Below are 54545 nucleotides of genomic sequence, written 5' to 3' on the forward strand. Positions count from 1 at the left end.
CCGACGCGGTGGGTGGTGACCAGGCCGGTCTCGCGCAGGATGCGGACCTGCTCGCTGACCGTGCTCGCCGGCAGCGCGCAGGTGCGGGCGAGGCCGGTGGTCGACCTCGGCTCGCTCAGTGCGGCCAGCAGCGTGGCGCGGGTGCGGCCGATCAGCCGGTGCAGCTGCTCGGCCGGCTCGACCTGTTGCCAGAGCGCGGCGATCCCGCGGGCCGGGTAGTCGATCGTCGGCGGCCAGGGTGGGTCGAGGCTCACGCCGACGCCGGGCCATTCGAAGACGCTGGGCATCAGCAGCATCCCGACCCCGTCCATGCGGCGTTCGGCGTTCGTGCCGAGGTCGACGGTCAGGGTGTGGTGCTCCCACCGGATCGCCGGGTGCAGGTCCGCGAGCGCCGCCGCCAAGCCGCCGTCGACGAGGGCGCGGGTCCGGTGGGCGATGTCGGCCTCGAGGATGTCGCGGATTCTCGGCCACCAGGGCTCGATCAGGTTCCGCCAGACCGACTCCAGCACGTCCGCGAGCTGCGTCCGCGCCTCGGCCGGGTCGGTCGCGAACCTCCGGGCACCGGGCGAACGGGCCAGCTCGGCCGCCACCTGTGACTCGGGGGTCGCGCGCACCGCGGCGATCTCGTCGTCGAACCGGGGGCTCGGGCCGGCCGGCGGTGGGCTGATGAAGTCCGGGCTGTAGCTGTGCCGGGACAGCACGTGCAGGAGCGGGGTGAGGTCGAGCCGGTCGAGCACCGGCGCCACGGCCCGCAACCACGGCAGGTGGTAGCCCTGGCGGTGCGGCTGGCTGAGCAGCCGGACGGCGCTCGTGGTCTCCCGCAGTGGCGAGACGGCCCACCGGCACGTCATCGCGTCGACAGGGGTGGTGAATCGGAAGACGACGGCCAACCGCTGATCCTTTCGGCTGAGACCGAAATCATGTCGCGCCGCAGCGGGCGAGGCAAGTCTCCTGGCATGACGACGCTCCTGCGCGCCCGCGGGCCGTTCCGGACGCTGTGGTGGTCCCGCGCCGTGTCGTTCACCGGCGACGGGATCGGCCGGACCGCGCTGGTGCTGACGGCTGCCGAGCACGGTCCGACCGCGGTGAGCCTGGTCCTGCTGGCGGTCGCGCTGCCGCGGTTCCTCGGCCCGATCGCCGGCGCGCTCGCGGACCGGATGGAGCAGCGCCGGCTGATGGCGGTGTGCGAGGTGGGCCAGGCGGTGACGTTCGCGCTGCTGGCCGTGTTCCTCCCGGCGCTGCCGGTGCTGCTCGCGCTGGTGCTGGTGACGAGCTGCTTCGCGACGGCGTTCGTGCCGGCCGGGCGCAGCGCGGTCCCGGCGCTGGTGGCCGGCGCGGACCTCGGGCGGGCGAACGCGTTGCTCGGCACCGCGTTCAACATCCAGCTCGCGCTGGGCCCGACGATCGGCGGGTTCATGACCGAGTGGGGCGGGGCGCGCTGGGCGTTCGCCGTCAACGCGCTGGCGTTCGCGGTGTCCGCGCTGATCCTTCTCCGGCTGCCTGCCCTGCCGTCGCACTCGACCGACGGCCTGTGGTCGTCGACGGTGGCCGGCCTGCGCTACGTCGCGACGACGCCCGGCCCGCGCGCGCTCGTGACGTTCCTGTTCCTGGCGGTGTCGTTCGCGGCCATCGACAACGTGGCGCTCGTGTTCCTGGTCGAGGGCGACCTCGGCGGCTCAGCGGCGGACTTCGGCCTGGTCCAGGCCGCGTACGGGGTGGGCATGCTCGCCGCGTCGGGGGTGCTCGGCCTGGTCATGGGCCGCAACGCGGTGTGGCTGCTGGTGTCCGGTGTCCTGCTGGTCGCCACCGGCACCGCCGCGACCGCGGTCGCGCCCGCCCTGCTGGTCGCGGCGGCGTTGCAGGCGGTCGCCGGCATGGGTAACGCCGCCGAGAACATCGCCGGGGACACGCTCGTCCAGCGCCTCGTGCCCCGCCCCATGCTGGGCCGCGCGTTCGGCGCCACGAGCACCGCCGCCCAGCTCGGTTCGGCCACCGCCTACCTGGTGGCCGCTCCCCTGCTGTCCGCCGCCGGTCCCAGAGTGACGTTCGTGATCGCGGGTGCCGGCACCGCGCTCGCGCTGCTGGTGGCCCTGCCCGCGCTACGCCGGGTCAGTCGAGATCGTCGTCCTCGCCGTCCGACACCGGGCCGCCACCTCTGATCAGGTACAGCACGCTGTCCAGCTCGTCGGGTTTGATCAGCACGTCGCGGGCCTTCGAGCCCTCGGACGGGCCGACCACGCCGCGGCTCTCCAGCAGGTCCATCAGCCGGCCGGCCTTCGCGAAGCCCACCCGGAGCTTGCGCTGCAGCATCGACGTCGAGCCGAACTGGGACGTCACGATCAGCTCCGCCGCCTGGATCAGCACGTCGAGATCGTCGCCGATGTCCTCGTCGATGTCGCGCTTCTCGCTCGCCTTCGCGGCCGTCACGCCGTCGGTGTACTCCGGCTGCGCCTGCTCCTTCACGAACGAGACCATCGCGTTGATCTCTTCGTCGGTGATGAACGCGCCCTGGACGCGGACCGGCTTCGACGCCCCCATCGGCAGGTACAGCCCGTCGCCCATGCCGATGAGCTTCTCGGCGCCGGGCTGGTCCAGGATGACCCGCGAGTCGGTCAGCGACGACGTCGCGAAGGCCAGCCGGGACGGCACGTTCGTCTTGATCAGGCCGGTCACCACGTCGACCGACGGGCGCTGGGTCGCCAGCACCAGGTGGATGCCGGCCGCGCGGGCCTTCTGGGTGATCCGCACGATCGCGTCCTCGACGTCGCGCGGCGCGGTCATCATGAGGTCCGCCAGCTCATCGACGATGGCCAGGATGTACGGGTACGGCCGGTACTCGCGCTCGGACCCGGGCGGCGCGGCGATCTCGCCGGTGCGCACCTTCTTGTTGAAGTCGTCGATGTGCCGCACCCGGTTGACCTGCATGTCCTGGTAGCGCTGCTCCATCTCCTCGACCAGCCAGGTCAGCGCGGCCGCGGCCTTCTTCGGCTGCGTGATGATCGGCGTGATCAGGTGCGGGATGCCCTCGTACGGCGTCAGCTCCACCATCTTCGGGTCGATCAGGATCATCCGGACCTCGTCCGGCGTCGCCCGCGCGAGCAGCGACACCAGCATCGAGTTGACGAAGCTCGACTTGCCCGAACCGGTGGAGCCCGCGCACAGCAGGTGCGGCATCTTCGCCAGGTTCGCGGTGACCATGTGGCCCTCGATGTCCTTGCCGAGGCCGATCACCATCGGGTGGGTGTCCTTGACCGCGGTGTTCGACCGCAGCACGTCACCCAGCCTCACCATCTCGCGGTCGGAGTTCGGCACCTCGATGCCCACCGCCGACTTGCCGGGGATCGGCGCGAGCACCGCACGTTGTCGGTGGCGACCGCGTACGCGATGTTCTTCGTCAGCGCGGTGATCTTCTCGACCTTCACCCCCGGGCCGAGCTCGACCTCGTAGCGGGTGACGGTCGGACCCCGGGTGAACCCGGTGACCTGCGCGTCGATCGCGAACTGGTCCAGCACGCCGGTGATCGCCTCGATCATCGCGTCGTTGGCGCGGCTGCGGGCCTTGGGCGCCTCGCCCGCGGCGAGGATGTTCGGGTCGGGCAGCGTGTAGTCGCCGTCGACGACCCTGGTCAGCGTGAGCTGGGTGGCCTCCTTGGCCTGCGGGGTCTCCTTCACCTGCGCCGCGCGCGACCGCTTGCGCGGGGGCGGGGCGGGCGGCTCGGGCGGCGGGGGCACGTCCTCGGCACCGGTCTCGACCGCCGGCTCGGCGCCGTCGGAACCGGCCATCGCGGCCTGGCGGCGGCGGGACGGGCGGCGCAGCTTGGCCTCGGCCGGCGGGGCCTCCTCCTCGCCGGGCAGCTCGAGGCCCTCCTCGTAGTCCTCGTCCTCGGGTTCCATGCCCAGCTCGCGCAGCCGGGTCGGGATGTCGCGGAACCGCGTGCCGGTGAACACCAGCACGCCGAAGCCGAGCACCAGCACCAGCAGCGGGATCGCGACCCACGTCGTGACGCCCTTGGCGAGCATCCCGCCGGAGACGTAGCCGAGCGCGCCGCCCGCGTACATCCGGCCGTCGTTGTCCTCGGGCAGGTCGCTGAACACGTGCAGGATGCCCAGGAACGCCATGACGAACAGCAGCGTGCCGATGACGAGCCGCGGCCGCTTCTCCGGCTGCGGGTCCGAGCGCATCAGCGCGATGCCGATGACCAGCAGCGCCAGCGGCAACGCCATCGCGACCGCGCCGACCGACGAGCGCCCGCCGATCTCGAGCCAGTGGCCGACCGGTCCGGCGGCGTGCCACCAGATGCCGGCGCCGGCGATCACGCCGAGCGCGATCAGCCCGAACGCGAGCCCGTCGCGGCGGTGGGCGGGGTCGAGGTCCTTGGTGCGGCCCATGGTCCGGGCGATCCCGCCGACGCCCTTGGCCAGCAGGCCCCAGCCGCCACGCAGACCGCGGCCGATCGCCCTGCTCAGGCCGCCCTTCTTACGAGCGGGTGGCCGGCGGGCGGGGGTTCGGGACCGGGACGTCGAGGTGCGGGACTTCGTGGTCGACCGGCTGCTGGTGCCCCCACGGGTACTTCGGCCCTTGGAGGTCTTGGAGGCTGCAGTCCGGTTCGCCATACTCCACACGGTAGTCGGCTTTCACCACATGAGTCACTTCTGCCACACGGGCATCTTCCGTGACCCCAGCCCTCTGATTTGCCGGAGATCCGGTTCGTGCGATGCTCGGGCCATGGTCGCGCTGTTCCGCCGCACAACCGAGCCGACACGCCGTAGCGCCGGCGGTGGGTCCGTCTGGCGGGCGATGACACTGGTCGACCGCGGCTTCGTCCGGCTCGTCGGCAAGCTGGAGATCACCGGCGAGATCCCGCCGTCGCTACGGAACCGGCCCGGGTTGATCGCGGCGAACCACATCGGCATGTTCGACCCGTTCGTGCTGACCGCGGCGCTGCGCAAGAGCGGGGTGAACCCTCGGTTCCTGCTCACCGGCGGCCTGCTCGACGCCCCGGTCGTCGGCTGGGGGCTCCGGCAGGGCGGCAGCATCCGGGTGGACCGCGGCAAGAGCAACGTCGTCGAGGCGTTCGCGCGAACCACCGCGGCGCTGCGGTCGGCGACCGGGCCGCTGCTCGTCTACCCGGAGGGACGGATCAGCCACGAGCCGGGGCTGTGGCCGGAGCGCGGCAAGACGGGCGTGGCGCGGATGGCGCTGGCGGCGAACGTGCCGGTGATGACGATCAGCCAGTGGGGCGCGCACGAGGCCATGTACTGGGGCAGCAACGGGGTCCGCGGCTGGCGGGACCTCGTGCCGCCGCTGATGTCCTGGCTCCGCGCGGTACGCGCCCGGCCGACGTTCCAGGTCCACTTCGGACCGATCGTGGACCTGTCGGACCTGTCGGCGTCGACGCCGGGGGACGCGGTGCGCGCACACAAGCGGATCATGCGGGCGATCACCGACCAGCTGGTGCCGCTGCGCGCGGACGAGCCGGACACCCCGAAGGTCCACGACCCCACGAGACCGACCGACACCACCAGCCCCTGGCGCCCCTGACCCGCGAGTCCCCCACTCGGGTACGGCGAGTCCCCCGTTCCCGTTGCGCGTGTCCCCGGTTCCCGTCTACCGGAACGGCGTGGTCCTGGCGCGGGTCGGGATCGCGGTGCCGGTGCGGACCGGGTTCAGCACGAACAACGTCGTGTAGCGCAACACGTCCGGGGAGTCCATCAGCAGGTGCTCGGCCGCCGAGTTGTGGTGGGCCATCCCGGACGTCGCCAGCACCACCACGTAGTCCCACTCCCCCGACACGTCGTAGACCTGCTGGACCTCCGGCGCCGCCAGCAGCTTCTTCTCGAACGCCGCCAAATGGCGTTTCGACGCTCTTTCCATCGCCACCAGGCACACCGCCAGGATCAGGTTCGGGGTCACGCCCGGGTCGAGGATCGCGGTCGTGCGGGACAGCAGGCCCGTGTCGCGGTAGCCGACCAGCCGCCGCTGGACCCCGCTCGGCGACAGGCCCACGATCTCGCCCAGCGCTCGCAGGGTGCGGCCCGCGTCGGACTGGAGCTCGGCGAGCAGCCGGTGGTCGATGTCGTCCAGTTCCTTCACGCAACGATGTTGCGTCCGGGCGGGAAAGGATTCAAGCGGTTTGCGCTGGTCATCGCATACCGTGGATACACGTGACTGTCGAAACATCTACGCGGGTTACGGCCGGCACCGGGCGCGGGACCGTGCTGATCACCCTGGCCTCGTTCAGCTTCGGGACGTCAGGGGTGCTCGCCAAGCCGACCATGGACGCCGGGCTCAGCCCGCAGCAGGTCACCAGCGTCCGCATCGGCCTGGCCGCGCTGGTGTTGCTCGCCGTGGTCGCGACGCGGCGGCCCGACCTGCTGCGCATCGACCCGGCCGACTGGAAGCTCCTCGCCGGCTACGGGCTCGTCGGCGTCGCGGGCGTGCAGCTGCTCTACTTCGCCGCGGTGTCGCGGATTCCGATCGGGATCGCGATGCTGCTGGAGTTCACCGCGCCGATCCTCGTCGCGCTCTGGGTGCGGTTCGTCCGCCGCACGGTGCTCCCGGCACGCATGTGGGTCGGCACCGTGCTCGCCATGCTCGGGCTCGCGCTGGTCGCCCAGGTCTGGCAGGGCCTGCGCCTCGACGCGATCGGCCTGCTCGCCGGCGTCGGCGCGGCACTCTGCGCGGCGGCCTACTTCATCGTCGGCGAGCGGGGTGCCGCCAGGATCGAGCCGCTCGGGCTCGTCACGTGGGGCATGGTCGTGGGCGCGGTCGCGATCTTCTTCCTCGCGCCGCCGTGGACCATTCCCTTCGACCTGCTCGACGACGGCACCGACTTCGGCGGCTGGCACGTCCCGGTCTGGACGCTGCTCGTCGCCTGCGCGGTGATTTCGACGGCACTCGCCTACCTGCTGTCGATCTCCGCGCTCCGCGACCTGCCGGCCAACGTCGTCAGCGTGCTGGCCCTCGTCGAGCCGATCGTCGCCACCGCGCTGGCCTGGCTCATCCTGGGCCAGGCGCTCACCGTCGTGCAGGTCGCGGGCGCGGTGGTGCTGCTCATCGGCGCCACCGTGGTGCAGCTGGCGGCCAGGGCACCGGTCGTGCCCGATCTCCCTCCGGCGAGCGAGCATGTTCACCCCGTGGGCTGACGACGTGGGACCCGTCACACCGCCAGGCTGGGAGCCGATACACAAGGCAACCTCAGCACGTGAGTAGGTGACCGGCCATGAACAAGCCAACCCGGCGTGAGCAACGCAAGGCCCGACGTGCCCTGCTGCGGCAGGTCGTCACGGTCGGCTGCGCCGTGCTACTCGCCGCGGCCACCCAGCGCTGACACCAGGCGCACCAACGCGGCCCGCTCGAACACGAGAACGGGGCCGACCGCGTTCTTGGAGTCGCGGACGGCCCCGCCCTCAGCCGGCCAGGCCAGCTCGACACAGTTGGTCGGGTCGCTGAAGCTAGTCTTCCTCCAGCTCAAAGATTCCGGCCGGGCGCTTCGCATCGTGGTCCTCTCGCGGCGCTCCCAGCTCACTTGCCACCGTGGCAAGCCAGCTGCGGGAGTGTCCCTCGTCCAGGGCAATCCTAGAGAGTTCGGCAGCTACGTCTCGATAGCCGGCGATGGTGTCCTCACGCTCGAGGAAGAGAACCGAGGTGTCGTTCTCGATGAACAGAACGGGGTTCACCTCGGTGAACTCCATGAGCTGGAACGGTTTGCGACCGGCGTGGAAGCCGACCGCTTCGGGAACCACGCGAATCTCGACGTTGGGTCGCACGGACATGCTCAGCAGGTGATGCACCTGGCCGGACATGACGTCTCCGCCGGCCCCGGTGCGGCAGATCGCGTACTCGTCAATGAAGAACCGGAACTGCGGCGAGTGCCGCAGGTCGAAGACCTCCTGCCGCAGCCGCCGCACCTTCAGCTGATCAGGGATTTCCGCCGCGGGAATCGACGGCGTCGCCTTCATCAGAGCGGTCATGTAGTCGGTGGTTTGCAGCAGTCCAGGGATCACGGTCGTCTCGAAGCTGGTGATGGCGATTGCCGAGTCCTCCTGGGCGCTGAGCGTTGTCAGCTCCGGTGGGAGGCGGTTGCCGAACTCCTGCCACCAGCCGCGTTCCGTTGCGCGCCTTGCCATCTCCATGAGCTCGCGCCGCTTCGGGCCGGTTATCCGCAGCACCCCGAGCACGCCCGACATGAGCTCCGCGCTGACCGGCCGCTTGCCGGAGATCATGCGGCTCACCATGCTGGGCGACCACTCGAGCTCCCGCGCCAGGGCGAGCTGGCTCATGTCGAGGACGTCCATCTGGCGGGACAGAGCCAATCCCAGCTCCCTGGACCGAATGGTCGGTTCTAGATCGTTCATGCGACCGAACCTAGAACGCCGGCACGCCCGGCCGGGACAACGCCGCGACCGGTTCACTCAGAGGAAGTCTGCGATTGTCTGCGTTTGCGAAGCCCGCAAGTCAGACCGGAATCACCGTGGGGACGATCATCGGGCGGCGCCGGTACGTGTCCGCCACCCAGCGACCCACGATGCGCCGGACCGACTGCGCGATCCGGTGCGTGTCGGTGATGCCCTCGGACTCCATGTGCGACAGCTCCATCTCCACGAGCGCCACGACCTCGTCGAGCGCCTTGGGATCGTCGGAGAAGCCGCGTCCCGAGATCGTGGGCGGGCCGAGTGCCCGGCCGGTCGTCGAGTCGACCGCGACGGTGATGGCGATGAAGCCGCCCTCACCGAGGATGAGCCGATCCGACAGGGTGGACTCGCCGACGTCGCCGACCGAGAGCCCGTCGACGTACACGTGGCCGACCTCGACCCGGCCGGTGATGCGGGCGAGGCCGTCGATGAGGTCCACGACCACGCCGTCCTCGGCCAGCACCACGTTCTCCGCCGGCACCCCGGTCGCGACCGCCAGCGCGGCGTTGGCCCGGAGGTGGCGCCACTCGCCGTGCACCGGCATCACGTTGCTGGGCCGCACCGCGTTGTAGAGGAACAGCAGCTCCCCCGCCGACGCGTGCCCGGACACGTGCACCTTTGCGTTCCCTTGGTGCACAACGGAAGCACCGAGTCGCGCGAGCCCGTTGACGACCCCGAACACCGCCGTCTCGTTGCCGGGGATGAGCGAGCTGGCCAGCACCACCGTGTCGCCGGGGTGGATGCGGATCTGCCGGTGCTCACCGCGGGCCATGCGGGACAACGCCGACAGCGGCTCGCCCTGCGAACCCGTCGATACGAACAGCACCTGGCGCTCGGGCAGCTCCATCGCCTGGTCGAGCTCGACGAGCAGCCCGTCGGGCACCCGGAGCAGGCCCAGCTCGGTGGCGATGCCCATGTTGCGCACCATCGACCGGCCGACCAGCGCGACCCGCCTGCCGTGCTGGACCGCCACGTCGAGCACCTGCTGCACCCGGTGCACGTGGCTCGCGAAGCACGCCACGATCACCCGCTGCCCGGCGTGCGCGATGACGCTGTCGAGGACCGGGCCGATCTCGCGCTCGGCCATGACGAACCCGGGCACCTCGGCGTTGGTGGAGTCGACGAGGAAGAGGTCCACGCCCTCGTCGCCGAGCCGGGAGAAGCCCGCGATGTCGGTGAGCCGGCCGTCGAGCGGCAGCTGGTCCAGCTTGATGTCGCCGGTGTGCAGCACGAGCCCGGCCGGCGTGCGGATGGCGACCGCGAGCGCGTCCGGGATGGAGTGGTTGACGGCGAAGAACTCGCAGTCGAACTCGCCGAACGACTGCCGGCCGCCCTCCTTGACCTCGACGAGCGTGGGGTTGAGCCGGTGCTCGCGGCACTTGGCGGCCACCAGCGCGAGGGTGAACCGGGACCCGACCACCGGCAGGTCCGGCCGCTGGCGCAGCAGGAACGGCACGGCGCCGATGTGGTCCTCGTGTCCGTGGGTGAGCACGATCGCGTCGATGTCGTGCAGCCGCGGCTCGATGGCCCGGAAGTCCGGGAGGATCAGGTCGACGCCGGGCTGCTGGTCCTCGGGGAACAGCACGCCGCAGTCGACGATGAGGAGCCGGCCGCCGTACTCGAACACGGTCATGTTGCGGCCGACCTCGCCGATCCCGCCCAGCGCGATGACCCGGAGCCCGCCGTCGGCCAACGCGGTCGGCGGTTCCAACTGCCCGTATGTCACCGAAGAACCTGCCCGGCGCTCGTGTGCGTGGTGGTGGCGACGTACGCCGCGGCGGCGTCGGCCCTGGCCACCCGTGCGGCGGCCACGTCGGACGGTGGCGCGTCGTCGAGCGGCACGCCCGCGTCACCGAGGTCGGCGCCGATCATCGCGAGCTGCTCGGGGGTGGCGGGCGGCAGCGGGAGCCGCGGGTCGCCGGCGTCCTGGCCGCGCATGCGCAGCGCCGCCTTGACGAAGATGACCCCACCGACCCGGCCCATGGCCCGGCACACCGGCAGGAGTCCACGGTGGACGGTGCGCGCGGTGCTGACGTCGCCGCTCTCGTAGGTGTCGAGCATCCGCCGCAGCCGGCCGGCCACGACGTGCCCGATGACGCTGACGAAGCCGACGCCGCCGACCGAGAGCCACGGGAGATTGAGCGCGTCGTCGCCGGAGTAGTAGGCGAGGTCGGTGCTCGCGATGACCTCGCTGCCGGCGAACAGGTCGCCCTTGGCGTCCTTGACCGCCTGGATGCGCGGGTGCTCGGCGAGCCGGCGCAGCGTGTCGACCTCGATGGGCACGACCGAGCGCGGCGGGATGTCGTAGAGCATGTTGGGAAGCCCCGAGGCGTCGGCGACCGCGGTGAAGTGCGCGAGCAGCCCGGCCTGCGGCGGCCGCGAGTAGTACGGGGTGACGACGAGGAGCCCGTGCGCACCGGCCTGCTCGGCCTCGCGCGCGAGGTGCACGGAGTGCGCGGTGTCGTAGGTGCCGACGCTCGCGACCACCGAGGCCCGGTCACCCACCGCGTCGACGACCGCGCGGACGAGCTCCGACTTCTCGCCGTCGGAGGTGGTCGGCGACTCACCGGTGGTGCCGTTGACGACCAGGCCGTCGTTGCCCAGGTCCACCAGGTGGGTGGCGAGCCGCTGAGCCACGTCGAGGTCGAGCTTGCCGCTGGCGTCGAACGGGCTCACCATCGCGGTCAAGACTTGTCCGAACGGCCGTCCTGGCCTGGCGGTCGGGCACGTGTTCATGGGCAAGACGCTACCTCTTCGGCCAACCAGGCATCACTCCGACGCGACGTAGGACTCCGTCAGCTGACCGCCGTCGGCCCGGTAGAGCACGCAGTTGACCGAGCGGTTGTCGTCCCAGCCCTTCTCGGTCGGCACGATCGCCCGGTACTTGACCGCCTGCTTGTCGCCGGCGAGCAGCTCGGACCGGAAGACCAGCGTGCAGATCGGCTCGGCGAACGCGGTGAGCGGCTCGACGCCCGGGTAGCTCGGGTCCGGGAACTCCTCGTAGTCGTCGGGCGCCCGCAGCTGCACCTGCGAGTGGTAGAACTGCAGGTCGTGCGGCTCGGTGCACTCCACCTGGGCGCTGGCGGTGATCCGCTGCCCCTGCGTGAGCCGGCCGTTGAGGCACGCGCCCTCGGGATAGGAGCCCCAGCTCAGCTCGGCGAGCGTGCCGCCGTCGCCGTAGGTGATGGTGGGGTCGAGGTTGGCCGGTCGGCCGTCGTCGGGCTCGGGCTGGACGGCCCGGTGGGTGAAGAAGCCGCCGACGAACAGGCCCGCCGAAACGAGAGTGACGAGCACAACTGTGAGCACTGCTCTCATTGGAGAGCGATGCTCTCTGTTCGGAGCGGTGTTCATCGCGGTCGGTGCGTAGGGACCGGGGCCCGCGCTCTGGCCGGGGCCCTGGCCGGGGCCGATCGGGCTGGTCCGGGTGAGGCCGCCCGGTGGGGTGTGGGTGGCCTGGGCGAGCAGGCCGCGGACCTGCTCGGTGGACGGGCGGGCGGCCGGCACCTGGTTGAGCAGGCCCATGATCACCGAGGCGAGCGGGCCCTGGCAGCGGGTGAGGAACGGGACCTCGCTGACGATCGCGTGCATGGTCGCCGCGGTGGACGACCGCTCGAACGGCGAGTGGCCCTCGACCGCGTAGAACAGGACCGCGGCGAGCGCCCACAGGTCGGACTTGGCGTCGGCGTCGGCGCCCTTGATGCGTTCCGGCGCGATGTAGGTGGGCGAGCCGACGAGGATGCCGCTGGAGGTGAGCCTGGGATCGTCGGTCGACTGGGCGATGCCGAAGTCGGTGAGCTTCACCCGGCCGTTGGGCATGACCATGATGTTGCTGGGCTTGACGTCGCGGTGCACCACACCGGCCGCGTGCGCGGCGTCGAGCGCCGAGAGGAGCTGGTCGGCGAGCCGGGCCACGGCGTCCTGCGGGAGCGCGCCCTGCTCGCGGACGATCGCGGAGAGCGTCGGCGCCTCGATGAGCTCCATGACGATGTAGGTGTTGCCGGTCTCCTGCACGACGTCGTACACCGTGACGACGCCCGGGTCGTTGAGCCGGCCGGCGGCGCGGGCCTCGCGGAGCACCCGCTCCTCGAGCACCTCGCGCTCGTCGTCGGGCACGCCGGCGGGCAGGTGCAGCTCCTTGATCGCGACCCGGCGGCCGATCATGCGGTCCTCGGCGAGCCACACGATGCCCATGCCGCCGCGGCCGATCTCGCCGAGCAGCGCGTAGCGGCCCGCGATCAGCCGCTGCGGGATCGTCTGCTCCGGTGTCACCCCGGCCTCCTCCTGCGCCATGTCATCTCCGACCGGCGAGAAGGATGTCAGGTTCCCTCGTTCTTACAGGCTTCGGGTGAGGCCCTTGACCCGCGCGACGGCCGTCTGCTCGCCCTCGAAGTCGAGCCTGACCTCGTCCCGGCCGAACGCGAAGAGCAGTAGCTCCCCCGGCTCGCCGGTGATGAGCACGGTGTTGGGCCCGCGCTTGACCACGGTCTCCTTGCCGTCCGGCCGGCGCAGGACGAGGCCGACGGGGCTGCGGCGGAGCGTCATCCGGCCGGCGCGGGAGACGCCGGCCCAGGTGACGGCGTCCCGCTCGGGGTCGGGGTCGCGGGGCTTCCAGCCGGGCCGGGCGCGGCGGACGTCCTCGTGGTGGACGAAGAGCTCGACCGAGTTCACGAGGCGGTCGACGGCCGGGATGCGGATGGGCGAGAACACCGGCGGGCCCTGCCGAACGAGGTCGACGAGCTCTGCCCACGGCTTGCGGGCGTAGCCGTCCTGGACCCGCTTGGTGTACCCGGCGAGCGGCGTCAGCAGGATGCCGGGCGCGGCGTCGAGCCGGCGCTCCCGAACCACCAGGTGGGCGGCGAGGTCGCGGGTCTGCCAGCCCGTGCAGAGCGTCGGCTCGTCCGGACCCAGCTCGGTGAACAGGTCGCAGAGCGCCGCGCGCTCGTCGGTGGAGACAGCCATACGGCCGAGCCTACCCGCGGGTAACTCACTCCTGCCGTACCTGCGACTTCTGCAGCTGCTGGTTGGGGTCGCGGCTGGTGAGCAGGCAGAAGACGGTGCGGTCGCCGTCGGCGGCGTCGTCCCACGAGGTCTTGGAGGGCAGGAGCGTGACGTAGGACAGCTGGTCGGGATCGGTCGGCTCCACCATGCTGCTGTGGAAGATCAGCGAGCAGAGCGTGGTGGAGTAGGGCCGCAGGTACTCGTCGCCCGGGTAGTCCATCTCGGTGTTGTTGAAGACCTCCGACACGATCACCTCGAACTCGTGCGGGTCCTCGCAGGGCGAGGTGATGCTCGACGGGTAGCGCCGGCCGGCCCGCACCTGCGAGGTCGAGCACTCCCCGCCGCGGACCGCGAACTCCTTGATGTCGCCGCCCTTGCCGTAGCTCATGGTCGCGCCCTTGGCCGGGTCGGTCGCCGGCTCGTCGGTGAGCAGGGCCTTGCCCGCGAACGCGCCGCCGACGAACGCGCCCGCCACGAGCACCGCGACCAGCGCGAGCACCGGCCAGCGCTTGCGGCTCCCCGGTGGTTTCGTGCCGACGAGCTGGGTCGGGTTCGGGCCGGGGTACATGGCGGTCGCCGAGTGCGCGATGGTCTGGGTACCGGTCGGCGGGGTCTGGGTTGCTTGGGCGAGCAAGCCGCGGACCTGGGCCGCGGACAGCCGCGCCTGCGGGGTCTGGTTGAGCAGTCCCATGATCACCGAGGCGAGCGGGCCCTGGCTGCGGGTGAGGTACGGGACCTCGTTGAGGATCGCGTGCATGGTGGCCGCGGTGGACGACCGCTCGAACGGCGAGTGGCCCTCGACGGCGTAGAAGAGCACGGCCGCGAGCGCCCAGAGGTCCGAGCCGGCGTCGGCCTCGCCGCCGCGGATGCGTTCCGGCGCGATGTAGCTGGGCGAGCCGACGAGGATGCCGCTGGTGGTCAGCCTGGGGTCGTCGGTCGACTGGGCGATGCCGAAGTCGGTGAGCTTCACCCGGCCCGTCTGCGACACCATGATGTTGCTGGGCTTGACGTCGCGGTGCACCACACCGGCCGCGTGCGCGGCCTCCAACGCGGAGAGCAGCTGCTCGGCCAGCCGCGCCACGGCCTCCTGGGGCAGCGGGCCCTGCCGGGTGACGATCGCGGACAGCGTGGGGGCCTGGATCAGCTCCATCACGATGTAGGTGTTGCCGGACTCCTGCAGCACGTCGTACACGGTGACGACGGCAGGGTCGTTGAGCCGGCCCGCGGTGCGGGCCTCGCGCAGGACGCGTTGCTCCAGCACGGCACGCTCGTCCGGCGGCACGCCGGCAGGCAGGTGCAGCTCCTTGATCGCGACCTGGCGGCCGATGGTGCGGTCCTCGGTGAGCCACACGATGCCCATGCCGCCGCGGCCGATCTCGTCGAGCACCACGTAGCGCCCGGCGATCACCCGCTGGTGGGTCGCCTGTTGTGTCGACTCATGGGGCTGTTGCGTCACGCGCAGGATGCTACTGCGCGCGACACTGTCGTCATGGCGGCTTGGATCCTCCACGTCGATCTCGATCAGTTCATCGCGGCGGTCGAGGTGCTGCGGCGACCTGAGCTGCGCGGGAAACCGGTGGTCGTGGGCGGTACCGGCGACCCGACGCGGCGCTCGGTCGTGGCGACGGCGTCCTATGAGGCGCGGGAGTTCGGCGTGCACTCCGGCCTGCCGATGCGGCTGGCCGCGCGCAAGTGCCCGGACGCGGTGTTCCTGCCGCACGACCCGCCGGCCTACGACGCCGCGTCGGCGGAGGTCATGGCGGTGCTGCGGTCGTTCGACGCGGTGGTCGAGGTGCTCGGCTGGGACGAGGCGTTCCTCGGCGTGTCCTGTTCGGACCCGTGGGCGTTCGCGCGTTCCGTCCAGCGCTCGGTCCTGGCCCGGACGGCGTTGTCGTGCTCGGTAGGGATCGGGGACAGCAAGCTGCGCGCGAAGCTGGCGACAGGGTTCGCGAAGCCGGCCGGCGTGTACGAGCTGACCAGGGACAACTGGGTCGAGGTGATGGCCGACCGGCCCACCGACGCGCTGTGGGGCATCGGCCGCAAGACCGCGCGCAAGCTCGCCGCGCTGGGTTATCCGACGGTGGCGGAGCTGGCCAGGGCGGACCCGTCCGTGCTGGCGGCGCGGCTGGGGCCGTCGGTCGGGCCGTGGTGCCGGACGCTCGCGCTGGGCGCCGGGAGCACGTCCGTGGTCAGCACGCCGTGGGCGGCGCGGTCGCGGAGCCGGGAGACGACGTTCCAGGAGGACCTGGTCGCGCCCGCGGAGATCGCCGCGCAGGTCGCGGTGCTGGCCCGGCGGGTCGCCGAGGACGTGGTGGCGGAGGGGCGGCCGGCGGCGCGGGTGGCGGTGAAGGTGCGGTTCGCGCCGTTCTTCACGCATACGCGGAGCATGACTCTGCCGGCGCCGACCTCGGACGCGTCGTCGATCGAGGCCGCGGCGCTGGAGGTGCTGTCCCGCTTCGAGGACGACCGGCCGGTGCGACTACTGGGGGTACGAGCGGAGTTCAGCGCCGTCGCCGAGTAGAGCGGCACCCTCAGTGCAGAGCACTGCTCTCTGTTCAACGCGCTGCTCACCAACCAGAGCGGCACGGTCTGTTCAGGGCACGCTCTCCGCTCAGAGCACCGTCCTCCGACCAGAGCAGTGCTCTCCGTCCAGGGGCACGCCATCCGCCCAGAGCAGTGCTCTCCACTCCGCACACGCTCTCCGCCCAGGGCGGCGCTCTCCGACCAGAGCAGTGCTCTCCACCAAGAGCACGCACTCCGACCAGACCACCGCTCCCCACCCAGAACACTGCCCTCCGCCCAGGACAGGTGCTCTCCACTCAGGACACGCACTTCCGACCAGACCACCGCCCTCCACCCAGAACACGGCTCTCCACCCAGGACAGGTGCTCTCCACTCAGGACACCCCTCTGTGTCCGGGGCCGGCGCTCTCCGACCAGAGCAGTGCTCTCCACCCAGAACACCACCGAACCGACCAGAGCACCGCTCTCCACTCAGGACACTGCTCTCCACCCACAACACCACCCACCGACCAGAGCACCGCTCTCGGCCCGGAGCAGCGCCCGTCAACTAGAGCGGGGTGACCTCGTGGCCGGCTTCGCGGAGGGCGAGGACCGCTCGCTCCAGGTCCGTGGCCTTCACCAGGACGTGGTCGGTGTCGAACGTCGAGACGGCGAACAGGCTCACGCCGGCCGCGGCGAGCTCGCCGGCGAGCGCGGCCATGATGCCGGTGAGCGCGAACTCGAGCGGGCCACGAACCGAGAGCAGCCGCCAGCCGTCGTCCCGGGTCTCCGCCTGGAGCGCGACGCGGGTCGGGCAGATGACCGTGACGCCATCCGGCGCACTGATGACCGAGACGACGACCGGGCCGCCGAGGGAGAACAGGTCCGCCGGCGGGACGGTGCCCGCGGGGAGGCGGAGCACGGTGTAGTCGCCGGCGCCGATGTCGACGACCAGCCGTCGCATCGCGGTCAGCCCTCGGTGACGAACTGGCTGGAGGCCACCTCGGTGCCATCAGGGAGGGTGGAGATGACGAAGTCGTCGAAGACGTTGGTGGCCGCTTTTTGGAGCTGGCGAAGGCATTCGACGGCGAGCTCGCGGATCTCGACGTCGGCGTGCTCGCTGGCGCGCATGGCGATGAAGTGGCGCCAGGCGCGGTAGTTGCCGGTGACGACGATGCGGGTCTCGGTGGCGTTGGGGAGCACGGCGCGGGCGGCTTGGCGGGCCTGCTTGCGGCGCAGGGTCGCGTTGGGGATGTCGGCGAAGTGCTCCTCGAGACCCTGGAGGAGGTCGGTGTAGGCGGCGACACTCGCCTCGGCGGCCTTGACGAACTTGTCGTGCAGCACCGGGTCGTTGGCGATGGCCTCGGGCTCGACCATCTTCGCGTTCTTCTCCGGCACGTAACGCTGGGAGAGTTGGCTGTAGGAGAAGTGGCGGTGCCGGATCAGCTCGTGGGTGAGGCTTCGCGAGATGCCGGTGATGTAGAAGGTGACGGTGCCGTGCTCGAGGACGGAGAGGTGCCCGACCTCGAGGATGTGGCGCAGGTAGCCGGCGTTCGTGGCGGTGACGGGGTTCGGCTTCTTCCACGACTGGTAGCAGGCGCGGCCGGCGAACTCGGCGAGTGCCTCTCCCCCATCGGCGTCCGTGGACCACGGGACCTCGGCCGGCGGGAAGAACTCGGTCTTCGCGATGAGCTGCACCTTGGGCGACACCGTCTCCGTCATGCCCGCATGCTAACCGCCGCGATCCGCCACGCCGGTGGCCGACACGGGAGCATCCGGGGCCGCTCGTTCGTTGTCCATTCGTGCCGGTGATGCCCGTGATGTCACGATGACATCCCCCGCACTTGACTGATGTCAAATCTGACGTCATAGTGACATCATGGATCTCACACCGTATGTCGCCGCGTTGCGGGAGGACCTCTCCACGGCTGCCTCCGCCGGCGACGAGAACACCCGGCGCGCGGCCGCGGTGCTGGCCGCCGCGCTGGAGCCAGCCGCACGGCTGGCGATCATGAACGCGCTCTCCGACCTGGCCGCCGAGGTCACCGCCTCGCTGGAGGACCACGTCGTCGATGTGCGCCTCGACGGGCGCGACGTGCAGGTCGTCGTCACCGCCACGGGCGCGCCGCACGACGAGCCGCCGCGGGCGGAGGAGATGCCGCCGCCGGACGAGGGGGGCGACATGAGCCGCATGACGCTTCGGCTGTTCGAGCAGCTCAAGAGCAAGGCGGAGCAGGCCGCCGCGGCGCAGGGGGTGTCGCTGAACACGTTCGTGCAGCAGGCGGTCCAGGGGGCGCTGCACGGCAAGGGCCGCGGCGGCCGGGGCAAGGACTGGGGCCGGTACGGCTGGAACGAGTGGGCACAGGAGAACAAGGGCGAGCAGGGCTCGTCCTTGTCCTCCCGAGTGCACGGATGGTACGAGGGGTGAGCGGCATGACCGAGGACGTCGAGGACGTGGTCCGGCGACAGAGCTTCGAGACCGACGGGCCGATCGAGGTCGACCTGGGCACCGGCCCGGGACGCATCGACGTGCGGCTGGTCGACGAGCCGGGGGTGCACGTCGAGGTGCGGCACGACCCGTCCGGCGCGAGCCCGTTCTCGCAGGGGGTGTCGAGCCTGATGTCGTGGCTGGGCAACCAGTTCGGCAACCAGCTGGGTGACGTCATCCCGCCGAGCGTGCCGGCCGAGGCGGTGCGGCAGACGCGCATCGACCTCACCGGCGGGCGGCTCGTGGTGCGCACGCCTAAGGAGGTGCAGCTGCGCAACGTGCCCGTCGCGGTGTCTGTGCAGGCACCGATGGGCAGCCACGTGGCGGCCAAGTCCGGTTCGGGGGACGTCGTGGTGACCGGCTCGGCCGGGCGGCTGGAGCTGCACACCGGCTCGGGCCGGATCAGCGCCGACCAGGCGGCGGGCGTGGCCAAGATCGACACGGGTTCCGGCGTGGTGCGCCTGGGCCCGATGGCGGCGGGCGTCCGGGCCAAGACCGGCAGCGGCGACGTCGAGATCACCGCGCTCGGAGGGGTGAGCACGGTGGTCACCGGCAGCGGCGACGTCTGGCTGGGTGCCGTGACGTCGGACGTGCTGGCCCGGACGGGCAGCGGCAACGTGACGATCGCCGACGCGTCCGCCGGTCAGCTGGAGCTGCACACCGGCTCGGGCGCGATCCGGGTGGGGATCCGCGAGGGCAGCCCGGCGGAGGTCGACCTGTCCTCCGGCTCGGGCGAGGCCCGCAGCGACCTGGACCTGGTGACGAGCCCACCGGCGTCGGCGCCGCCGTTGCGCGTCCGCGGGCGCACCGGATCGGGCTCGGCCCTGGCCACGACCGCCGTCGACTGACTTTCACGGTGACCGGGGGTTGAACCCGCGAGTCCCCCACTCCAGAACCGCGAGTCCTCCGTTCGGAACGGGGAACTCGCCGTACCGGAGCGGGGGACTCGCGGCGTTTCAGGGGAGGGCGGCGCGGAGGGCGGGGGCCAGGGAGCCCCGGGACTCCGCCGCCACCTTGTCCAGTTCCAGCCACTCGGCCATCACCTGGAGCTCGGTGGCCAGCTCGGCCGCGACTCGTGGGGCGTGGGCGGCGGGTTCGGCGAAGGCGCCGCGGACCCGGAGGGTGCCGGCCTGACGGTCGGCCTTCAGGTCCACCCGGGCCACCAGCTCGCCGTCCAGGAGGAACGGGAACACGTAGTAGCCGTAGACCCGCTTGGGCTCGGGGACGTAGATCTCGATGCGGTAGTGAAAGTCGAAGATCCGCTCGGTGCGGGCGCGTTCCCAGATCAGCGGGTCGAACGGGCACAGCAGGGCCCGGCCCGCGACGCGGCGCGGTTGGCGCGCGTCGACGTGGCGGTAGGCCGGCTGGGGCCAGCCACGAACCTCCACCTTCTCCAGCAGGCCCTCCTCGACCAGCTCCGCCACCGCCTCGCGGCTGCGTTCCGGGGGCTTGATCCGGTAGTAGTCGCGCAGGTCCGGCTCGGTCGCGATGCCGTGGGCGGTGGCGGCGCGGCGGGTCAGCTCGCGGACGGCGTCCGCTGTGGACAGCTCGGGGGCGCCGTGGACCTCGGGCGGCAGCACGCGTTCCGGCAGGTCGTACAGGCGCTGGAAACCACGTCGGGCGCCGGTGGTGAGCTCGCCCACCGCGAACAGGTACTCGCACGCGTGCTTGACCGACGAGCGGTTCCACCAGCCGCCGCCGGCCCGGCGGCCGGTCATGCCCAGCTCCTGCTCCAGCGGACCGGCGCCGACGGATCCCAGGTCCTTCACGGCCGCCAGGACGTCGTCGAACAGACCCGGCGAGCCCTTGAGCAGCGACGCGTACCGCTCCCCCAGCCGCTGCTCGTAGTGGCGCATCCGCCAGCGGAACAGCGGCCAGTCCGCCACCGGCAGGAGGCTCGCCTCGTGCGCCCAGTACTCGACGAGCATCCGCGGCCGCCGCGCGCGGTGCTCCCACGCGGCGTCGTCGACGAGGGCCGCCGGGTACGCGCCCAGCCTGCTGAACAGCGGCATGTAATGCGCCCGCACCGCCACGTTGACCGAGTCGAGCTGGATGAGCCGCACCCGGTCGAGCACCCGCCGCAGGTGCCGCCGGGTGATCTCGCCCGCCGGACGGGCGTCCGCGAAACCCTGCGCTGCCAACGCGATCCGGCGCGCGGCGGCCGCACTGAGCGAGGTGGTCATCGAGGACATCCTTCCGGGACAACAGGTTTGCGGGCACGACTCTCCGCGCGGACCACGAGGACGACCGCGCACAGCACGGTCACGCCGCCGGCCAGCTGAGCCGGGCCGAAGCGCTCGTCGGCCAGGGTGACGCCCAGGAGTACGGCGATGACCGGGTTGACGTACGCGTAGGTGGCCACGGTGGACACCGGCAGCCGGCCGAGGGCGTACACGTACGCACTGAACGCGAGCGAGCCGAACAGAACGCAGTACGCCCAGCCCAGCCATGAGTTGGTGCTGACCGCCGCCAGGTCGACGCTCTCGCCGCGCACCGTTCCGCCGGCCGTGAGCACGAGGCCACCGACCAGCATGCCCACCGCCGAGAACGTGACGGGGTTGGGTGGGACGGGTAGTCGCGATCCCGCCACCGTGCCGCACGACCAGCCGAACGCCGCCACCAGCACCAGCCACGGCCCCCACCACGCGGCACCGTGCGCGCCCGCGACCGGCCCGCCGAACAGCAGCACCACCAGGCCGACGACCCCGACGAGCACGCCGACCAGGGTGACCGGTGGCGGCCGCTCCCCGAGGAGCCTGCGCAGCACGATGACGCAGAGCGGGATGCACGCCACGAGCAGCGCCGCGAGCCCGGACGCGACGTGCCGCTCGGCGACCACGACCAGCCCGTTGCCCCACGCGGGCAACAGCAGCCCGACCAGTGCCGCGGTGCCGAGCTGCGGCCGGGTCATCCGGAACGCGCCCGGCCCCGCGACGATCAGCACGGCCAGGCACAGCAACACCCCGGACACCACGAACCGCGCCCCAGCGGACAGCAGCGGCGGCATGGTCTCGACGCTGAACCGGATGGCGAGGTACGTGGAGCCCCACACGACGTACACGACGCCGAGCGCGGCCCACGCGAACCAGCCCGCGCGAGTGGCCGACGCGGGCGTGTCGATCACGGTGTCACTCACGACGACACGATCGCACGAACCACCGACAAAAAGTCGCCGGTTACGCACCGCGGCCGGGTCAGCGAGGGCGGAACGCCGAGCCGGTGACGCCCTCCTCGCTCGTCAGGGTGGCCACGCAGCGGTAGATGTCGCGGCCCTGCTCACGATCGTCCGGGGTGGGCGGCAGGATCTCGATCGACCAGCTGTCCGGGCTGTGGTCCAGCGCCTCGCCGAACCGGGACGCGAGCATGGTCTCCTGCGAGCAGACCTTCCGCACCGACGGGTTCGCGGCGAGCAGGTCCTGGTACGGGTCGACGACCTCCGGCGGCACCACCGAGATCGCGAACGTCTCGAAGACGTGTCCTTCCTCACATGGGAGCTCGCGGATGCTGTTCAGCTGCCCCTGGATCATCACGATCCCGCTCCAGCACTGCGCCCGCTTGGTGCACCGCGCCCGCGCGTCCGGCACCTCGGCGGCCGGGCAGCCCTCGGTGACCGTGGGCACGCCGTACCGGGCGGTGTCGTCCACCGTGGGCGACGGGCTCGCGGAGCCGGACCCGGCCGCGATGCCGCCGGTGCCGGGATCGGCGCCGGAGACGTTGCCGTTGTCGTCGCGGATCACGAAGTACCAGACGGCGGCCAGCAGCACGACCACCGCGGCCAGCGCCGCACCGGCCACCACCAGCGGTCGCCGCGTGGACCGCGGCGGACCGGTCGGTGCCTGGAGTGGCACCGGCCCGGTGGACGGCGGGTTCGACGGGTGCGCGGGCGGCGGGTGGTGCGGTGGCACCGACAGACGCGGCCCGGCCACCGTCGTGACCGGCGAGGTCACCGCGTGCCGCGGCCCGGCGTGGTCGCCGACGGTGAGCTGGCTCAGGTCGGCCCGCAGCGCGGCGGCCTCCTGGTAGCGGTGCGCGGGATCCTTGGCCAGGCCGCGACGCAGGATCGCCATGAACTGGGGCGCGATGCCGGGGATGTCCTCGATCGGGCTGTCGTGCCGGCGGACGATCTCGGGCACGCTCAGCTCTCCGGAAGCCGGGAACCGCGGCGGGTAGCCGGCGAGCAGCGTGTACAGCGTGGCGGTGAGCGCGTAGACGTCGGACTGGACGGTGGGCGGGTGCAGGTGGAACGCCTCGGGTGCGGCGTAGGCCGGGGTGAGCGCGGCCAGCGTCACCGACGAGTCGCGGCCCGCCTCGACCACCGCGGCCAGGCCGAAGTCGGCGAGCCCGACCGTGCCGTAGCGCTTGACGAGGATGTTGCCCGGCTTGATGTCGCGGTGCAGCACGCCCAAGTCGTGCGCGGCGGCCAGCGCGTCGGCGATCTTCTGGCCGATCTCGGCGACCTCCCGCGGCGACATCCGGCCCCGCTCGGCCAGCGAGCCGCCCGCGCACAGCTCCATCACCAGGTACGGCCGGGCGTCGGGCAGCACGCCGGCGTCGTAGATCTCGACGACGTGCGGGTGGCCGGAGAGCCGGCCGGCGGCGCGGACCTCGCGGAGGAACCGGCGCTGGTCGCGGTCGTCGAGGATGAGCCGGGAGTCGACCTTGACGGCGACCTCGCGGTCGACGGTGACCTGGCGGGCGCGGTAGACGACGCCGAAACCGCCGCGCCCCAGCACGTCGATGACCTCGTAGCCCGGGACCGACACTGCACTCACGACTCCCCCTCGCGAGCTCGGTCGAGCCGCTCGCGGTGACCCTGTGCCAATGGTTCCCTCGCAAGCTCACTCACGACTCCCCCTCGCGAGCTCGGTCGAGCCGCTCGCGGTGACCCTGTGCCAATGGTTCGCTCGCAAGCTCACTCACGACAGCAGAGGGTACGGGCCGGGTCCGACGGTCCCGCACGGAGTTGGGCCGATCGGCGGCCGGTAGGTTGCCGTGCATGGCCGATGCCACCGTCCGCCCCGCCGTGCCCGCCGACGCCCCGGAGATCGCCCGCCTCCAGCTCGACACCTGGCGGGACGCCTACGCGTCGCTGCTCCCGCCCGAGGTGCTCGCGAGCATCGACACCGGCGAGACCGAGGAGACCTGGCGCAAGACGATCGAGCAGGGCCCCGCACGGGTGTTCGTGGCGCTCGAGGGCGACTGGCTGGTCGGGTTCGTCGCGGCCGGGCCGGCGCCGGCGGACGAGACCGCGAGCGCCGACGGCTCGCCGGCCAAGGACTCGGCGGCGGTCACCCTGGTCAGCACGCTGCTCGTGGAGCCGCGGTGGGCCCGGCGCGGGCACGGCGGGCGGCTGCTGGCCGAGGCCGGCCGGGCCATGCGGGCGGCCGGGTCGTCCCGGGGGATCGCGTGGGTACCGGAGCCCGACCCGGTGTCGCTCGGGTTCTACCGGCGCGCGGGATGGGTGGCCGACGGCACGGTCCGTACGCTGGACGCCGGCGGGCGACCGCTGCGTGAGGTTCGGCTGACCGGCACGCTACGTATTGAACTGTCCTGACCGGCGACACGTGTAGGTAGGCAACACGTACTCTGTTCGCGGTCCTCGATGTCGCAAGGAGTTACCTGGTGCTTGCGTGGCTGTGCCTCACTCTCGGTGTCGCCTTCAGCTCCGCACTCCTCCCGCTGATCAGCATCGAGATCTTCCTCGTCGGGCTCGCCATGCAGGAGCCGAGCATCCCGTGGCTGGCGCTCGGCGCGGTGGTCGCGGTCGGACAGGTCGGCGGCAAGCTGTTCTACTACTACGCCGCGCGCGGCCAGTTCCACCTGCCGCACTGGCTGCACCGCAGGCGGCGGACCGGCGCCCCGATGACCGCGCGGCGGATCCGCTGGCAGCTGCGTACCAAGCGCCTCCGCGGCTGGGTCGAGACCCTGCGCGAGAAGTGCCACCGGCACCCGCACTGGATGGTCGGGACCTACGGGATCAGCTCGGTGCTCGGCCTGCCCCCGTTCATGGCGACGTCGGTGCTGGCGGGGATGGTGCGGATGAGCCTGTCGGTCTTCCTCGGCGCCGGACTCGTCGGGCGGTTCATCCGGTTCAGCGCGGTCGCCGCGTCACCCGCCCTGTTCGCGGGCTGGATCTTCTGAACGTCGTGCTGCGCACCGAACGGCTGTCGCTCTCCCGGCCGGAGCCCGGCGACATCGACGCGATCCTCGCCGTGCACAGCGATCCGCGGACGGTCGCGCACAACCCGTCCGACGCGCTGGCCACCCGCGCCGAGGCCGAGGCCCTCTTCGCGCGCTGGGACGAGCACTGGCGGATCTACGGGTTCGGCTACTGGGTCGTCCGGCATCGCGACGCGCCGGTACAGCTGGGCTTCTGCGGCCTCAAGTTCATGAGCCTGCGGGAGCGGCGGGTGCTGAACCTCTTCTACCGGCTCGACCCGGCGAGCTGGGGCGACGGCGTCGCCGGCGAGGCGGCGACGGCCGTCGTCCGGTGGGCGGTCGCTCGGTTTCCCGACCAACCGGTGGTCGCGAGGGTGCGCCCGGAGAACATCGCGTCGCAACGGGTCGCCACGCGCGCCGGGCTCGTCCGCGCCGAGGAGCTCGACGAGAACGGGTTCGACGGCGTCGACTGGATCTACGCGTCGACCTGATGCCCTGAACGACGCGCTGAGGACGCTCAACGTCCCCAACGCGTCGTTCAGGGCATGGGCTACATCATGACAGCGACGTGGCTGGGGGACGTCAGACCAACGCGTCGTCGGTCTCCGGGACCAGCGCGACGTGGATGTCGTCCGGCCGGTAGTCGTTCAGCGGCACCGCGAACACCGCCGTCGCCCGGCCCTCGTCGGTGCGGGCGGCGTAGGTGAGGATGCGCCAGTCGCCCTCGTCCCAGGTGTCGAGCAGGTCGCTGGTCAGGCTGTCCGCGACCGAGCGGAACGCACCGCTCTTCCGCAGCTGCTGGATGGTCGACTCGAGCGGGATCGTGTACTCGTGGCCGGCCAGCGGGTGGGACAGGCGGACCCGCCAGCGGCGCAGCGGGAGCAGCCACAGGTGGTCCAGCTCAGGTGAAAGCGCTATCAGGACCGCACCTTCCAGCACGGCGACCGCGACGAGCGGTCCGGCCGACAGCCACCAGTCGGTCCCGAAGGATGCGCATACACCGAGCGCCACCATCAGCCCGACGCGCAGGAAGCCCCGCGCCCGCACCGGGGTGTGCTTGTCCCCCAGGCAGCCGCACGACGAGTCCGGGGCCTTCACCCGGGCGTAGGTCAGGTACCCGAGCATCCCGACGCCGAGCGCCGCCGCGAGGTACGCCTCGACCGCGAACACGGGCGGCAGCACCAGCAACGCGCCGAGCAGGAGCTCGACACCGGCCACCGCGCGGTAGGCGGTCACCACGTGCCGCTCCCCCACCAGGCGCTTGAGCGCCGAGCGCCGGGCGGCCTCGGGCGCGCGGAGCTTCACGACGCTCGCCCACAGGAGCACCCCGCCGAGCACCAGCTGTTGCACGCTCGCCAACGATTCGATCACCGCAGTCCTCCAGTCCGGCGCCCGAGCGCCACCCTCGCCGCGTCCGAACAGCGCGCGAGGGTGGCTGGTCGGGGCATTGGGTCAGGCCGCCGCGTACACGGTGGCCAGGTCGACCTCGTTGGTGTCCGGGCGCCAGGCGCCGATCACCTGTGCGTGCTTGCCCACCTGCAGCAGCGACAGGTCGCTGACCGCGGGCGTGCTGTTGTAGACCGCCGCCGTGGTGCCGGCGACGACGTGCCCCACGATGCGGTCTCCGTGGTGGTCGAGGTGCATCATGCCCCGGCCGATCGACGTGATGTGCACCTGCAGGTTGACGATGTTCAACCAGACGGCGTCGGCCGCGAGTGAACCGTCCGGCATGCGTACGCCGCGGGCGTACAGACCGTCGCCGACCTTGGCCGCGTCCGAGGTCGTCGGGCGCAGCTTCCACACGCTGGTGGCGCCGGTCAGGTGAATCTGGTGCATGCTCTTGTCCGAGCTCGTGACCATCAGCAGCCCCTTCTTGAGGCTGATGATCCGGCCCTCGACGAAGTTCGGGTCCGGGGCTCCGGCTTCGACGTCGAGCTTCATCGGGTCGGCCACCGCCTCGGGCGCGAACGACCCGATCGTGCTCGCGCCGACGACCGTGGTGGCGGTGCCGAGCACCGCGTTGCTGAGGAATCGCCTACGTGCCAACGAGTCCATGGCTCCCCCTAACTGTGAATCGCGACGGGCATGATCCCGCTGGACAGGTTGCCGATGGCGCTGTACGCCGACGGGGTCAGGTCGAGCAACCGGTTGGTCGCGCAGTTGCCGGAGCAGCACGAACGCTCGCCGCACCACAGGTCGGTCTGCGGCCCGCAGTCGGCGATGCGCACCGCGATCTCGGTGCTGCGGCAGAGGTTGCGGACGTAGAAGGTGTGCCCGCAGGTGCGGCGCAGCAGGCTGTCGCCGCACCGGTCCGGCCGGGTGATGGCGAAGCAGGCGTCGGAGGTGTTCGGCCAGGCGCAGTGGCGACTGCCGGACTGGCAGTTGCCGCACGCGCCACCGCCCGCGGAGCCGCAGGGGCCCCAGCCGGAGCCGCAACAGAACCACGATGTCTCGGCGGTGGTCGGCGCCATGACGCCGACGTCGGGAGGTGCCATGAGTCATTCCCTTCGGGGAGCCCCGGCATCGACCGATCGCACACGTTTCGGGCATGGCGAGCTGGGGTGAGCCCGCGTGCAGGAACGCGAGCTCACCCTGTCTCTCGCCTGGCCCTCATCGCGCGCGAGTCCCGGTAACGATGGCAGGGTGGGACTTTCGCACGAACAGACGGGAGTTGGTTAGCTACTGACAGGCTCCGACGCTACTGGCTGGTTCTGGTTCTCACACCTACCGAGCGGAGTAGCGTTGCTCCGCAAACGGCGCAACTTGGACACCGTTTTCCCAGATAGAACGTTTCAATGCCCGGCCGACACCAGCAGTACCATTTCCCGAAATACGACATTGGGGAGATCGTGGATGGCCACGGAGAACCCTGCTCGCACCAAGCGATCACGCTCCTCGCTGCCGCGTGACCTACAGGGCGAGCAGGTTCTCCAGGCCGACCGTCAAGCCGGGGCGGTCCAGGATCTCGCGGACACCCAGCAGCACACCGGGCATGAAGGACTTCCGGTCCAGCGAGTCGTGCCGGATGGTGAGGGTCTCGCCCTCGCCGCCGAACAACAGCTCCTGGTGGGCCACCAGACCCGCGAGGCGGACCGAGTGCACGCGGACGTCCTCGACCAGCGCGCCGCGCGCACCGTCCACTTCGGACGTCGTGGCGTCCGGGGACCTCTTGCCCTGGCCCGCCGCCGAGCGCGCCGCCGCCACCAGCCGGGCGGTGTGGGCGGCCGTTCCCGATGGGGCGTCCGCCTTTCCGTTGTGGTGCAGCTCGATGATCTCCACCGTCGGGTAGTAGCGCGCCGCCAGCTCGGCGAAGCGCATCGACAGCACGGCACCGAGCGCGAAGTTCGGCGCGATCAGCACACCCAGCTCCGGCTTCGGCTCCAGCCACTGGCGGACCGTGTCGAGCTTCGCCACGCCGAAGCCCGACGTTCCCACGACGCACCGGATGTCCTGGTCCACACAGAACCGGATGTTGTCCAGCACGACATCCGGGTGCGTGAAGTCGACGACCACCTCGGCGCCGGCGTCCGCGACGTCGAACATCCAGTCGCCGACGTCGATCATGGCGACGACTTCCATGTCGTCGGCGGCCTCGACCGCCCGGCAGACCTCCGCGCCCATGCGGCCGCGGGCGCCCAGCACGCCTACCCGGATCGGGTTGTCCTCGTTGCGAGAAGCCAACAGGATCACCTCACCACTTCGGCCGGCACGTCGTTCGGGTGGGCGTAAGGCCCCACGACCGCGGTGGCGACGGGGCGGGTCAGGAGCTTGCCGGCCAGCGACGCCACCTCCTCGGCGGTGACCGACTCGATGTGCTCGAGCGTCTGCTCCACCGTCAGGTACTCCGCGTAGCTGAGCTCACCCTTGCCGATGCGCGACATCCGCGAGCTCGTGTCCTCGAGACCCAGCACGAGACTCCCCCGCAGCTGGCCCTTCGCCCGCTCGACCTCGGCCTCGGACAGCCCGGAGCGGGCGACGTCACCGAGTACCTCGTGCACCACGCCGGCGACCGACCCGAGCCGGTCCGGCTGGCACCCCGCGTACACCGAGAGATGCCCGGTGTCCGCATAGGACGCCACCGACGAGTACACCTGGTAGGCCAACCCGCGCCGTTCGCGAACCTCCTGGAACAGCCGCGAGCTCATGCCGCCGCCGAGTGCGGTGTTGAGCACGCCGAGCACCCAGCGGCGCTCGTCGTGCCGGTCCAGTGCCCGGACCCCGAGCATCAGGTGCGCCTGCTCGGTGTCGTCGGTGTGCAGCACCAGCTTTCGGGGCGCGGCGACCCGCGCCCGGCCGGTGCGCGGGCCACCCGGCGGGCGGTCCCCGACCAGCCGGTCTTTCAGCAGCCGGCGGGCGTGCCGGAGCACCTCGCCGTGGGTGATGTTGCCGGCCGCCGCCAGCACCATGCGGGGCATGGCGTAGCGGCGCTTGTAGAAGCCGTGCAACGAGGTGCGCGACATCGACGTGATCGACTGCTCGGTGCCCAACACCGGCCGCCCCAGCGGATGGTCGGTGAGCAGGGCCTCGATGAACGTGTCGTGCAGCAGGTCCTCGGGGTCGTCGTCGCGCATGGCGATCTCCTCGAGGACCACGCTGCGCTCGGTCTCCATGTCCTTCTCCGCCAGCAAAGCGTCGAAGACCACATCGGACACGAGATCCATCGCGAGCGGCAGGTCGCTGTCGAGCACGTGCGCGTAGTAGCACGTGTGCTCCTTGGCGGTGAACGCGTTGAGCTCACCGCCGACCGCGTCGATCTCCTCGGCGATCCGCACCGCCGAGCGGCGCGCGGTTCCCTTGAACAGCAGGTGTTCCAGGTAATGCGCGGCCCCCGCGACGGACTGCTGCTCGTCGCGGGAGCCGACGCCGACCCAGATGCCGACCGACGCCGAACGGACACCCGGGACCTGCTCGGTGATGACCCGCAGGCCACCGGGCAACACGGTGCGCTTGACCACGCACCCACCGTCGGCCCGTTCCAGGACCCGGGTGCTTCCGTTCTGAGCGAGGCTTGCGGAGCGAGCCGTGTTACGTGCCAACGACTTACGCCTTGGCGGGCTCGTCGGCCGGCGAGTCGGCCGGCGTGGCGTCACCCTTCGCCTCGGCGTCCTCGTTGACCAGCACCAGGCTGATCTTGCCGCGCTGGTCGATGTCCGCGATCTCCACCCGGAGCTTGTCGCCGACCTTGACGACGTCCTCGACCTTGCCGATGCGCTTTCCGTTGCCCAGCTTGGAAATGTGCACCAGGCCGTCCTTGCCCGGGAGCAGCGAGACAAAGGCGCCGAACGCGGCGGTCTTGACCACCGTGCCCAGGAACCGCTCGCCGATCTTGGGCAGCTGCGGGTTGGCGATGGCGTTGATCAGGTCGATCGCCGCGTCCGCGGACGGACCGTCCGACGCGCCGACGTAGATCGTGCCGTCGTCCTCGATCGAGATGTCGGCACCGGTCTGCTCGGTGATCGAGTTGATCATCTTGCCCTTCGGGCCGATGACCTCGCCGATCTTGTCGACCGGGATCTTGACGCTGGTGACGCGCGGCGCGAACGGGCTCATCTCGTCGGGCTTGTCGATGGCCTCGGCCATGACCTCGAGGATGGTGAGCCGGGCGTCGCGAGCCTGGGACAGCGCCGCGCCGAGCACCTCGGACGGGATGCCGTCCAGCTTGGTGTCCAGCTGCAGCGCGGTGACCAGATCCTTGGTGCCGGCGACCTTGAAGTCCATGTCGCCGAACGCGTCCTCGGCGCCGAGGATGTCGGTGATCGCCACGTACTCGGTCTTGGGGCCGTCGCCTGTGTCGATCACGTCGGACACCAGGCCCATCGCGATGCCGGACACCGGCGCCTTGAGCGGCACGCCGGCGTTGAGCAGCGACATGGTCGACGCGCAGACCGAGCCCATCGAGGTGGACCCGTTCGAGCTGAGTGCCTCGGAGACCTGGCGGATGGCGTAGGGGAACTCCTCGCGCTTGGGCAGCACCGGCACCAGCGCCCGCTCGGCGAGCGCGCCGTGGCCGATCTCGCGCCGCTTGGGCGAGCCGACCCGACCGGTCTCACCGGTGGAGAACGGCGGGAAGTTGTAGTGGTGCAGGTAGCGCTTGTGCGTCTCGGGGGACAGCGAGTCGATCTGCTGCTCCATGCGCAGCATGTTCAGCGTGGTGACACCCAGGATCTGGGTCTCGCCGCGCTCGAACAGCGCCGAGCCGTGTGCCCGCGGGATGAGCGCGACCTCCGCGGAGAGCTGCCGGATGTCGGTGATGCCGCGGCCGTCGATGCGCACCTTGTCGCGGAGGATCCGCTGGCGGACCAGCTTCTTGTTCAGCGCCCGGAACGCGGCGCCGACCTCTTTCTCGCGGCCCTCGAACGCGCCGCCGTCGACCGCGCCGACCTTCTCCAGGGTGGCGGCCTTGATCTCGTCGAGCTTGGCCTCCCGCTCCTGCTTGCCGGCGATGGTGAGCGCCTGGGCGAGCTCGTCGGACACCGCGGCCGTCACGGCCTCCAGCGCGTCGGGCTGGTAGGCCGGGAAGGTCGGGTACTCGCGGGTCTGCTTGGCGGCGACCTCGGCCAGCCGCGCCTGCGCCTCGCACAGCACCTTGATGAACGGCTTCGCGGCCTCGAGACCGCCCGCCACGACCTCCTCGGTGGGCGCGACGGCCCCGTCCGCGACGAGGTCCAGCACGTTGTCGGTGGCCTCGGCCTCGACCATCATGATCGCGACGTCACCGGAGTCGACCACGCGACCGGCGACGACCATGTCGAACGCGGCCTTCGCCAGCTGCTCGTGGGTGGGGAACGCGACCCACTGCTCGCCGACGAGCGCCACCCGCACGCCACCGACCGGGCCGGAGAACGGCAGGCCGGAGAGCTGGGTGGAGGCGGACGCGGCGTTGATGGCGACCACGTCGTAGAGGTCCTGCGGGTTGAGGCTCTGGATGGTGATGACGACCTGGATCTCGTTGCGCAGACCGTCCACGAAGGACGGGCGCAGCGGGCGGTCGATCAGTCGGCAGGTGAGGACGGCGTCGGTGGACGGCCGGCCCTCGCGGCGGAAGAACGAGCCGGGGATGCGGCCCGCGGCGTACATCCGCTCCTCGACGTCCACGGTCAGCGGGAAGAAGTCGAAGTGCTCCTTCGGGTGCTTGGACGCGGTGGTGGCGGACAGCAGCATGGTCTCCTCGTCGAGGTAGGCCACGACGCTGCCGGCGGCCTGGCGCGCGAGGCGCCCGGTCTCGAAGCGGATGGTGCGCTTGCCGAAGGTGCCGTTGTCGATAACGGCCGTCGTCTCGTGAACTCCAGCTTCGCTGAAGTCGGTCATGTATTGCTCCTCGTCATCGCGGGCGCGCACACCCCATACGGGGCACAGGGCGGGAGGATCGCGATCTCACGAGGCCGGTCTTCGATCGAAGCTCCCGGGGCGGAGGCAGCGATGCTGCTCGGCTGAACCCGGGAACCACTACCGAGGACCGGCGAACTGATCCCCGTACGCGGCGCGCATTGCCCTTGGTTTTCTTGTATAGACATCGGGGGAGCGGCCGGTTCGACCACTCCCCCGATGGGGTCTATCGGCGCAGGCCGAGTCGCTGGATCAGCGACCGGTAGCGTTCGATGTCCACCTTGGTGAGGTAGTTGAGCAGCCGGCGGCGGCGGCCGACCAGCAGCAACAGACCCCGACGCGAGTGGTGGTCGTGCTTGTGCACCTTGAGGTGCTCGGTCAGGTCGCTGATGCGCTTGGTCAGCATCGCGACCTGGGCCTCCGGCGAGCCGGTGTCGGTGTCATGCACACCGTACTCGGCCAGAATGGTCTTCTTCTGCTCAGTGGACAGCGCCACTCTGTGTTCTCCTCATGGTTTGAGATGTGCCGTGCGGTCCCGTACGGGATTGCAGGTGCCGGCCGCCACGGACCGCAGCCGGACCCAAACACCGAGGTTAGCAGGTGGGTCGTTAGCCCTGCTTACTGGCCAGTGCGACGCGGTCGAGCGGGGTGTAGACCGGCCCCTCCTCGCCCGTCTGCTCGCTCCGGAACAGCACCACCTCGGTGGCCGACCACCAGGTGCCGAAGTAGTCCGACAGAGCGTGCACCGCCCGGATCGCGCTCTGGCTGCCCGCGGCGCCCCGCCGCCAGCGGGCGATGGTGACGTGCGCGGCGAAGTCGTACCGGTTGGCGTTGTTGTCGGCGTTCATCGCGTCGGCCACGATGCGCAGCGCGGTGGCGTCGCGGCCGTCCATCGGACTGACCCCGACCCACAGTACGCCCGGGAACCGGCCGGCGCCGCGAAGCCGCAGGCGGGCGGGGGCGAGGCCGGTGGCCTGCCGGCGGAACCAGGCGCCGCGCCGGTCGGCGTGCTCGCGGTCGCCGTAGAAGCCGAGCGTGATGTGCCAGCGTTCGGGCGGCACCCAGCGCAGCTCGGTCTCGGCGGCGCGGACATCGGCGAGGCGTTGGACCAGCTCGGCGCGCACAGGGTCGGGCAGCTCGATGGCCGAGAAGAGGCGGACCATTTACTGGGGCTGGCCTGCCCGTCGCAGAAGGTCGGCGAGCTCGGGGAACCTGCCGTTGAGCAGGGTGGCCGCCGCCGCGAGGTCCCCTGCCTCGGCGACCCGGCGCAGGGCCGCGACCGCGACCCGGTCGTTGCGTCCGATGTCGACCGGCAGGTTGTCCCTGGTGACCGAGGGCCGCGAGGCGCGGACCTCCTCCAGGGCGCGCATCATGGCGTCCTTCTTGCCGGCGGCGACGTCGGGTACGAGGATCTTGCGCTCGAGCATGATCAGCCGGGCCAGGACGGCCGGGTTGCCGATCTTGGCGCGGCGGCCGCTCATGACCTGGCTGAGCATCGGCGCGCTGATGCCGAGCACGTCGGCGAGGAACGCTTGGGAGATGTCGAAAGCGACCACCAGGCGGCGGACCCGATCACCGAGGGGCTCGCCGTACCACTCCCGCTGCAGTGCGAGATTGCGCTGGACGATCTTGTGGTCCTCCACCTTCGCCTCTCCCCTGGTTCGCAAGCCCCTGACCGGGACCTCACAGCATCTTGCCAGGCATGTGCGAATTGCGTGGTCGATCCCGACAGGTGTTCGCATCTGCACGTAATGGCGGGTAACCCGACCGGGTGAAGCCGGCTCAGCTGAGAAGCTCACGGGTTCGACGCACGTCGAGGTGCATCTGCTCCACCAGGGACTCCGGCGAGTCGAAGTGTTCCATGTCTCGGAGGCGAGCCACGAAGTCGACCGCCACGCGTTGGCCGTAGAAGTCCTCGTCCACGTCCAGGACGAAGGCCTCCACCCGCCGCTCGCGGCCCGAGAAGGTGGGGTTCGTGCCCACCGACATCGCGGCCATCAGCGGCTCGCGGCCGGCCGAGGTCAGCAGGGAGAACTGTCCGGCGTAGACACCGTCGGCGGGCACCGCGGCGAACCGGGGGGTCGACAGGTTCGCCGTCGGGAAGCCCAGCTCGTGTCCGCGCCGGTCGCCGCGGACGACGATCCCCTCCAGGCGGTGCGGGCGGCCGAGCGCCGCGGCCGCCGCGGTCACGTCGCCGGCGTTGATGCAGGCCCGGATGTAGGTCGAGGAGAAGGTGATCTCCGAGGCCGGCGACGAGTTGGGCACCGTCACCAGCTCGGCGCCCTCGACCGCGAAGCCGAACCGCTGTCCCAGCTGGGAGAGCAGCTCGACCGTGCCGGCCGCGCGGTAGCCGAAGGTGAAGTTCTCCCCCACCACCACCGCGGCCACGTGCAGCTGCTCCACCAGCGACTCGTGCACGAACTCGTCGGCCGGCACGCGGGACAGCTCCAGGGTGAACGGCAGCACGCAGAAGACGTCGATCCCGAGCTGCTCGACGAGCTCGGCCTTGCGACGCAGCGTGGTCAGCTGGGCGGGATGACTACCCGGGCGGACGACCTCGGCGGGGTGCGGGTCGAACGTCACGAGCACGCTCGGCAACCCACGCTCCTCGGCGAGTCGCACCGCGCGGTGGATCAGCTCCTGGTGTCCCAGGTGGACGCCGTCGAACACGCCGATCGTGGCGACGCAGCGCCCCCAGCCACCCGGAACGAACTCCAACCCGCGCCAGCGTTGCACGCCGCTACCCTACGCAGGCACGCGTCGTCGCGGTGTGTGACACGGGCAACCGGCCGCGACCCCCTCGGGCGTGCCGGCGGCGACGCGCTCGACCTCGGCGAGGATCGCCCGGCGTTCGGCGTCGTCGATCCAGCGGCCGCGAACCACCACACCGGACAGCCGGGTCGTGTTCCGGATGTCGTGCAGCGGGGTCGGCGTCGAGCACGACGAGATCCGCGGCCCGGCCGGCGGCGATCCGGCCGGTGTCGGCGCCCAGGTACCGCGCGGGCTCGGCGGTCGCCGCGTGCAACGCGGCCATCGGCGACAGGCCCGCCTCGACCAGCAGCGCCAGCTCGTCGTGCACGGAGAAGCCCGGGTACACCGCGACCGTGCCGGTGTCGGTGCCGGTCATGATCGGCGCGCCGGTCTCCTGCATCTCCCGCACGGTGCGTAGCCGGTGCGCGTGGTCGAGGCCGCGGTGCATGACGAGCGTGGACACCTGCCGGGTGCGGCGGCGGGCGAGCTTTCCGTACAGCTGGCGGGCCTTGCTCTTGTTGTAGGAGCTGGCGGCGGTCCACTCGAGCTCGTGGATGGCCTTGAACCAGCCGCTGTAGTCGCCCAGCTCGAGGTGCCGGCACCAGTTTCGAAGGTAGGGAAAGCCCTATCCTGGGGCCAACACCGGGTCACCGACTCGTGCGCGCACGCGACGCAGATGGGCGGCTCGGTCACCCCCATCTTGTTCGGCCAGCCCGGCCAGTCCTCGCGATGGTCCTTCAGCAGCCACAACACGCCAGCGTCCGGGTGGTCGGCCGGGCCCGCACACACCTGACACAACAGCCGCAGCATCGTCCGCCGCTGCCGCAACGGATGCACCTTCCCGAAGTCCGGCCGTACCTGCCCGGGCCGGAACGGGGTGCGGAACCACAACACCCCGAACCTGACCCGGTCGGGCCACCACCTCATCCAGGTAGCCGATACCGCCCCCACGCTGCACCACCACATCCGCGTTGGTGATCAGCCACCAGACCGTCCACACGTAGAAGGCCAGGAACGGTGCCGTCGCCAACCGGGTAACGGTTCACGACGCTGTGTGATCTTGAGTGGGGCGCCGGGAGCGGTGCGGGTGAGAGCGCGGGACCCCTGCTACAGGATTCGAGTGCGCTTTTCACTCTTCTTGAGGGTGGTCAGTTCTTTCTCCATTCACGTTCCGTCTGTCTCGTCTGTTCACGGGGAGTTGACACCGGGAAGAGGTGGGCCTGACGTGGCACAACCCGAACTCTTTGGTGTTGGTCGAAGGCCCTGAGATCGAGATCCGGCCGGTGGGCATCCATCGCCTTCCTGCAGGTGATCCCCGGTTGACAACAGTTCACATCTATCGTAAGTTTTATGCATGCCAAGGCCATCGGCGGCGGAAGACGTGTTCAGGGCGGTGGCCGATCCAACTCGCCGGGCGGCGTTGGAAGCGCTCGGGCGTCGGCGCGAACTGCCCGTGACTGAACTGGCTGACGAGCTTGGCGTCAGTTTGCCGATGCTCTCGCGTCACCTCGCCGTGCTGCGTTCAGCAGGGTTGGTCACCGAGCAACGCTCCGGACGCCAGCGGCTGTACCGGCTGCGGCCCGAGCCACTGCGCGACCTGTATGACTGGGCCGCGATCTTCAGTGACTTCTGGACCGAACGACTCGGCAACCTGCGGACTTACCTTGACAGTCAGTCACAGAAGACACATGAGGGAGAGTGAGAAATGTCCCGCGACATCACCCTTGAAGTCGACCTGCCATACCGGCCGAAAGACGTGTGGTTCGCGCTGACCGATCCCGGCGCCCTGGCCGAGTGGCTGATGCTGGTGGACGGCTTCGCCCCGGTTGTCGGCACGACGTTCACGCTACGCGCCAAGCCAATGCCCGGCTGGGACGGAGTCGTGCACTGCGAGGTGACCGAGGCTGACGAACTCACCAGGCTCGCCTACACCTGGCGCGGGAGCAGGATGCGCAACAGCACCACCGTCATCTGGCGGCTGACCGAGCTGGGCGACGGGGGAACTCGGCTGCACCTCGACCATCAGGGATTCACCGGCGTCGCCGGTGCCGTGCTGGCGTTCATGCACAGTGGCGGGTGGAAGAAGATGGTGCGTGCCCGGCTGGTCGATCACCTGCGACGGGCCCAGGCCGAGGGAACGGCATGAGCGGGATCGAGTTCGACACGGAACTGGTCAAGGAACGCAACGCGGTGCGACTGTGGTTGCCCGCCGAACTGGCCCAACGCCTCGGTGACGAACGGTTGGTTCCCGCAGTGGTCACGATCAACGGCACGCCGGTGCGCACCACCCTGCACAAGATGAACGGCGGCTACATGATGGCCGTCAACAAGGCTGTGCAGGGCCAGATGGGCGCGACCGCAGGCGATGCCGTGCACGTGCTCGTCGAGCGCGACAGCGCCGAGCGCACCGTGGAAGTGCCGGCCAATCTCGCCGACGCGCTGGCGAAGGCCGGCGCCCGCGACGCGTTCGACAAGTTGACCCCCTTCCGGCAGAACGAGCTGCTGAAGTCGGTCACGTCCGCGCGCACGGACGACACCCGTGCCCGTCGCATCGACCAGGCCGTGCAAGCGCTGACGTCCACCGCTGGCTGACATCGCCGATCAGGGAATCGCTCGTCGGAGTTCGTGCGCTGACAACTTGTGGACCTAGCCTCGATCTTGCATGCGGTTGTGGGGTAGAGCGAGTACGAGGCGGTGATGCGATCGATCCTCACCGACGTGCCGACGCTTCCCGCGGACAGCACAACCGCGGTAGCAGTCGCATTCCGGGCCGTCGCACCGAAGCTGACAATCCTCACCGACGCCGAACGTGCCCTGCTGTCAGAATGGCTGGATCGAACCGGCGACGACCCGACCACCCCCGCAGCCCCGACTGAGACAGCGGAACATCCCTGACAAGCCATCGCGGTCGGTGCCGAACCGACCCTGGGTCAAGACCTTCTCCCAGGCGTTGATGCTCTCGACCGCCGCGGACCGCGCCGGGCGGACGCCCGGCTCTGCCGCGATGAGTGCGCTCTCGCGGCGGCGAGCCGGTTCCTGCTGCGAGGTGCCGTGAGTGCCAGCTACGAAGCAGAGTTCGTGCAATGCCATATGACCCGAAGTCTGATCGGTAGTCCCCTTGGTCAACATAGCCGCAGGTCAACAGCCGTATAGGGGTTACCGATGCTTCGCGTGTGGTGGGGCAGGTGGGGCTCGAATCCACGGCTCTAGGATTATGAGTCCTCTGCTCTCTAACCGACTGAGCTACTGCCCCTCGACTTCACTCGTCAATTGTCATGCAATGCAAGACCCCAATCGACGTGCAGCCACCGGCACGGTGATCACCGTCGACGGCGGGACGATCCTGGCTCAGGAGATGGAAAGAATCACGACCGAGCGCGCGGTCGCGCCCTCGTCGACCACCAGCGCGATCGCGTGGCCGGCCGGGTCGAACGCGCCGTAGGTGCCCTCGATCCCGCCGGCCGGCAGCTTCTGCCCGCGCAGCAGCGCGACCGCCTCCGGCGCGTCGAGGTCGCGGCGCGGGAAGGCCGCGGCGACGGCGTCGTCGAGGGACAGTGACAGGCCGGGCGACGACGCGAGCTGGTCCAATGTGGTCACCACGCGCAGGTCGAACGGCCCGACCCTGGTGCGCCGCAACGCTCCCAGGTGCCCGCCGACGCCGAGCCCGGCGCCCAGGTCGCGGGCCAGCGCACGGACATAGGTGCCCGACGAGCACTCGACCATCACGTCCAGCTCGACGACCCCCTCCGCGCGGCGGGTGGCGAGCAGGTCGAACCGGGACACCTCGACCGGCCGCGCGGCGAGCGCGACCTCCTCGCCCGCGCGGACCCGCGCGTAGGCCCGCTTGCCGTCGACCTTCACCGCGCTCACCGCGCTGGGCACCTGCTGGATGTGCCCGGTCAGCTCGCGGATCCCCGCCGCGACCGCCTCGTCCGAGACCCCCGAGGCGTCCACAGTGGACAGCACGTCGCCCTGGGCGTCGTCCGTGGTGGTCGACGCGCCGAGGCGGATCGTGGCGAGGTAGGCCTTGGTGTCCAGGGCCAGGTGCCCGAGCAGCTTGGTGGCGCGCTCGATGCCGAGCACCAGCACACCGGTGGCCATCGGGTCGAGCGTGCCGGCATGCCCGACCTTGCGGGTGCCCATGATCCGCCGCACCCGGGCGACGACGTCGTGGGAGGTCAGCCCGCCCGGCTTGTCGACGACGACGAGTCCGGGAGGCACGGTGACACGCTGCTTGGTTGCTGCTGGGGGCACGGGAACACATCCTCGCAGACGGTCAGGCGGGCGCCAGGTCCCAGGCCCGCCGCCGGATCTGCACCGGCACGTCCTCGCCGCGCGCCGCCGCGTCGAACACCGCCGCCCGGGCCCGGCGCCACCACACCGACGTCCGCCACAGCCCCAGCAGCAGCACCGCCACCACCGACAGCAGCGCGAGCCGGAACGCGGTCTGCGGGGTGAACGAGCCGAACGCGGACAGCAGCAGGCCGATGGCGAGCGCGGACCCGGTGATCGCGACGAAGCCGCCGACGTTCACCACGCCGGTGGCGGTGCCGACCCGGCGCAGCGGGTTGTAGTCGCGGGCCAGCGCGAAGCCGATGGTCGACGCGGGGCCGCCCAGGGACAGCAGCGCGAACCCGACCACGAGGATCGCCGCCGGCACCCGCCCGCTCGGCCAACCGAGCAGCACCGCCCACACCGCGAGCGCGGTGACCAGGTAGGAGACCACGAGCGGCGTGCGGCACTCCGGCCAGCGGCTGATCACGGTGCCGATCGCCGGCCCGCCGAAGATCGCGCCGAGCACGAGGACGGCGAGCATGCTGCCGGCCGCCGGCTCGCTGAGGCCCTGCGCCTGCACCAGGTACGGGAAGCCCCACAGCAGGCCGAGCATCGCCGGGGCGAACATCGTCGAGAAGTGCACCCAGAAGCCCAGCCGAGTGCCCGGTGTGCGCCACGCCTGCCGGACCTGGCCGAGCACGACCCGCAACGACTCAGGCTCACGCCTGACCTCCATGCCGGGCGCGTGGTCGCGGACCCGCAGCGCCAGCACGACGGCGTAGAGCGCGGTGGCCGCGCCGGTGACCGCGAACGTGGTGGTCCAGCCGACCCCGTCGAGCAGCACCGACAGCGGCAGCGTGGAGATCAGGTTGCCGAGCGCGCCGAGCGCGGCTGTGAACGAGGCGAACGCGGCGTAGCGGCGGGCCGGGAAGTGCGCGGCGACCAGGCGCAGCACGCTGACGAACGTCATGGCGTCGCCCACTCCGAGCACGGCCCGCGCGAGGAGACCGAGCGGGTAGGAGGAGGCGAACGCGAACAGCAGCTGGCCCAGGCCCATCAGCAGCGCGGCCACGGTGAGCACCCGGCGGGCGCCGTAGCGGTCGACGAGCAGGCCGGTCGGTATCTGCATGAGCGCGTAGACGCCGACCTGCAGCACGGTGAACGTGCCGAGCGCGGCCGGGCCGAGCCCGAACCGGGAGGTGGCCTCGATGCTGGCGACGCCGAGCGACGTGCGGTGGAAGACGGCCGCCAGGTAGACGAGCACCGCGACGGCCCAGATGATCAAAGCCCGTCTGGTCTGGCGGGAGTACTGCACAACGCTCCTGTTCGGTGTGGATCTTGGCCAGAGCAGCGTCGGTCCGGTCCCACCGGTTACAGCGCCGCACGATGCCAAATCGTTAGCCGTGCTAAGCGTGGGCTCCCTCACACCTCACGCGCGGACCGCGCCCAGCACCGCCCACCGGCCGGACATGGTCCTGGCCAGGACGGCGGCCAGGCGGACGAGCATGAACGCCGACAGCCCGGTCCAGATCCCCACGAGACCCCAGTCGAACGCGAACGACGCCCACACCATCGGCAGGAACCCGATCGCCGCGGCGGCGAGGGTCGCGGTGCGCAGGAACGCCGCGTCGCCGGCGCCCAGCAGCACTCCGTCGAGCGCGAACACCACCCCGGCCGCGGGCTGCATCGCCACGAAGAACCACCACGCGTGCGGGATCTCGGCGAGCACCGAACCGTCCGAAGTGAACACTCCCGGTAGGACACCGGCGAGCGCGGCGAACAGTACGCCCAGCGCGATACCGAAGATCAGCCCGTAGCCGGTGATCTGCCAGGCGAGGCCGCGGGCCTTGCGCTCCTCGTGCGCGCCGAGTGCCGCGCCGACCAGTGACTGCGCGGCGATCGCCAGCGAGTCGAGGACGAGGGCGAGGAACGTCCACAGCTGCAGCACCACCTGGTGTGCGCCGACCGCCGCGGTGGACTCGTGCGCGGCCACGGCCGTCGCGGAGACGAAGCACGCCTGGAACGCCAGGCTGCGCAGTACGAGGTCGCGGCCGAGCGCGAGCTGCGCGCGCATCATCTTCGGCAGTGGGGCCAGCGGCACCCGCTCGACGACGAGCGCCCGGAAGAACAGCGCCGCCGCGATGACCTGGGCGCAGACGTTGGCCACCGCGGAGCCCTCGAGGCCCCAGTCGAGGCCGTAGACCAGGATCGGGCACAGCGCGGCGGAGATCGCGTTGCCGGCGAGCACGTAGCGCAGTGGCCGGCGGGTGTCCTGGACGCCGCGCATCCAGCCGTTGCCGGCCATCGTGACCAGGATGAACGGGATGCCGAACAGCGCGATCCGCAGCCAGCTCACCGCCGCGTCGGCGACCTCCCCCGGTCCGGCGAGCAGCCGCGCGACCGGTCCGGCGAGCGCCTGCCCGGCCACGACCAGCACGACGCCGACCGCCACCGCGAGCCAGGTGGCCTGCACACCCTCGGCCACCGCGTCGGCCCGCCGGCCGGCGCCGTGCAGCCGGGCGGCGCGCGCGGTGGTGCCGTAGGAGAGGAAGGTCAGCTGGGTCGAGACCTGCGCGAGCACGATCGCCCCGACCGACAGCCCACCGAGCGGCACCGCGCCGAGATGCCCGACCACCGCGGTGTCGACCAGCAGGTACAGCGGCTCGGCGGCGAGCACGCCGAGGGCCGGCACGGCGAGCCCGAGGATCTGCCGCAGCGGCGCGCGCTCGTGCACGGCTCCTCCAGGTAAGGTGCTGATACGGTGTTCGCTCATTACATTAGCTGTAAGGATCGCCGATGGACAACGCCGATTACGTCGAGGTGGCGCTCCGCCTGGCGAACGTCCCGCTGAGTGACGTGGCCTCGTTGCAGGGGGCCCTGCACGACGAGCCGTGGTGGTCCTCGCGCGCGACCGCCGCCGACGTGGCCGCGCTCCGCCCGGTCGTGGCGGGCCTGCGCGGCGCGCTGGACCGGGCCGCGGCGGCCGACGGTCCCGGTGTGCTGCGCGAGGTCAACGCCCTGCTGGCCGACCACCCGCCGCGGCCGCGGCTGTCCGCGGGCCACGACCCGGCCGTCGCGAACTGGCACCTGCACATGGCCGACCTGACCGCCGCCCCGGCGACGGAGGTGGCCGCCGCGGCCGCGTGGGGCATCGCGCACGGGATCGTCCACTATGGACTCGACCGCTGGGGCCTGTGCGGCGCCGACGACTGCGCCAACTACTACCTGGACACCTCGACCAACCGCGCCAAGCGGTTCTGCTCGCCGCGGTGCGCGAACCGGGTGCACGTGGCGGCGTTCCGCTCCCGCCAGAAGACCGGCTGATCTTGGTGTTTGGCTGAGTAGGTGGAGTTGACAGTCGATCAGCGGGCCGAGTTGCGGGTCATGGTGAACAGTTCGGATGTGCCGGCCACTGTCGCTCGGGCTACGGCCAATCGGAGGAGGAGGCCACAATCGGACACATGTCATCGAGCACGTTCCCCATCGGGGGCGAGCACGTTGTGCGGCGCCTCGGCTTCGGGGCCATGCGCCTGCCGACCGAACCCGGACCGGCCAGGGTGAACGCCATCGGGGTGGCCCGACGCGCGGTCGACCTGGGCGTCACCCTGATCGACACCGCGCACCTGTACGGGTGGGGTGCCAACGAGGAGCTCCTCGCAGAGGCGCTGTACCCCTATCCGGACGACCTGCTCATCGCGACGAAGGTCGGGGTCGCGCCGCCGAACCCTCCGCACGACGCGGCGATCTGCGGCCGGCCGGAGTTCCTCCGGGACCAGGTCGAGCAAGGCCTGCGCCGGCTCCGGGTCGACCAGCTCGAACTGCTCCAGCTGCACCGCATCGATCCGACGGTGCCGCTCGCCGACCAGCTGGGGGCGCTGCGCGAGCTCCAGGTCGCGGGCCGGATCGTCCACATCGGACTGTCCGAGGTCACCGTCGGCGAGCTCGAGGAGGCGCGGCGGATCATCGACGTCGCGAGCGTGCAGAACCGCTACAGCATGCTCGACCGCGAGCACGAGGCCGTGCTCGACGCCTGCGCCGAGGCGGGGATCGCGTTCCTGCCCTGGCGGCCCGTCCATCCCGCCGTGACGACGGCGACGGCCGAAATCACCGCCGTGGCGGCCGAGCTCGACGCCACCGCGGCGCAGGTCTCACTCGCGTGGCTGCTCGACCGCTCGCCGGTCGTGCTGCCGATTCCGGGCACCGGCTCGATCGACCACCTGGAGGAGAACGTCGCCGCGGCGACCCTGCGGCTCAGCGGCGACCAGTGGCGCCGGCTCGACCGGATCCAGCCGCGCTGAGCGGGCGGGCCACGGGGGTCGGGGCAGGTCCAGCAACGCGACGTCGACGGCGACCCGGTCGCGGGCTGGCGTGCTTGAGTTGGCGTCTGGCGTGCCTGAGTCCGCCTCTCACGTGCCCGAGTCGGCCGGGTCGGACCAGCGTGGCGTCACCACCTGCCGTCACCGCCCCGCGACGACACGGCGACGCCACCGGACGACACAGCGACGCCACCGGACGACACAGCGACGCCACGGGACGACACGGCGAAGGGACGCGGGGGCGGCCTCGCCACGGCCGGTCTACCTCCGCAACCTATCCGCTGAGTACGACCGACCGGTCGAGGTTGCGAGGGTGGTCCGGGTCGAGGCCGCGCGCGGTGGCCAGGTGCTCGGCCAGCCGGTGCACGCGGACCAGGTCGGCCAGCGGGTCGCCGGCCCAGGTCTCGACGTGCGCGCCGGTCGCGGCCACCTCGGCCGCGAGCCCGGCCGGCGGCTCGCCGAACACCCAGACGACTCGGCCGGGCGCGGCGATCGAGATCGGGCCGTGCCTGTACTCCATTGCGTAATAAGACTCGGTCCACGCCTGGGCCGCCTCACGCAGCTTCAGCGCCGCCTCGTTCGCCAGGCCGACCGTCCAGCCGGTGCCCAGGAACGTGAACTGCGCCGCCGACACCAGCACCGGCACGAGCGGCTCGGTCAGGGCCGACGACGCGGCCGACGCCAACCCGCCGACGTCCTCCCCCAGGTGGGCGCGCAACAACACCAACGCGGTGGTGGCGAAGCGGGTCTGCACCACGGACCGCTCGTCGGCGAAGTCCAGCGCGACCACCGACCCGGCGGCCGTCGCGATCGGCGTGGCCGGGTCCGCGGTCAGCGCCACCGTCGGCACCCCGGACACGCGGGACAGCGCGGCCAGCACCTCGGTCGTCGTGCCGGAGCGGGTCAGCGCGAGCACCCGGTCGTAGCGCCGGCCGGCCGGGAGCTCCGACGCCGGCCACGCGTCGGTCTCCCCCTGGCCGGCGGACTCACGCAGCGCGGCGTAGGCCTGCGCCATGTAGTACGACGTGCCGCAGCCGATCACCGCCACCCGCTCGCCAGGTAGCGGCAAGCCGGAAACACGCAGGTCACCGGCCGCCGACCAGGTCGACGGCTGGCTGGCGATCTCCTGGGACAGGAACGTCACGACACACTCCCCTGCTCGAACATGCGCGGTACACCCACAAAACGAGCATAAAACACCGCCGCCGGGCGCAGCGGGCCCGGCGGCGGTGGAAGGAACACGTAACTCAGTCGGGCAGGCGGTCACCGGTGTCGGCGTCGAACAGGTGCACGGCCCCGGTCTGCGGCACGAGGCCGACCTTCTCGCCACGCTGGAACGCGGACATGCCCGGCGCCCGCACCGTGATCGTCTGCGGCGCCTCGGCCGCGTCGACCGACTCCGCGGCCGCGTCGGCGGTGGTCAGCTCGGCCGATGTCGAGCAGTACAGGAACTGGTCGGACCCGAGCTCCTCCACGACTTCCACCTGCGCCACGATGCCCTCGCCTGGCGGCTTGAGGGTCCAGCCCTCGGGCCGCACGCCGACGACCACATTGGACCCGGTGAGCGCGGACCGCTGCGCCGCGGTCAGCTCGATCGGCTGGCCGCCGATGACCGCGCCGGAGCCGTCGACCGTCGCCGGGATCAGGTTCATCGCCGGCGAGCCGATGAAGCCCGCCACGAACAGGTTCTTCGGCTTGCCGAACAGCCCGATCGGCGTGTCGCACTGCTGCAGCAGCCCGTCCTTGAGCACGGCCACCCGGTCGCCCATCGTCATCGCCTCGACCTGGTCGTGGGTGACGTAGATCGTGGTGACGCCGAGCCGGCGCTGCAGCGACGCGATCTGGGTGCGGGTCTGCACGCGCAGCTTCGCGTCCAGGTTGGACAGCGGCTCGTCCATGCAGAACACCTGCGGGCTGCGGACGATGGCCCGTCCCATGGCGACACGCTGGCGCTGGCCACCGGAGAGCTTGGCCGGCTTGCGGTCCAGGTACGGCTCGAGGTCGAGCAGCTTCGCGGCCTCCTGCACCCGCTCGGCCCGCTCCGCCTTCGGCACCTTCTTGATCTTGAGGTGGAAGCCGATGTTGTCGGCCACCGTCATGTGCGGGTACAGCGCGTAGTTCTGGAACACCATGGCGATGTCCCGGTCCTTCGGCGGCAGGTTGGTGACGTCCCGCTCCCCGATCCGGACCGCGCCCTCGTCGACGCCCTCGAGGCCGGCAAGCATCCGCAACGTGGTCGACTTGCCACACCCGGACGGGCCGACGAGCACGAGGAACTCACCGTCCTCCACCTCGAGGTCCAGCTGGTCGACGGCCGGGCGTTCGGTTCCCGCGTAGTAACGGCTCGCGCCGTCGAAGGTCACTGTGGCCATGGCTTACCTTTCCTTTCGCCGGTCAAAGACCGCACCCCGTTGTCGGCCCGGTGCGAAACCGGCGCGCGCGAACACAATCTAGAGCAACAAACACGTGAACACCACGATTCAGAATCACGACATGCCAAGTAGGCCGAGAGTAGGCCGACCATCGTGACGGCTCCACCTGCGGCAACGGCCTGCTCTCGGCCGGATTGGCATCTATCGGCACAGCTACTTCACCCCGCCCGCGGTGAGCCCCGAGACCAGGTGCTTCTCGATCAGCGCGAACAGCGCGACGACCGGCAGGATGCCGATGATCGACACCGCGAACACGTACTGCCACGCGGACTCGTACTGCCCGATGAACCTGGTCAGCGCCACGGTGAGCGGCTGGTTGGTGTCGGTGGGCAACAGGATGAGGCTCGCCGCGAACTCGTTCCAGCACGCGATGAACGTGAAGATCACCGCGGTGACGATGCCGGGCCACACCAGCGGCAGCATGATCCGGCGCAGCGACTGGGACCGGCTGCAGCCGTCCAGCCAGGCTGCCTCCTCGATCTCCTTCGGCACCGTCGCGAAGAAGCTGTGCATGATCCACACCGCGAAGGACAGGTTGAACGCGGCGTTCACCAGGATCATCGCGAACCGGGTGTCGTTGATCTCCAGCGTCACGAACTCGCGGAACAGACCCGACGCGAGCACGGTCGGCTGCAGCATCTGGGTGACCAGCACCAGCAGCATGAACGGCAGCTTGAGCCGGAAGTTGTGCCGCGCGGTGTAGTAGGCCGCCGGCAGCGCCGCGACCAGCGCGAGCGCCGTACCGCCGACGGAGATGATCACGGTGGACAGCAGGTTGGCCGGCACCGGTGTCTCCGGCGTGCCCCACATGGTCAGGAAGTTGCTCGGCTCCCAGTCCTGCGGGAGATAGGTCGGCGGGACCGTGAGGATCTCCGGGCGGGTCTTGAACGCACCGACCAGCATGATCAGGTACGGGAGCAGGAACACCAGCGCGACGATCGTGCCGACGACCGTGAGCCCCCAACGCTTCTTCTCGCGCACCGTGGGGCGCGGCGCGCCGACGGTGGTCACCGTGGAAGGGCGGTCGATGACGGTCGACATGATCAGTCCTCCCGCATCGGGCGCACGACCCGCAGGTAGATGCCGATCACCACGACCACCACGACGAAGTTGACGACCGACAGCGCGCTCGCGGTGTCGATCTGCCGGTCGTTCTGGATGATCTTGAACATGAGCGTCGTCGTCGTGTCCGCGTCGTAGCCGGGGATCGCGCCGGTCATGGTCTTGAGGATCGGCAGCGAGTTGAACACGTTGATGACATTGATGATCGTGGCGACCGTCAGCGCGCCACGCAGCATCGGGAACACCACGCGCCAGTAGGTCTGGACCCGGTTCGCGCCGTCGATCTGGGCCGCCTCGAGCACGTCGTTCGGCACGGCCTGCAGCCCGGCGAGGAACACGAACGTGGTGAACGGGACCGACACGAACACCGCGACCGCCATCGCGGACAGGAAGCCGGGCAACGGGTTCTTCAGGAAGCCGAACGGCACGTCCAGTATCCCGACGTCCACGAGGAACCGGTTGATGATGCCGTAGAAGGGATCCAGGCCGTAGACGAACACCGTCGAGGTCATCACCACCGAGGCCGCCCACGGCACGATGATCACCATGCGCAGCACCTTGCGGCCGGGAAAGCGCTTGTTCAGGAACTGCGCGAGCACCAGTCCGAACCCGACGGACAGGGCGACCACGCCGACCACCCACAGCGCGGTGTTGGACAGGACCCTGGACAGGTGGTCGAGCCCGAACACGCGCTCGTAGTTGGCGAAGCCCGCCCAGCCGCGGTCGGTGCCGAACCGGGACAGGTCCCGGAACGACGTGTAGATCATGTAGCCGACGGGGAACACCACCACGCCGCCGATCAGGATCAGCGAGGGGGCGAGCCAGGGCAGCGCCTGCAAGGTCGTCTGCCGCCGAGCTCGCCGCCGGAACGAGGCGTTCACCCGCGGTGGCGTGCTGTCAGCGATCGGTGTTGCCACTCGTCGGTTTCCTCCAGGTTGAGCATGCCGGGGCCCGCCGGCGGACCGGCGGACCCCGGCGGGGCGTCAGCCGGTCTCGTCGGCCTTCGCCTGGATCTGCTTGAGCACCTCGTCCACCGGCTTGCTCTGGATCTGGCCCACCAGCGACTTGAACGCGCCGGAGGTCGACCCCCAGGCCGGGTTGGTGGCCGGGTAGAACTTCGCGTCCGGCAGCGAGGCGAGGAACGTCTTCAGCTCCGGCTTCGACGCGGCCGCCTCGGCGCCCGACTTCGTGGCCGGGATGAAGCCCTCGTTGTCGTTGAACTTGACGTAGTTGTCCTGCTGGTAGAAGAAGTCGAGGAACTTGGCGATGGCCGCCTGCTTGTCCTCACCCTTGTCGAAGCCGACGAAGTAGTCCGCGACACCGAGGGTGGAGGGGCTGCCGTCCGGGGTCGGCGACGGCGCGATCTCCCAGTTCAGGTCGGGGTTCTTCTCGTTGATCTGGCCGACGATCGGCGGCAGGCCCTGGATCATGCCGATCTTGCCCTGGATGAACACGTCCAGCAGCGGGGTGCGGTCGGTCGCACCCGGGTCCGGCTGGGTGACCTTCTCGTCGATCATCTTCTTCATGAAGGTCAGCGCTTCCTTGGCCTCCGGCGTGTCGATCGTCATCTTGCCGTCGGCCTCCCAGCTGGCGCCGGCGCCGTAGGCGAAGATCGAGGTCTCGGCCTGCGCCTCCTCGCTGCCCAGCGGCATGCCGTAGCCGTACACCCCGCCGCCCAGCGCGGAGATCTTCTTGGCCGCGGCGAGCAGCTCGTCCCATGTCTTCGGCGGAGCGGTGACCCCGGCCTGGGTGAGGAGGTCCTTGTTGTAGAACAACGCCCTGGTCGAGGCCACGGTCGGTAGGCCGTAGGCCACGCCGTCGATCTTGGCGCTGTCGATGAACGACGGCTCGATGTCGGCCATGGTCTCCTTGGAGACGATCTCGTCGGCCTTGTACAGCAGGTCGTCGGCGCCGTAGGCCGGGCCTGCCGCGTCGAGCTCCAGGATGTCCGGGGCCCTGTTGTTCTGGACCTTGGTGTCGAGCACCGTGTAGATGTCGTCCCAGCTCTGGGTCTCCAGGGTGACCTTGATGTCGGAGTTCTCGGCCTCGAACGACTTGACCAGGTCCTCCCAGTAGGGCTTTGTCTTGTCGCCGTAGATCGGGACCAGCAGCTCCAGCTCGGTGCTGCCGCCCGAGTCACCCGAGTCGCTACCGCAGCCAGCGAGCCCGAGCGCAGCGGCGGTCGCGACCGCGACTGCTGTGATGACGCGCCTCAACTTGTCCTCCGTTTCCGCCGGGCCGTCCGCCTGGCTGATCGCCGCCGGGGTCTGGACCCTGCGCGGCGATTGGTTTATACCACTTGTTCGGCTCGTCGCCGCCCATCCGTGCTCAACCCGATGCAAGCAGTACCGGATCTCGGAGCGCGTCGCGCAACTTGACGAGGATGTCCTCGAGCTCGCCGACGGCCGAGAACCCGGCCGCCAGCCGGTGCCCGCCGCCACCGAACTGCTCGGCCGCCGCCCGCACGTCCACCGCCCCGGCCGCACGCAATGACCCGGTCCAGGAGTCCGCCGCGGACTGCTTGAGCACGGCCGCGACCTCGGCTTCGGCCGTCGTACGCACGACGTCGACGACGGACTCCACCTCCTCGAGGCGGACCCCGACCAGGTCGTCGAGATGTACGGACGTGTACACAAGTCCCCGCCCACCTGCCGCGTCCGGCTCGAGCACCGCCCGGTCCAGGACGGTGGCGAGCATCTGCAGGAAGGCGAACGGGTGGGTGTCGAGCAGCTCGCGCGCGGTCGCGGTCGGGTCCGCGCCCGCCTCGATCAGCCGCGCGGCGAGCCGGTGGGTGTCCGGCCGGGCGCGGCGGAACGAGCTGGTGTCGGTGACGAGGCCGGCGTAGACGCAGCGGGCGATGTCGGCGTCCAGCGCCCAGCCGAGCTCGTCGAGCAGCGCCATGACCAGCACGGCCGTGGCCTCGGCAGTCTCGTCGACGAGGTGGTGGGTGCCGTAGAAGGTGTTCGACGCGTGGTGGTCGACCACCAGCACCGACCCACCCGCCTCGGCCGTGGCGTTGACCCGGTCCGCGAGCTGCCCCAGCCGGGACTTGCTGCCGGTGTCAAGCGCGACGAGCAGCCGCGCCGCCTGCGGGATCTCCGCGGCGGGCACGACGAGGCCCGCGACGTCGAGCCCGCGCAGCGACTCGGGCACGTCGGCGGGCATCCCGAACGAGACGCGCGCGGTCACCCCGCGTCTGTGCAGGGCGAGGCCGAGCGCGAGTGCGCTGCCCAGCGCGTCCGCGTCGGGGTTCACGTGGGCGAGCAGTGTCATGTCGGTCGCGGTGCGTAGCAGGGCTGCGGCGGCACCAAGATCCGTGGTGGGCACCCGCACAGCCTCACGTAACCGGACGGCCGCGTCCAGTCCGCCTCCCCGGAATTAAAAGTGTTGGTTGCGTCCCAGCGGACGGTGCGGACCTTTGGTGGTTGGTGGCTGGGTACCGTCACGGTCCCCTGAGCTTGCGTTGGTCGGCGCGAGGCTTGTGCCAAGCCACGTATCCGATGATCCATGGGACGCGGGCTAGATGCGGGTGCCTACGAACTTCAGGGCGGCGGGGAGCACCTTGCGCCAGTACGCCGGCTCGTGGTCGCCCGGCTCGATCTCGCTCACCGCCGGCTTCGCGCGCTCGATGAGTTGGCGCGCCCCGTCGATGAACGGGTCGGCGTCGCCGCACCACACGCCCATCGGGACCCCGGCCACCTTGTTCAGGTTCTGCAGCGGGTCCGTGCTGCGCCAGTGCTGCTCATCGGCGAACGCGTCGCGCAAGGCTGCCTCCGGCCAGCTCAGGAACAGCGCCGGGCTGATCGCCGCCACCGCCGGGTCGTTGAGGTTGGCCGCGTAGTTCAGTGCGCCGTAGCCACCCATCGAGATCCCGAGCACGGCGAAGGGGTTGCCGGCCAGGCCGCGCTCCCCCAGCCACTTCGGCACCTCGTCGGACAGCATCAGCTGCGGGTCGTCCTCGTCGTCGCGCGCGACCCAGTACGAGTCACCACCGTCGACGGCGACGACCGCGAACGGCGGCGTCCCCTGGTAGTTCACCAGCGAGGTCAGCATCTCCGGCACACCGAGCTCGACGAACTGGTTCGCCCGCGCGTCGCGGCCGTGCAGCGCCAGGCACACCGGCAGGTTCGGCCCCGCGTCCTCCGGTCGGATGATCACCAGCTCCACCTCGGTCCGCCTGGACATCGAGCGAATCCGCTCGACGGTCACGGGCTTGACCTTCGGTGCCATCGTCGCCGGGGACAAGCCCCCGGGAGCTGACTCGGTTCTGGCCGTTCTGACGGGAGCGTCCGTTGACTTCGATGCACAGCCGGCGGCGGCGAGGCCTAGGCCAATAGCACCAAGCAGGACATCTCGCCGCGAACGGCGATTGTCGCCTGCAGCCACGTCTCACCCCAAGCATGGCGGGTAGTCGGTCCGGGGGCACGACAGTACCGAATCGTTACCTCCCATGGGACTCCGAGTGAAACTTTCATCGTTTTGACAGGTTCCTGTCACTATGACAAGGTGTCCGTTATGACTCCGTTGACCGATCGCGGGCTGGAGTTCTCCGAGCTGTTGGTCGAGGTTTTCCGGGTGAACGGCCTGCTCCTGGCGGCGGGCGACGAGTTGGCCCGTCCGGCGGGACTCACCAGCGCCAGATGGCAGATTCTCGGCGTCGTCGACCACGAACCGGCCACTGTGGCGCAGATCGCACGCACCATGGGCCGCACCCGGCAGACCGTCCAGCAGACGGCCAACGCGCTGGCCAAGGCCGGCATGATCACCTTCCACGACAACCCCCGCGACCGCCGCGCCCGGCTGATCGCGCTCTCCCCGCGTGGCCGCCACTCGCTGCGCCAGGTCGAGCGCCGCCAGGCCGTGTGGGCCAACGCGATCGCGTCCCGCGTGTCCTCGGCCGAGCTGCGCGCCACCACCGGGACGCTCCGCGATCTCGGCGACCTCCTGGAGGGCTGATGGTCATCCCGTTGCTGCCGTGCGCGTCGATCGACGACATGCTCGCGTTCTACACCGCGCTCGGCTTCGAGAAGACCTAGCGGCAGACCCGGCCGAACCCGTACCTCGCCATGCGCCGCGGGGACGTCGAGCTGCACTTCTTCGGCATACCCGACTTCGATCCCGCGGCCTCCTACGGCAGCTGCATCGTCCAGGTCCCCGACACCGGCGAGCTGCACCGCGCGTTCGTGGACGGGCTGCGCGCGGCCTACGGCAAGGTGCCGCTGTCGGGCATCCCGCGGATGACCCGGCCACGACGGCGCAGGAACGTCGGCGGCCTCGCCGGCTTCACGGTCGTCGACCCGGGCGGCAACTGGATCCGCATCTTCCCCGTCTCCTCCCCCACCGCCGGCGAGGCCGGGGCGACGACCGGTGGGAAGCTCGCCCGAGCGCTGGAGAACGCGGTCGTCCTGTCCGACAGCCACGGCGACACCGCGCAAGCCGCCAAGATCCTCGACGGCGCCCTCGCCCGCGCCGCGGACGCGTCGGCGGTGGAGCGCGTGGAGGCGCTCGCATACCGCGCCGAGCTGGCCCTCACGCTCGCCGATCCCGATCGGGCGAACGCGGCACTGGCCGAAGTCGACTCCATCGAGCTGACATCCCTGGACCGGGAGCGGCTCGCCGACACCCTCAGTGCCGTCGCGGAGTTGCGCGCCGACGACGACGGTCGCCGATAGGGTACGAATCCGCTGGTAGCGTGCATTTCACAGGCCGCGTGTGGTCAACTGGAAACAAGTCGCAGGGCGGGAGGTGAGCACCGTGTCCATCGCATTCGAGCACGCCATCGGTCCGACGACGGTCGATGACTGGCTCGCGCACGAGAACCCTCCGGACGGTTCGCGCGTCGAACTGATCCTGGGGTACCTGCACATGAACCCGCCACCCACCGGCCAGCACCAGTACATGGGCGACGAGCTGCGTCAGGTGCTCAGGCACGCCATACGCGACGGAGAACGCGCCGACCTGTACGCGGTCACCGGAGTGGGCGTGCAGATCAGCACCAGCTTGCGCACGGCCTTGATTCCCGACGTGTCGGTCCTCAACACCCGGCCGGCGGGCACCAGCTTCCCGCGCGAGAACCTCGTGCTGGCCGTCGAGATCTGGTCGCCGGGCAACAGCAGGGCCGAGCGCGACACCAAGGCCGCCGCGTACGCGAGTGCGGACGTGCCGTACTTCTGGGTGGTCGACCAGGACCGGATCGGTGGCCTGCGGGTGGTCTCGCACGTGCTCGACAACGGTCGCTACGTCGAAGACGTCGTCGCCACGCCGGGCAAAATGACCACGATCAAAGCAGCCCCGGTGCCGGTCACCTTCGATCCGGCCGACCTGTTGCCCTGAGCCTCACGGCCTTCCCGGGCGGAACGTCCCGGCCTTCACGCCGACGACGAAGGCGGCCACGCGGGACCGGTCGAACACCAGGGTCGGTTCGGTGTTCTTGGAGTCCCGCACGGCCGCCTCGTCCTCGGGCCATGCCAGCGCTACGCACTCACCAGAGTCAGTGAAAGAACTTGTCCTCCAGGTCAGGGTCGCCGGCAGGGGCGCTCTCATCGTGCTCCTCTCGCGGCTCACCCAGGGCGGTTGCCACGGTGGCAAGCCATGCGCGGGACTGTCCCTCGTCCAGCGCAACCCTATCCAGGTCGGCCGCGATTCGCCGGTAGCTTTCGACGGTGTCCTTGCGCTCCTGGAACACCGTGCAGGTCATGTTCTCCAGGAACACCACCGGGTTGTCCTCGATGAAGTCCATGAGCTCGAACGGATACCAGCCGCCGTGGGTGCCGGCCGCGTCGGGAGTCACCCGAATGGCCACCCGCGGTCGGACCGCCATCCGCAGGAGCTGGTGCACCTGGTCAGACATGATCTTTCGGCCGAACCCCGTGCGGGTCACGACGTACTCGTCGATGAAGAAGTGGAACGTGGCCGGGTTCGTGCGATCGAAGATCTCCTGACGCCTCAACCGCAGCTGTACCCGCTCCTCGATCTCCTCGTTCGGGATGATCGGCGACGCCTTCATGAGCGCCCGCATGTAGCTCTCGGTCTGCACCAGGCCGGGCACCAGCACGTTCTGGAAGTCGGTGATCGCGATCGCCACATCCTCGTGCGCGGCAAGGGTGAGGTGCCGTTCCGGCAGCCGGTCGCCGAACTGCTGCCACCAGCCCAGGTCGTAGGCGTCCTTGGCCAGGTCCAGCAGCTCGTCCCGCTTCGGGCCGGTGATCCCGACGATCGCCAGGAACGCGGCGATGTCCACCAGCCGCGCGCCGCGCTTGCCGCTGTAGAGCCGGCTTATGCGGCTGGGCGACCATTTCAGCAACAACGCGATCTGCCGGCCGTTGAGGCCCTTGGCCGCCGCCGCCCGCGCCAGGACCCGCCCCAGCTCTCGCGACTTGACGGTCGGCTCGAGGTCGAACATTGCGCACACCCCTCGTCACTCAGTGGTCAGATGCGACCAAAGTAGAACGAGTCGTGGCAGATCAAGGCATCCGCGCCGACGGTTTCACTCGGACGTATAGCAGGTGCGGGAAGGCCAATACAGCCCCGTCGAGCCTGCCCACGAATACCAGCCCGCCCCCGTGTCACCCCCCGGCGCCACCGTGTCGCCCCCTCACGTCGCCAAGTCGCCCCCCGGCGTCGCCGTGTCGCCCCGTGGTGTGGCCGTGTCGCCCCCTCACGTCGCCATGTCGTCCCCTCACGTCGCCAAGTCGCCCCCCGGCGTCGCCAAGTCGTCCCCTCACGTCGCCAAGTCGCCCCCCGGCGTCGCCAAGTCGTCCCCTCACGTCGCCAAGTCGCCCCCCGGCGTCGCCAAGTCGTCCCCTCACGTCGCCAAGTCGCCC

54 protein-coding genes, 1 tRNA gene and 1 pseudogene are annotated in these 54545 nt (G+C 70.7%); 17 read left to right on the forward strand and 39 right to left on the reverse strand.

What is annotated here, in order from left to right:
* On the reverse strand, positions 1-890 hold an 890-nt coding region (locus tag GEV28_RS14350), incomplete at its 3' end, for a DUF5937 family protein (protein ID WP_291412556.1).
* A 66-nt stretch (positions 891-956) separates the two neighbouring features.
* Here GEV28_RS14350 and GEV28_RS14355 point away from each other — a divergent pair.
* Complete coding sequence (locus GEV28_RS14355) at positions 957-2159, forward strand: MFS transporter (RefSeq protein WP_291412557.1); 1203 nt, start codon at positions 957-959, stop codon at positions 2157-2159.
* Here the strand turns inward: GEV28_RS14355 and GEV28_RS14360 are convergent.
* A pseudogene (locus GEV28_RS14360) lies at positions 2110-4442 on the reverse strand (DNA translocase FtsK 4TM domain-containing protein). The gene GEV28_RS14355 and the pseudogene GEV28_RS14360 overlap by 50 nt on opposite strands.
* A gap of 283 nt (positions 4443-4725) precedes the next feature.
* Here GEV28_RS14360 and GEV28_RS14365 point away from each other — a divergent pair.
* Positions 4726-5541 carry a 1-acyl-sn-glycerol-3-phosphate acyltransferase gene (locus tag GEV28_RS14365; RefSeq protein WP_291412558.1) on the forward strand — a complete coding sequence of 272 codons (816 nt, stop codon included), beginning with the start codon at positions 4726-4728 and terminating at the stop codon, positions 5539-5541.
* Positions 5542-5607: 66 nt separating this feature from the next.
* Here the strand turns inward: GEV28_RS14365 and GEV28_RS14370 are convergent, their stop codons facing one another.
* On the reverse strand, positions 5608-6093 hold the full coding sequence (locus GEV28_RS14370; protein WP_291412559.1) for an Lrp/AsnC family transcriptional regulator: 486 nt from the start codon (positions 6091-6093) through the stop codon (positions 5608-5610).
* A gap of 71 nt (positions 6094-6164) precedes the next feature.
* On the opposite strand from GEV28_RS14370, the gene GEV28_RS14375 reads away from it, so the two are divergent.
* On the forward strand, positions 6165-7145 hold the full coding sequence (locus GEV28_RS14375) for an EamA family transporter (protein WP_291412560.1): 981 nt from the start codon (positions 6165-6167) through the stop codon (positions 7143-7145).
* 158 nt (positions 7146-7303) lie between these two features.
* On the opposite strand, the gene GEV28_RS14380 is transcribed toward GEV28_RS14375, so the two are convergent.
* From GEV28_RS14380 to GEV28_RS14410, 7 genes are all read right to left on the reverse strand, one after another.
* Entirely contained in the window at positions 7304-7498 is a 195-nt protein-coding gene (locus tag GEV28_RS14380) for a DUF397 domain-containing protein (RefSeq protein WP_291412561.1), read from the reverse strand.
* The gene (locus GEV28_RS14385) at positions 7455-8357 is read right to left on the reverse strand and encodes a helix-turn-helix transcriptional regulator (protein WP_291412562.1); all 903 of its coding nucleotides are present in this window, start codon (positions 8355-8357) and stop codon (positions 7455-7457) included. Before GEV28_RS14385 ends, GEV28_RS14380 begins: the two co-directional genes overlap by 44 nt.
* Before the next feature lie 100 nt (positions 8358-8457).
* On the reverse strand, positions 8458-10140 hold the full coding sequence (locus tag GEV28_RS14390) for a ribonuclease J (protein ID WP_291412563.1): 1683 nt from the start codon (positions 10138-10140) through the stop codon (positions 8458-8460).
* Positions 10137-11150, reverse strand: a complete 1014-nt coding sequence (dapA, locus tag GEV28_RS14395) for a 4-hydroxy-tetrahydrodipicolinate synthase (protein WP_291412564.1) — start codon at positions 11148-11150, stop codon at positions 10137-10139. The genes GEV28_RS14390 and dapA overlap by 4 nt, the downstream gene beginning before the upstream one ends.
* 33 nt (positions 11151-11183) lie before the next feature.
* On the reverse strand, positions 11184-12704 hold the full coding sequence (locus GEV28_RS14400) for a serine/threonine-protein kinase (RefSeq protein WP_291412565.1): 1521 nt from the start codon (positions 12702-12704) through the stop codon (positions 11184-11186).
* 42 nt (positions 12705-12746) lie between these two features.
* Positions 12747-13373 carry a TIGR03085 family metal-binding protein gene (locus GEV28_RS14405; RefSeq protein ID WP_291412566.1) on the reverse strand — a complete coding sequence of 209 codons (627 nt, stop codon included), beginning with the start codon at positions 13371-13373 and terminating at the stop codon, positions 12747-12749.
* A gap of 25 nt (positions 13374-13398) precedes the next feature.
* Positions 13399-14868: a serine/threonine-protein kinase gene (locus tag GEV28_RS14410; protein ID WP_291412567.1), complete on the reverse strand. Its 1470-nt coding sequence runs from the start codon at positions 14866-14868 to the stop codon at positions 13399-13401.
* A 33-nt stretch (positions 14869-14901) separates the two neighbouring features.
* On the opposite strand from GEV28_RS14410, the gene GEV28_RS14415 reads away from it, so the two are divergent.
* On the forward strand, positions 14902-15933 hold the full coding sequence (locus tag GEV28_RS14415) for a DNA polymerase IV (protein WP_291412568.1): 1032 nt from the start codon (positions 14902-14904) through the stop codon (positions 15931-15933).
* Between the two features lie 548 nt (positions 15934-16481).
* Here the strand turns inward: GEV28_RS14415 and GEV28_RS14420 are convergent.
* Together GEV28_RS14420 and thyX are read right to left on the reverse strand one after the other, a co-directional pair.
* The gene (locus GEV28_RS14420) at positions 16482-16877 is read right to left on the reverse strand and encodes an ACT domain-containing protein (RefSeq protein ID WP_291412569.1); all 396 of its coding nucleotides are present in this window, start codon (positions 16875-16877) and stop codon (positions 16482-16484) included.
* 5 nt (positions 16878-16882) lie between these two features.
* Complete coding sequence (thyX, locus tag GEV28_RS14425) at positions 16883-17635, reverse strand: FAD-dependent thymidylate synthase (RefSeq protein ID WP_291412570.1); 753 nt, start codon at positions 17633-17635, stop codon at positions 16883-16885.
* Between the two features lie 157 nt (positions 17636-17792).
* Between thyX and GEV28_RS14430 the strand changes: the two genes are divergently transcribed.
* Entirely contained in the window at positions 17793-18341 is a 549-nt protein-coding gene (locus GEV28_RS14430; RefSeq protein ID WP_291412571.1) for a toxin-antitoxin system HicB family antitoxin, read from the forward strand.
* A 5-nt stretch (positions 18342-18346) separates the two neighbouring features.
* A complete protein-coding gene (locus GEV28_RS14435; RefSeq protein ID WP_291412572.1) occupies positions 18347-19249 on the forward strand; it encodes a DUF4097 family beta strand repeat-containing protein in 903 nt (300 codons plus the stop codon).
* Between the two features lie 108 nt (positions 19250-19357).
* Here the strand turns inward: GEV28_RS14435 and GEV28_RS14440 are convergent, their stop codons facing one another.
* The 3 genes from GEV28_RS14440 to GEV28_RS14450 are packed head-to-tail and all read right to left on the reverse strand — an operon-like array spanning position 19358 to position 23173.
* Positions 19358-20593 (reverse strand): crosslink repair DNA glycosylase YcaQ family protein, encoded by a 1236-nt coding sequence (locus tag GEV28_RS14440; RefSeq protein WP_291412573.1) that lies wholly within the window; start codon positions 20591-20593, stop codon positions 19358-19360.
* Positions 20581-21537, reverse strand: coding sequence for an EamA family transporter (locus GEV28_RS14445; protein WP_291412574.1), 957 nt, complete (start codon positions 21535-21537; stop codon positions 20581-20583). The genes GEV28_RS14440 and GEV28_RS14445 overlap by 13 nt, the downstream gene beginning before the upstream one ends.
* A 58-nt stretch (positions 21538-21595) precedes the next feature.
* Positions 21596-23173, reverse strand: coding sequence for a protein kinase (locus GEV28_RS14450; protein WP_291412575.1), 1578 nt, complete (start codon positions 23171-23173; stop codon positions 21596-21598).
* 224 nt (positions 23174-23397) lie between these two features.
* Between GEV28_RS14450 and GEV28_RS14455 the strand changes: the two genes are divergently transcribed.
* The 3 genes from GEV28_RS14455 (at position 23398) to GEV28_RS14465 (ending at position 25051) form a co-directional block, all read left to right on the forward strand.
* On the forward strand, positions 23398-23955 hold the full coding sequence (locus tag GEV28_RS14455) for a GNAT family N-acetyltransferase (RefSeq protein WP_291412576.1): 558 nt from the start codon (positions 23398-23400) through the stop codon (positions 23953-23955).
* 68 nt (positions 23956-24023) lie between these two features.
* On the forward strand, positions 24024-24542 hold the full coding sequence (locus GEV28_RS14460) for a hypothetical protein (RefSeq protein ID WP_291412577.1): 519 nt from the start codon (positions 24024-24026) through the stop codon (positions 24540-24542).
* Positions 24543-24547: 5 nt separating this feature from the next.
* Positions 24548-25051, forward strand: coding sequence for a GNAT family N-acetyltransferase (locus GEV28_RS14465; RefSeq protein ID WP_291412578.1), 504 nt, complete (start codon positions 24548-24550; stop codon positions 25049-25051).
* 91 nt (positions 25052-25142) lie between these two features.
* On the opposite strand, the gene GEV28_RS14470 is transcribed toward GEV28_RS14465, so the two are convergent.
* The 11 genes from GEV28_RS14470 to GEV28_RS14520 form a co-directional block, all read right to left on the reverse strand.
* Positions 25143-25931 carry a MauE/DoxX family redox-associated membrane protein gene (locus GEV28_RS14470; RefSeq protein WP_291412579.1) on the reverse strand — a complete coding sequence of 263 codons (789 nt, stop codon included), beginning with the start codon at positions 25929-25931 and terminating at the stop codon, positions 25143-25145.
* Between the two features lie 81 nt (positions 25932-26012).
* On the reverse strand, positions 26013-26615 hold the full coding sequence (locus GEV28_RS14475; protein ID WP_291412580.1) for a cell wall protein: 603 nt from the start codon (positions 26613-26615) through the stop codon (positions 26013-26015).
* A gap of 8 nt (positions 26616-26623) precedes the next feature.
* A complete protein-coding gene (locus tag GEV28_RS14480; protein WP_291412581.1) occupies positions 26624-27055 on the reverse strand; it encodes a hypothetical protein in 432 nt (143 codons plus the stop codon).
* Positions 27056-27470: 415 nt separating this feature from the next.
* The gene (gene dapB, locus GEV28_RS14485; RefSeq protein WP_291412582.1) at positions 27471-28241 is read right to left on the reverse strand and encodes a 4-hydroxy-tetrahydrodipicolinate reductase; all 771 of its coding nucleotides are present in this window, start codon (positions 28239-28241) and stop codon (positions 27471-27473) included.
* A 5-nt stretch (positions 28242-28246) separates the two neighbouring features.
* Positions 28247-29596, reverse strand: coding sequence for a pitrilysin family protein (locus tag GEV28_RS14490; RefSeq protein WP_291412583.1), 1350 nt, complete (start codon positions 29594-29596; stop codon positions 28247-28249).
* A gap of 4 nt (positions 29597-29600) precedes the next feature.
* Entirely contained in the window at positions 29601-31868 is a 2268-nt protein-coding gene (locus tag GEV28_RS14495; RefSeq protein WP_291412584.1) for a polyribonucleotide nucleotidyltransferase, read from the reverse strand.
* 244 nt (positions 31869-32112) lie between these two features.
* The gene (gene rpsO / locus GEV28_RS14500) at positions 32113-32382 is read right to left on the reverse strand and encodes a 30S ribosomal protein S15 (RefSeq protein WP_075130364.1); all 270 of its coding nucleotides are present in this window, start codon (positions 32380-32382) and stop codon (positions 32113-32115) included.
* Between the two features lie 112 nt (positions 32383-32494).
* Complete coding sequence (thpR, locus tag GEV28_RS14505) at positions 32495-33049, reverse strand: RNA 2',3'-cyclic phosphodiesterase (RefSeq protein WP_291412585.1); 555 nt, start codon at positions 33047-33049, stop codon at positions 32495-32497.
* Positions 33050-33529 (reverse strand): helix-turn-helix transcriptional regulator, encoded by a 480-nt coding sequence (locus tag GEV28_RS14510; RefSeq protein WP_291412586.1) that lies wholly within the window; start codon positions 33527-33529, stop codon positions 33050-33052.
* 139 nt (positions 33530-33668) lie between these two features.
* Positions 33669-34622: a bifunctional riboflavin kinase/FAD synthetase gene (locus GEV28_RS14515; protein WP_291412587.1), complete on the reverse strand. Its 954-nt coding sequence runs from the start codon at positions 34620-34622 to the stop codon at positions 33669-33671.
* 4 nt (positions 34623-34626) lie between these two features.
* On the reverse strand, positions 34627-35100 hold the full coding sequence (locus GEV28_RS14520) for an amidohydrolase family protein (protein ID WP_291412588.1): 474 nt from the start codon (positions 35098-35100) through the stop codon (positions 34627-34629).
* An 891-nt stretch (positions 35101-35991) separates the two neighbouring features.
* Here GEV28_RS14520 and GEV28_RS14525 point away from each other — a divergent pair.
* From GEV28_RS14525 to GEV28_RS14535, 3 genes are read left to right on the forward strand one after another with little or no spacing between them, the layout of a single operon-like run.
* Positions 35992-36339, forward strand: coding sequence for a helix-turn-helix transcriptional regulator (locus GEV28_RS14525; RefSeq protein ID WP_291412589.1), 348 nt, complete (start codon positions 35992-35994; stop codon positions 36337-36339).
* Positions 36340-36342: 3 nt separating this feature from the next.
* Positions 36343-36783, forward strand: a complete 441-nt coding sequence (locus GEV28_RS14530) for an SRPBCC domain-containing protein (protein ID WP_291412590.1) — start codon at positions 36343-36345, stop codon at positions 36781-36783.
* Positions 36780-37229: a YdeI/OmpD-associated family protein gene (locus GEV28_RS14535; RefSeq protein WP_291412591.1), complete on the forward strand. Its 450-nt coding sequence runs from the start codon at positions 36780-36782 to the stop codon at positions 37227-37229. The genes GEV28_RS14530 and GEV28_RS14535 overlap by 4 nt, the downstream gene beginning before the upstream one ends.
* A 582-nt stretch (positions 37230-37811) precedes the next feature.
* Here the strand turns inward: GEV28_RS14535 and GEV28_RS14540 are convergent.
* The 4 genes from GEV28_RS14540 to GEV28_RS14555 form a co-directional block, all read right to left on the reverse strand.
* Positions 37812-37890: transfer RNA gene (locus tag GEV28_RS14540), tRNA-Ile, on the reverse strand.
* Between the two features lie 95 nt (positions 37891-37985).
* Positions 37986-38858, reverse strand: coding sequence for a tRNA pseudouridine(55) synthase TruB (truB, locus tag GEV28_RS14545; protein ID WP_291412592.1), 873 nt, complete (start codon positions 38856-38858; stop codon positions 37986-37988).
* Between the two features lie 55 nt (positions 38859-38913).
* Positions 38914-40197, reverse strand: a complete 1284-nt coding sequence (locus tag GEV28_RS14550) for a nitrate/nitrite transporter (protein WP_291412593.1) — start codon at positions 40195-40197, stop codon at positions 38914-38916.
* Positions 40198-40341: 144 nt separating this feature from the next.
* On the reverse strand, positions 40342-41685 hold the full coding sequence (locus GEV28_RS14555; protein ID WP_291412594.1) for an MATE family efflux transporter: 1344 nt from the start codon (positions 41683-41685) through the stop codon (positions 40342-40344).
* A 23-nt stretch (positions 41686-41708) separates the two neighbouring features.
* Here GEV28_RS14555 and GEV28_RS14560 point away from each other — a divergent pair, with 23 nt between their 5' ends.
* Positions 41709-42236: a CGNR zinc finger domain-containing protein gene (locus GEV28_RS14560; protein ID WP_291412595.1), complete on the forward strand. Its 528-nt coding sequence runs from the start codon at positions 41709-41711 to the stop codon at positions 42234-42236.
* A 137-nt stretch (positions 42237-42373) separates the two neighbouring features.
* On the forward strand, positions 42374-43210 hold the full coding sequence (locus tag GEV28_RS14565) for an aldo/keto reductase (protein WP_291412596.1): 837 nt from the start codon (positions 42374-42376) through the stop codon (positions 43208-43210).
* Between the two features lie 292 nt (positions 43211-43502).
* Here the strand turns inward: GEV28_RS14565 and GEV28_RS14570 are convergent, their stop codons facing one another.
* The 7 genes from GEV28_RS14570 to GEV28_RS14600 all read right to left on the reverse strand — a co-directional run bounded on the left by GEV28_RS14570 (position 43503) and on the right by GEV28_RS14600 (position 50931).
* Positions 43503-44363, reverse strand: a complete 861-nt coding sequence (locus GEV28_RS14570; RefSeq protein WP_291412608.1) for an SIS domain-containing protein — start codon at positions 44361-44363, stop codon at positions 43503-43505.
* Between the two features lie 112 nt (positions 44364-44475).
* Positions 44476-45600 carry an ABC transporter ATP-binding protein gene (locus GEV28_RS14575; RefSeq protein ID WP_291412597.1) on the reverse strand — a complete coding sequence of 375 codons (1125 nt, stop codon included), beginning with the start codon at positions 45598-45600 and terminating at the stop codon, positions 44476-44478.
* Positions 45601-45813: 213 nt separating this feature from the next.
* Positions 45814-46701 (reverse strand): carbohydrate ABC transporter permease, encoded by an 888-nt coding sequence (locus GEV28_RS14580; protein ID WP_291412598.1) that lies wholly within the window; start codon positions 46699-46701, stop codon positions 45814-45816.
* Positions 46702-46703: 2 nt separating this feature from the next.
* Positions 46704-47639: a carbohydrate ABC transporter permease gene (locus tag GEV28_RS14585; RefSeq protein WP_291412599.1), complete on the reverse strand. Its 936-nt coding sequence runs from the start codon at positions 47637-47639 to the stop codon at positions 46704-46706.
* Between the two features lie 66 nt (positions 47640-47705).
* Positions 47706-48938: an extracellular solute-binding protein gene (locus GEV28_RS14590; protein WP_291412600.1), complete on the reverse strand. Its 1233-nt coding sequence runs from the start codon at positions 48936-48938 to the stop codon at positions 47706-47708.
* 112 nt (positions 48939-49050) lie between these two features.
* Complete coding sequence (locus GEV28_RS14595) at positions 49051-49995, reverse strand: bifunctional oligoribonuclease/PAP phosphatase NrnA (protein WP_291412601.1); 945 nt, start codon at positions 49993-49995, stop codon at positions 49051-49053.
* 246 nt (positions 49996-50241) lie between these two features.
* A complete protein-coding gene (locus GEV28_RS14600; RefSeq protein ID WP_291412602.1) occupies positions 50242-50931 on the reverse strand; it encodes an alpha/beta hydrolase-fold protein in 690 nt (229 codons plus the stop codon).
* 306 nt (positions 50932-51237) lie between these two features.
* Here GEV28_RS14600 and GEV28_RS14605 point away from each other — a divergent pair, with 306 nt between their 5' ends.
* From GEV28_RS14605 to GEV28_RS14615, 3 genes are all read left to right on the forward strand, one after another.
* The gene (locus GEV28_RS14605) at positions 51238-51678 is read left to right on the forward strand and encodes a MarR family transcriptional regulator (protein WP_291412603.1); all 441 of its coding nucleotides are present in this window, start codon (positions 51238-51240) and stop codon (positions 51676-51678) included.
* 110 nt (positions 51679-51788) lie between these two features.
* Complete coding sequence (locus GEV28_RS14610; RefSeq protein WP_291412604.1) at positions 51789-52394, forward strand: hypothetical protein; 606 nt, start codon at positions 51789-51791, stop codon at positions 52392-52394.
* Positions 52395-52476: 82 nt separating this feature from the next.
* Positions 52477-53055 (forward strand): Uma2 family endonuclease, encoded by a 579-nt coding sequence (locus GEV28_RS14615; protein WP_291412605.1) that lies wholly within the window; start codon positions 52477-52479, stop codon positions 53053-53055.
* A 3-nt stretch (positions 53056-53058) separates the two neighbouring features.
* Here the strand turns inward: GEV28_RS14615 and GEV28_RS14620 are convergent, their stop codons facing one another.
* On the reverse strand, positions 53059-53265 hold the full coding sequence (locus tag GEV28_RS14620) for a DUF397 domain-containing protein (protein WP_291412606.1): 207 nt from the start codon (positions 53263-53265) through the stop codon (positions 53059-53061).
* Positions 53213-54124 (reverse strand): helix-turn-helix transcriptional regulator, encoded by a 912-nt coding sequence (locus GEV28_RS14625; RefSeq protein WP_291412607.1) that lies wholly within the window; start codon positions 54122-54124, stop codon positions 53213-53215. The genes GEV28_RS14620 and GEV28_RS14625 overlap by 53 nt, the downstream gene beginning before the upstream one ends.
* Positions 54125-54545: the final 421 nt, after the last annotated feature.

Origin of the sequence: Actinophytocola sp., from assembly GCF_009379765.1 — a bacterium.
Taxonomy (GTDB): Bacteria; Actinomycetota; Actinomycetes; order Mycobacteriales; family Pseudonocardiaceae; genus Actinophytocola.

Coding starts and splice junctions, on each gene's coding strand:
- GEV28_RS14355 (WP_291412557.1), top strand. CDS start 957: ATGACGACGCTCCTGCGCGCCCGCGGGCCGTTCCGGACGCTGTGGTGG.
- GEV28_RS14365 (WP_291412558.1), top strand. CDS start 4,726: ATGGTCGCGCTGTTCCGCCGCACAACCGAGCCGACACGCCGTAGCGCC.
- GEV28_RS14380 (WP_291412561.1), bottom strand. CDS start 7,498: ATGCGAAGCGCCCGGCCGGAATCTTTGAGCTGGAGGAAGACTAGCTTC.
- GEV28_RS14385 (WP_291412562.1), bottom strand. CDS start 8,357: ATGAACGATCTAGAACCGACCATTCGGTCCAGGGAGCTGGGATTGGCT.
- dapA (WP_291412564.1), bottom strand. CDS start 11,150: ATGAACACGTGCCCGACCGCCAGGCCAGGACGGCCGTTCGGACAAGTC.
- GEV28_RS14400 (WP_291412565.1), bottom strand. CDS start 12,704: ATGGCGCAGGAGGAGGCCGGGGTGACACCGGAGCAGACGATCCCGCAG.
- GEV28_RS14405 (WP_291412566.1), bottom strand. CDS start 13,373: ATGGCTGTCTCCACCGACGAGCGCGCGGCGCTCTGCGACCTGTTCACC.
- GEV28_RS14415 (WP_291412568.1), top strand. CDS start 14,902: ATGGCGGCTTGGATCCTCCACGTCGATCTCGATCAGTTCATCGCGGCG.
- GEV28_RS14420 (WP_291412569.1), bottom strand. CDS start 16,877: ATGCGACGGCTGGTCGTCGACATCGGCGCCGGCGACTACACCGTGCTC.
- thyX (WP_291412570.1), bottom strand. CDS start 17,635: ATGACGGAGACGGTGTCGCCCAAGGTGCAGCTCATCGCGAAGACCGAG.
- GEV28_RS14430 (WP_291412571.1), top strand. CDS start 17,793: ATGGATCTCACACCGTATGTCGCCGCGTTGCGGGAGGACCTCTCCACG.
- GEV28_RS14435 (WP_291412572.1), top strand. CDS start 18,347: ATGACCGAGGACGTCGAGGACGTGGTCCGGCGACAGAGCTTCGAGACC.
- GEV28_RS14440 (WP_291412573.1), bottom strand. CDS start 20,593: ATGTCCTCGATGACCACCTCGCTCAGTGCGGCCGCCGCGCGCCGGATC.
- GEV28_RS14455 (WP_291412576.1), top strand. CDS start 23,398: ATGGCCGATGCCACCGTCCGCCCCGCCGTGCCCGCCGACGCCCCGGAG.
- GEV28_RS14475 (WP_291412580.1), bottom strand. CDS start 26,615: ATGGACTCGTTGGCACGTAGGCGATTCCTCAGCAACGCGGTGCTCGGC.
- GEV28_RS14480 (WP_291412581.1), bottom strand. CDS start 27,055: ATGGCACCTCCCGACGTCGGCGTCATGGCGCCGACCACCGCCGAGACA.
- GEV28_RS14495 (WP_291412584.1), bottom strand. CDS start 31,868: ATGACCGACTTCAGCGAAGCTGGAGTTCACGAGACGACGGCCGTTATC.
- thpR (WP_291412585.1), bottom strand. CDS start 33,049: ATGGTCCGCCTCTTCTCGGCCATCGAGCTGCCCGACCCTGTGCGCGCC.
- GEV28_RS14525 (WP_291412589.1), top strand. CDS start 35,992: ATGCCAAGGCCATCGGCGGCGGAAGACGTGTTCAGGGCGGTGGCCGAT.
- GEV28_RS14530 (WP_291412590.1), top strand. CDS start 36,343: ATGTCCCGCGACATCACCCTTGAAGTCGACCTGCCATACCGGCCGAAA.
- GEV28_RS14535 (WP_291412591.1), top strand. CDS start 36,780: ATGAGCGGGATCGAGTTCGACACGGAACTGGTCAAGGAACGCAACGCG.
- GEV28_RS14555 (WP_291412594.1), bottom strand. CDS start 41,685: ATGAGCGAACACCGTATCAGCACCTTACCTGGAGGAGCCGTGCACGAG.
- GEV28_RS14560 (WP_291412595.1), top strand. CDS start 41,709: ATGGACAACGCCGATTACGTCGAGGTGGCGCTCCGCCTGGCGAACGTC.
- GEV28_RS14565 (WP_291412596.1), top strand. CDS start 42,374: ATGTCATCGAGCACGTTCCCCATCGGGGGCGAGCACGTTGTGCGGCGC.
- GEV28_RS14575 (WP_291412597.1), bottom strand. CDS start 45,600: ATGGCCACAGTGACCTTCGACGGCGCGAGCCGTTACTACGCGGGAACC.
- GEV28_RS14580 (WP_291412598.1), bottom strand. CDS start 46,701: ATGTCGACCGTCATCGACCGCCCTTCCACGGTGACCACCGTCGGCGCG.
- GEV28_RS14595 (WP_291412601.1), bottom strand. CDS start 49,995: ATGACACTGCTCGCCCACGTGAACCCCGACGCGGACGCGCTGGGCAGC.
- GEV28_RS14605 (WP_291412603.1), top strand. CDS start 51,238: ATGACTCCGTTGACCGATCGCGGGCTGGAGTTCTCCGAGCTGTTGGTC.
- GEV28_RS14610 (WP_291412604.1), top strand. CDS start 51,789: ATGCGCCGCGGGGACGTCGAGCTGCACTTCTTCGGCATACCCGACTTC.
- GEV28_RS14620 (WP_291412606.1), bottom strand. CDS start 53,265: ATGAGAGCGCCCCTGCCGGCGACCCTGACCTGGAGGACAAGTTCTTTC.
- GEV28_RS14625 (WP_291412607.1), bottom strand. CDS start 54,124: ATGTTCGACCTCGAGCCGACCGTCAAGTCGCGAGAGCTGGGGCGGGTC.